Annotated in this window: 59 protein-coding genes (1 of these 59 running past the window's edge); 51 read left to right on the forward strand and 8 right to left on the reverse strand. The window is 41.6% G+C overall.

Features of this window, described 5'->3' with window-relative positions; translation table 11 throughout:
* Positions 1-264: 264 nt before the first annotated feature.
* The 3 genes from AABI99_RS02275 to flgA all read right to left on the reverse strand — a co-directional run bounded on the left by AABI99_RS02275 (position 265) and on the right by flgA (position 1,796).
* Positions 265-696, reverse strand: a complete 432-nt coding sequence (locus AABI99_RS02275; RefSeq protein ID WP_338363057.1) for a flagellar protein FlgN — start codon at positions 694-696, stop codon at positions 265-267.
* Complete coding sequence (flgM, locus tag AABI99_RS02280; protein WP_338363058.1) at positions 689-1,012, reverse strand: flagellar biosynthesis anti-sigma factor FlgM; 324 nt, start codon at positions 1,010-1,012, stop codon at positions 689-691. The genes AABI99_RS02275 and flgM overlap by 8 nt, the downstream gene beginning before the upstream one ends.
* A 76-nt stretch (positions 1,013-1,088) precedes the next feature.
* Positions 1,089-1,796 (reverse strand): flagellar basal body P-ring formation chaperone FlgA, encoded by a 708-nt coding sequence (gene flgA / locus AABI99_RS02285; RefSeq protein WP_338363059.1) that lies wholly within the window; start codon positions 1,794-1,796, stop codon positions 1,089-1,091.
* A 140-nt stretch (positions 1,797-1,936) separates the two neighbouring features.
* Between flgA and AABI99_RS02290 the strand changes: the two genes are divergently transcribed.
* The 17 genes from AABI99_RS02290 to fliD all read left to right on the forward strand — a co-directional run bounded on the left by AABI99_RS02290 (position 1,937) and on the right by fliD (position 20,430).
* Complete coding sequence (locus tag AABI99_RS02290; RefSeq protein WP_338363060.1) at positions 1,937-2,869, forward strand: chemotaxis protein CheV; 933 nt, start codon at positions 1,937-1,939, stop codon at positions 2,867-2,869.
* Between the two features lie 21 nt (positions 2,870-2,890).
* Complete coding sequence (locus AABI99_RS02295) at positions 2,891-3,721, forward strand: protein-glutamate O-methyltransferase CheR (RefSeq protein WP_338363061.1); 831 nt, start codon at positions 2,891-2,893, stop codon at positions 3,719-3,721.
* 144 nt (positions 3,722-3,865) lie between these two features.
* The gene (gene flgB / locus AABI99_RS02300) at positions 3,866-4,276 is read left to right on the forward strand and encodes a flagellar basal body rod protein FlgB (protein ID WP_338363062.1); all 411 of its coding nucleotides are present in this window, start codon (positions 3,866-3,868) and stop codon (positions 4,274-4,276) included.
* Between the two features lie 2 nt (positions 4,277-4,278).
* Positions 4,279-4,710, forward strand: a complete 432-nt coding sequence (gene flgC, locus AABI99_RS02305; RefSeq protein WP_338363063.1) for a flagellar basal body rod protein FlgC — start codon at positions 4,279-4,281, stop codon at positions 4,708-4,710.
* Positions 4,711-4,723: 13 nt separating this feature from the next.
* Entirely contained in the window at positions 4,724-5,404 is a 681-nt protein-coding gene (locus AABI99_RS02310; RefSeq protein ID WP_338363064.1) for a flagellar hook assembly protein FlgD, read from the forward strand.
* Between the two features lie 58 nt (positions 5,405-5,462).
* Complete coding sequence (gene flgE / locus AABI99_RS02315; RefSeq protein WP_338363065.1) at positions 5,463-6,833, forward strand: flagellar hook protein FlgE; 1,371 nt, start codon at positions 5,463-5,465, stop codon at positions 6,831-6,833.
* Between the two features lie 177 nt (positions 6,834-7,010).
* On the forward strand, positions 7,011-7,754 hold the full coding sequence (locus tag AABI99_RS02320) for a flagellar basal body rod protein FlgF (RefSeq protein WP_126007876.1): 744 nt from the start codon (positions 7,011-7,013) through the stop codon (positions 7,752-7,754).
* Between the two features lie 21 nt (positions 7,755-7,775).
* Positions 7,776-8,564: a flagellar basal-body rod protein FlgG gene (flgG, locus tag AABI99_RS02325; RefSeq protein WP_338363066.1), complete on the forward strand. Its 789-nt coding sequence runs from the start codon at positions 7,776-7,778 to the stop codon at positions 8,562-8,564.
* A 19-nt stretch (positions 8,565-8,583) separates the two neighbouring features.
* Positions 8,584-9,267, forward strand: coding sequence for a flagellar basal body L-ring protein FlgH (gene flgH, locus AABI99_RS02330; RefSeq protein ID WP_338363067.1), 684 nt, complete (start codon positions 8,584-8,586; stop codon positions 9,265-9,267).
* Between the two features lie 11 nt (positions 9,268-9,278).
* Positions 9,279-10,373 carry a flagellar basal body P-ring protein FlgI gene (locus tag AABI99_RS02335; protein WP_338363068.1) on the forward strand — a complete coding sequence of 365 codons (1,095 nt, stop codon included), beginning with the start codon at positions 9,279-9,281 and terminating at the stop codon, positions 10,371-10,373.
* Positions 10,374-10,498: 125 nt separating this feature from the next.
* Complete coding sequence (gene flgJ, locus AABI99_RS02340) at positions 10,499-11,515, forward strand: flagellar assembly peptidoglycan hydrolase FlgJ (protein ID WP_338363069.1); 1,017 nt, start codon at positions 10,499-10,501, stop codon at positions 11,513-11,515.
* Position 11,516: 1 nt separating this feature from the next.
* Positions 11,517-13,523: a flagellar hook-associated protein FlgK gene (gene flgK, locus AABI99_RS02345; RefSeq protein ID WP_338363070.1), complete on the forward strand. Its 2,007-nt coding sequence runs from the start codon at positions 11,517-11,519 to the stop codon at positions 13,521-13,523.
* A gap of 2 nt (positions 13,524-13,525) precedes the next feature.
* Positions 13,526-14,794, forward strand: coding sequence for a flagellar hook-associated protein FlgL (flgL, locus tag AABI99_RS02350; protein WP_338363071.1), 1,269 nt, complete (start codon positions 13,526-13,528; stop codon positions 14,792-14,794).
* A 275-nt stretch (positions 14,795-15,069) separates the two neighbouring features.
* On the forward strand, positions 15,070-16,575 hold the full coding sequence (locus tag AABI99_RS02355) for a flagellin (RefSeq protein ID WP_338363072.1): 1,506 nt from the start codon (positions 15,070-15,072) through the stop codon (positions 16,573-16,575).
* 308 nt (positions 16,576-16,883) lie between these two features.
* Entirely contained in the window at positions 16,884-18,365 is a 1,482-nt protein-coding gene (locus tag AABI99_RS02360) for a flagellin (RefSeq protein WP_338363073.1), read from the forward strand.
* A 167-nt stretch (positions 18,366-18,532) separates the two neighbouring features.
* The gene (locus tag AABI99_RS02365) at positions 18,533-18,967 is read left to right on the forward strand and encodes a flagellar protein FlaG (RefSeq protein ID WP_338363074.1); all 435 of its coding nucleotides are present in this window, start codon (positions 18,533-18,535) and stop codon (positions 18,965-18,967) included.
* 56 nt (positions 18,968-19,023) lie between these two features.
* A complete protein-coding gene (gene fliD / locus AABI99_RS02370; RefSeq protein ID WP_338363075.1) occupies positions 19,024-20,430 on the forward strand; it encodes a flagellar filament capping protein FliD in 1,407 nt (468 codons plus the stop codon).
* Between the two features lie 104 nt (positions 20,431-20,534).
* Here the strand turns inward: fliD and AABI99_RS02375 are convergent, their stop codons facing one another.
* Both AABI99_RS02375 and fliS read right to left on the reverse strand, forming a co-directional pair.
* Complete coding sequence (locus AABI99_RS02375; RefSeq protein WP_338363076.1) at positions 20,535-20,831, reverse strand: hypothetical protein; 297 nt, start codon at positions 20,829-20,831, stop codon at positions 20,535-20,537.
* A gap of 4 nt (positions 20,832-20,835) precedes the next feature.
* Positions 20,836-21,237 (reverse strand): flagellar export chaperone FliS, encoded by a 402-nt coding sequence (gene fliS / locus AABI99_RS02380; RefSeq protein ID WP_055015914.1) that lies wholly within the window; start codon positions 21,235-21,237, stop codon positions 20,836-20,838.
* Between the two features lie 357 nt (positions 21,238-21,594).
* Between fliS and AABI99_RS02385 the strand changes: the two genes are divergently transcribed.
* Positions 21,595-23,031, forward strand: a complete 1,437-nt coding sequence (locus tag AABI99_RS02385) for a sigma-54 dependent transcriptional regulator (protein WP_338363077.1) — start codon at positions 21,595-21,597, stop codon at positions 23,029-23,031.
* A gap of 293 nt (positions 23,032-23,324) precedes the next feature.
* Here AABI99_RS02385 and AABI99_RS02390 read toward each other — a convergent pair whose 3' ends face one another.
* Positions 23,325-23,915, reverse strand: coding sequence for a DNA-3-methyladenine glycosylase I (locus AABI99_RS02390; RefSeq protein ID WP_338363078.1), 591 nt, complete (start codon positions 23,913-23,915; stop codon positions 23,325-23,327).
* A 132-nt stretch (positions 23,916-24,047) separates the two neighbouring features.
* Here AABI99_RS02390 and AABI99_RS02395 point away from each other — a divergent pair, with 132 nt between their 5' ends.
* From AABI99_RS02395 to AABI99_RS02545, 31 genes are all read left to right on the forward strand, one after another.
* The gene (locus AABI99_RS02395; protein WP_338363079.1) at positions 24,048-25,160 is read left to right on the forward strand and encodes an ATP-binding protein; all 1,113 of its coding nucleotides are present in this window, start codon (positions 24,048-24,050) and stop codon (positions 25,158-25,160) included.
* Positions 25,157-26,581 (forward strand): sigma-54 dependent transcriptional regulator, encoded by a 1,425-nt coding sequence (locus tag AABI99_RS02400; protein WP_338363080.1) that lies wholly within the window; start codon positions 25,157-25,159, stop codon positions 26,579-26,581. Before AABI99_RS02395 ends, AABI99_RS02400 begins: the two co-directional genes overlap by 4 nt.
* 174 nt (positions 26,582-26,755) lie before the next feature.
* Positions 26,756-27,088: a flagellar hook-basal body complex protein FliE gene (gene fliE / locus AABI99_RS02405; RefSeq protein WP_338363081.1), complete on the forward strand. Its 333-nt coding sequence runs from the start codon at positions 26,756-26,758 to the stop codon at positions 27,086-27,088.
* A gap of 20 nt (positions 27,089-27,108) precedes the next feature.
* On the forward strand, positions 27,109-28,824 hold the full coding sequence (gene fliF / locus AABI99_RS02410; RefSeq protein ID WP_338363082.1) for a flagellar basal-body MS-ring/collar protein FliF: 1,716 nt from the start codon (positions 27,109-27,111) through the stop codon (positions 28,822-28,824).
* A complete protein-coding gene (gene fliG, locus AABI99_RS02415; protein ID WP_004588291.1) occupies positions 28,817-29,857 on the forward strand; it encodes a flagellar motor switch protein FliG in 1,041 nt (346 codons plus the stop codon). Before fliF ends, fliG begins: the two co-directional genes overlap by 8 nt.
* Positions 29,858-29,860: 3 nt before the next feature.
* Complete coding sequence (fliH, locus tag AABI99_RS02420) at positions 29,861-30,670, forward strand: flagellar assembly protein FliH (RefSeq protein WP_338363083.1); 810 nt, start codon at positions 29,861-29,863, stop codon at positions 30,668-30,670.
* An 18-nt stretch (positions 30,671-30,688) separates the two neighbouring features.
* Complete coding sequence (gene fliI / locus AABI99_RS02425) at positions 30,689-32,023, forward strand: flagellar protein export ATPase FliI (RefSeq protein ID WP_338363084.1); 1,335 nt, start codon at positions 30,689-30,691, stop codon at positions 32,021-32,023.
* On the forward strand, positions 32,023-32,469 hold the full coding sequence (fliJ, locus tag AABI99_RS02430) for a flagellar export protein FliJ (RefSeq protein WP_338363085.1): 447 nt from the start codon (positions 32,023-32,025) through the stop codon (positions 32,467-32,469). The genes fliI and fliJ overlap by 1 nt, the downstream gene beginning before the upstream one ends.
* An 89-nt stretch (positions 32,470-32,558) precedes the next feature.
* Positions 32,559-34,529, forward strand: coding sequence for a flagellar hook-length control protein FliK (locus AABI99_RS02435; protein ID WP_338363086.1), 1,971 nt, complete (start codon positions 32,559-32,561; stop codon positions 34,527-34,529).
* 57 nt (positions 34,530-34,586) lie between these two features.
* Positions 34,587-35,120: a flagellar basal body-associated protein FliL gene (gene fliL, locus AABI99_RS02440; protein ID WP_338363087.1), complete on the forward strand. Its 534-nt coding sequence runs from the start codon at positions 34,587-34,589 to the stop codon at positions 35,118-35,120.
* A 9-nt stretch (positions 35,121-35,129) separates the two neighbouring features.
* Complete coding sequence (gene fliM / locus AABI99_RS02445) at positions 35,130-36,221, forward strand: flagellar motor switch protein FliM (protein ID WP_055015925.1); 1,092 nt, start codon at positions 35,130-35,132, stop codon at positions 36,219-36,221.
* 20 nt (positions 36,222-36,241) lie between these two features.
* Positions 36,242-36,640: a flagellar motor switch protein FliN gene (gene fliN / locus AABI99_RS02450; RefSeq protein ID WP_338363088.1), complete on the forward strand. Its 399-nt coding sequence runs from the start codon at positions 36,242-36,244 to the stop codon at positions 36,638-36,640.
* A complete protein-coding gene (gene fliO / locus AABI99_RS02455) occupies positions 36,637-37,020 on the forward strand; it encodes a flagellar biosynthetic protein FliO (protein WP_338363089.1) in 384 nt (127 codons plus the stop codon). The genes fliN and fliO overlap by 4 nt, the downstream gene beginning before the upstream one ends.
* 4 nt (positions 37,021-37,024) lie before the next feature.
* Positions 37,025-37,768 carry a flagellar type III secretion system pore protein FliP gene (gene fliP, locus AABI99_RS02460; RefSeq protein WP_338363090.1) on the forward strand — a complete coding sequence of 248 codons (744 nt, stop codon included), beginning with the start codon at positions 37,025-37,027 and terminating at the stop codon, positions 37,766-37,768.
* A 42-nt stretch (positions 37,769-37,810) separates the two neighbouring features.
* The gene (gene fliQ / locus AABI99_RS02465) at positions 37,811-38,080 is read left to right on the forward strand and encodes a flagellar biosynthesis protein FliQ (protein ID WP_338363091.1); all 270 of its coding nucleotides are present in this window, start codon (positions 37,811-37,813) and stop codon (positions 38,078-38,080) included.
* 2 nt (positions 38,081-38,082) lie between these two features.
* Positions 38,083-38,862, forward strand: coding sequence for a flagellar biosynthetic protein FliR (gene fliR / locus AABI99_RS02470; protein WP_338363092.1), 780 nt, complete (start codon positions 38,083-38,085; stop codon positions 38,860-38,862).
* Between the two features lie 8 nt (positions 38,863-38,870).
* On the forward strand, positions 38,871-40,004 hold the full coding sequence (flhB, locus tag AABI99_RS02475; protein ID WP_338363093.1) for a flagellar biosynthesis protein FlhB: 1,134 nt from the start codon (positions 38,871-38,873) through the stop codon (positions 40,002-40,004).
* 135 nt (positions 40,005-40,139) lie between these two features.
* Complete coding sequence (flhA, locus tag AABI99_RS02480; RefSeq protein ID WP_338363094.1) at positions 40,140-42,251, forward strand: flagellar biosynthesis protein FlhA; 2,112 nt, start codon at positions 40,140-40,142, stop codon at positions 42,249-42,251.
* Between the two features lie 22 nt (positions 42,252-42,273).
* Positions 42,274-43,749, forward strand: coding sequence for a flagellar biosynthesis protein FlhF (gene flhF, locus AABI99_RS02485; protein ID WP_338363095.1), 1,476 nt, complete (start codon positions 42,274-42,276; stop codon positions 43,747-43,749).
* A complete protein-coding gene (locus tag AABI99_RS02490; RefSeq protein WP_338363096.1) occupies positions 43,742-44,602 on the forward strand; it encodes a MinD/ParA family protein in 861 nt (286 codons plus the stop codon). Before flhF ends, AABI99_RS02490 begins: the two co-directional genes overlap by 8 nt.
* Positions 44,603-44,628: 26 nt before the next feature.
* Positions 44,629-45,339: an RNA polymerase sigma factor FliA gene (locus AABI99_RS02495; protein ID WP_338363131.1), complete on the forward strand. Its 711-nt coding sequence runs from the start codon at positions 44,629-44,631 to the stop codon at positions 45,337-45,339.
* Between the two features lie 41 nt (positions 45,340-45,380).
* Positions 45,381-45,764 carry a chemotaxis response regulator CheY gene (gene cheY / locus AABI99_RS02500; RefSeq protein ID WP_338363097.1) on the forward strand — a complete coding sequence of 128 codons (384 nt, stop codon included), beginning with the start codon at positions 45,381-45,383 and terminating at the stop codon, positions 45,762-45,764.
* Positions 45,765-45,779: 15 nt separating this feature from the next.
* The gene (locus AABI99_RS02505) at positions 45,780-46,547 is read left to right on the forward strand and encodes a protein phosphatase CheZ (RefSeq protein WP_338363098.1); all 768 of its coding nucleotides are present in this window, start codon (positions 45,780-45,782) and stop codon (positions 46,545-46,547) included.
* 15 nt (positions 46,548-46,562) lie between these two features.
* Positions 46,563-48,788 carry a chemotaxis protein CheA gene (locus AABI99_RS02510; protein ID WP_338363099.1) on the forward strand — a complete coding sequence of 742 codons (2,226 nt, stop codon included), beginning with the start codon at positions 46,563-46,565 and terminating at the stop codon, positions 48,786-48,788.
* A gap of 49 nt (positions 48,789-48,837) precedes the next feature.
* Positions 48,838-49,980, forward strand: a complete 1,143-nt coding sequence (locus tag AABI99_RS02515) for a chemotaxis response regulator protein-glutamate methylesterase (RefSeq protein ID WP_338363100.1) — start codon at positions 48,838-48,840, stop codon at positions 49,978-49,980.
* Complete coding sequence (locus tag AABI99_RS02520) at positions 49,973-50,737, forward strand: flagellar motor protein (protein WP_338363101.1); 765 nt, start codon at positions 49,973-49,975, stop codon at positions 50,735-50,737. The genes AABI99_RS02515 and AABI99_RS02520 overlap by 8 nt, the downstream gene beginning before the upstream one ends.
* Positions 50,738-50,742: 5 nt before the next feature.
* Positions 50,743-51,708 (forward strand): flagellar motor protein MotB, encoded by a 966-nt coding sequence (locus AABI99_RS02525; RefSeq protein ID WP_338363102.1) that lies wholly within the window; start codon positions 50,743-50,745, stop codon positions 51,706-51,708.
* A 12-nt stretch (positions 51,709-51,720) separates the two neighbouring features.
* Complete coding sequence (locus AABI99_RS02530; protein WP_338363103.1) at positions 51,721-52,491, forward strand: ParA family protein; 771 nt, start codon at positions 51,721-51,723, stop codon at positions 52,489-52,491.
* A gap of 3 nt (positions 52,492-52,494) precedes the next feature.
* Positions 52,495-53,277, forward strand: a complete 783-nt coding sequence (locus AABI99_RS02535; protein WP_338363104.1) for a chemotaxis protein CheW — start codon at positions 52,495-52,497, stop codon at positions 53,275-53,277.
* 24 nt (positions 53,278-53,301) lie between these two features.
* Entirely contained in the window at positions 53,302-53,799 is a 498-nt protein-coding gene (locus AABI99_RS02540; protein WP_338363105.1) for a chemotaxis protein CheW, read from the forward strand.
* A gap of 17 nt (positions 53,800-53,816) precedes the next feature.
* Positions 53,817-54,218: a DUF2802 domain-containing protein gene (locus AABI99_RS02545; protein ID WP_338363106.1), complete on the forward strand. Its 402-nt coding sequence runs from the start codon at positions 53,817-53,819 to the stop codon at positions 54,216-54,218.
* An 82-nt stretch (positions 54,219-54,300) separates the two neighbouring features.
* Here the strand turns inward: AABI99_RS02545 and AABI99_RS02550 are convergent, their stop codons facing one another.
* Together AABI99_RS02550 and AABI99_RS02555 are read right to left on the reverse strand one after the other, a co-directional pair.
* Positions 54,301-54,621, reverse strand: coding sequence for an EscU/YscU/HrcU family type III secretion system export apparatus switch protein (locus AABI99_RS02550; protein ID WP_338363107.1), 321 nt, complete (start codon positions 54,619-54,621; stop codon positions 54,301-54,303).
* A gap of 1 nt (position 54,622) precedes the next feature.
* A complete protein-coding gene (locus tag AABI99_RS02555) occupies positions 54,623-56,935 on the reverse strand; it encodes a flagellar hook-length control protein FliK (RefSeq protein ID WP_338363108.1) in 2,313 nt (770 codons plus the stop codon).
* 113 nt (positions 56,936-57,048) lie between these two features.
* Between AABI99_RS02555 and ccmA the strand changes: the two genes are divergently transcribed.
* Both ccmA and ccmB read left to right on the forward strand, forming a co-directional pair.
* Positions 57,049-57,669 (forward strand): cytochrome c biogenesis heme-transporting ATPase CcmA, encoded by a 621-nt coding sequence (ccmA, locus tag AABI99_RS02560; RefSeq protein ID WP_338363109.1) that lies wholly within the window; start codon positions 57,049-57,051, stop codon positions 57,667-57,669.
* A protein-coding gene (gene ccmB / locus AABI99_RS02565) for a heme exporter protein CcmB (RefSeq protein ID WP_338363110.1) crosses the window boundary here: on the forward strand, positions 57,669-57,671 show its 5' portion. The gene runs 684 nt beyond the window's last position; 3 of the gene's 687 nt are visible here — the first part of the coding sequence; its start codon is at positions 57,669-57,671; its stop codon lies beyond the right edge, outside the window. The genes ccmA and ccmB overlap by 1 nt, the downstream gene beginning before the upstream one ends.

Consider the following 57,671-nt stretch of genomic DNA (forward strand, 5'->3'; position numbering starts at 1 on the left):
GTGGCGGAAGTGCCGATGAAGCAGCGCCAGCCGTTGATGTTCAAAATCAATCAGAGGAAATGATTAAGCACTTAATTGAAAATGGTAATAACCAAACAGATATTTAAATGACTAACCCACTTCAGTTAAATAGCTGAAGTGGGTTTCTAAAACTCACTTAATCAAAAGTATGGTTATTATTTTGTGCTAATTAGTAAACCTAAAAAAGCCCTTATTGAAACTTCAATAAGGGCTTTTTTTATAAATTAGGGTAGATAAAAGCAATTAAGCTTTTAGGTTACGAACTAGCTTACTGTCGGTATTAACCACGCTACCGCCTTGGTCGTAAGTCATACTAGTTGGGGCGCCAATTAAAATATCTTTTAATTGCTTTACACTTAAGTGTGCTTGGCGGGCGGCATGTGAGTTTACTTTATTTTGTTTTTGGCACTGCGCTAACTGCGCTTTAACTTGCGCAATGCGTTCAGTTACTTCAGGGGCATTTTCATCATTTGCAGCAAAAAGTTTATTCAACTCTTTATCGAGCTGCGTGAGCTTAGTTAAAAAAGACATTTTTTGTTGGGCAAGCTCTTTTAAACCTTCACCTCTTCGAGAAGCAATAATACTAAGCTCTTCGTTTAATAACGTATACAATGAATCCAAGCATTTAACTTGTTCATTTAATTTAACGCTAATTAAACTATTGTGATCAGCCATATACGTTAAACTCAAAATCAGCTAAGTTTTTAGTCAGCTTTTCAGCATCAATTTGGTATTTACCTTCGGTAATTGCTTTTTTCAGCTCAGCAACTTTTTCACTGTCAAAGCCAGATGACTGCTGTGCTTTATCTTGCAGTGTTTTTAACTGTTGCGCTTGTGGTGTTAGGCTCACAGAATCGCTCGCCGCTTTAGGCGAAGCAGTAGGCGCTGTTTGAGCGCTTGCAGCGTTATCTTTTTTAATATCAACTTGTTGCTGTTTAGCGTTTGTAAGCGCATTAGCTTGTTGATTACTGCCATTAACTTGATTAACCATAATAATAAACCTGTATATTACCCAACTTATGCCAAGTTATCGGCATATACATAGGATACTTTAGTATAAATCGAAATTAAATATTAACTTGCACAGACTCTACACCATCTACACGTGCATTCAAAATTTTACCGGACTTTTTATTTTTAATCTGTACTTGTTCACCTAAAGTACCATCTTCAAGGGCTATGCCCGTGGTTTTAATCCTAAGCCCTTTAATACTCGCATAAATATTAACAGCATCGCCTTTGCACACCATGCAAATTTGGTTAAGTAAAACCGGCATACCATTTCTAATATTTCGCTTACTGCGGCTACCAATAAGTATTACAGGGTCATCTAAGTATTGTGCTCTCACAAATTGTGAGGGTTTCATTTGCACGCTTAAGTGAGATTTAGTAATAACTTCACCGCGTGCCAAGTTTTCTGTTGCTATTACAACGGGTGCCATTTTAACGATTCTTACATGGACATATTGAATCCAGTTTTGTGCATCATTACATTTTATCTGCACCGTTACTTGGCGTGAAAATGGTGGCTCATTGGGCACAGCTAATTCAGGTTCGTTTTTACACTCTCTATCTGGAATACGGCTATCGAGCTTAAGCGCGGTGATCTCAACATTTTCCTCAAGTGGTTCATTAACTTGCTTGGCAATATGAGAAATCGCTATTTCTTGTAATAAATCTTTGCTAAATATTTTTGCATGCAGAGGAGTTGCTAAGCAGAGGCTAGCAAGAAAATAAAAAACACTGTATCTTCTGGATTTTTTTAACAAACTCATAATGTTTCGACTATGCTTATGGTTTCAAACAGGGTATAAATATTTTGCGTCAAAAAGTAGACGCTCCCGCGATGTTGTGTAGCTTTATAAACAGAAAGCAATTATCGTTCCGCATTACTTGTTTTCTTTAGGAGATTTGAATGGCAGGCATTTTAGACTCAGTAAACCAACGTACCCAGTTGGTTGGGCAAAACCGCCTAGAATTACTATTATTTAAGCTCAGAGGGCGTCAGCGTTTTGGGATTAATGTATTTAAAGTAAGGGAGGTACTACAATGTCCTCCTTTAACGAGTATGCCAAAATCTAATGCATACATTCGCGGTGTTGCCCATATTCGTGGTCAAACTATTTCAGTTATCGACCTATCAATGGCCGTTGGCGGTCGACCTATTGAAAATGTTAAAGACAGCTTTATTATCATTGCAGAATATAATCGATCTGTGCAGGGCTTTTTAGTTGGCGGCGTTGAGCGAATAGTTAACATGAACTGGGAAAAAATAATGCCGCCACCATCAGGGGCAGGACGTTACTCTTACTTAACAGCTGTTACCGAGATTGAAAACGAATTGGTCGAAATTCTTGATGTTGAAAAAATCTTAAACGAAATTTGCCCAGTTAACACAGAGGTGAGTGCCGACCTTGCTGCCGACAGTGCAATACAACAAGACTTAGGCGAGCGAATTGTATTTATTGCAGATGACTCAGCTGTTGCACGTAACCAAGTAAAAAGAGCGCTTGAGCCACTAGGCGTGCAAACAGAACTTGCAAAAAATGGTAAAGAAGCATTAGTTAGGCTAAAAGAAATTGCCGAGCTTGATTGCCAAAATGATATTACTGAGCGTGTAGGTTTACTTATCTCTGACGTTGAAATGCCAGAAATGGACGGCTATACCTTAACAGCAGAAATTAAAGCAGATCCAAAATTAGCGCCGCTACATGTTATTTTACATACCTCTTTGAGTGGTGTGTTTAATCAAGCGATGATCGAAAAAGTCGGCGCGGATGACTTTATAGCAAAATTTAACCCAGATGAACTGGCAACAGCAGTAAAAAAATGGGTTCATTGTGACTAAGCAACAATAGGTGTTAATAACTTGAATAGTAAAGATTTGCAGCAAAGTGACTACGATCAATTTCGCTCGTTTTTAGAGCAGCAATGTGGCATCGTCCTAGGCGAAAACAAGCAATATTTAGTAAAGAGTCGGCTTGCCCCACTAATGGCTCGTTTTAATGTTGAATCTTTATCACAGTTAGTGAGTAAAACGCTTGCCCCCCATGAGCGGCAACTTAGAGCCGCAGTGGTTGATGCCATGACTACTAATGAGACTTTGTGGTTTAGAGATCAATACCCGTTTGAGCTTTTAAAAAATAAGCTTTTTCCTGAGTTTAAAGACCTCCGTAGGCCATTAAAAATTTGGTCAGCGGCCAGCTCTTCAGGTCAAGAGCCATATTCTATTGCCATGTCGGTTGCTGAGTTTCAAGCGCAGCAGCCGGGTGTGCTAAGTATGGGCGCACAAATTATTGGTACTGATATTTCTAATACAATGCTCGATATGTGTAAAAATGCCGAATATGATGCGTTGGCATTAGCGCGAGGGCTCTCAGCAGAGCGCCGTAAAAAGTACTTTATGGATAGCGGCAATGGAATGGCAAAAGTTGTCGATTCAGTCAGAAAGCAGGTGAGCTTTAGACATTTAAACTTGCTAGACTCTTATGCACTTATGGGTAAGTTTGATATTATTTTTTGCCGTAATGTGCTTATCTATTTTTCACCAGAAGTAAAAGCAAAAATTATTAAGCAGTTTGCTCAAGCGCTCAACCCAAAAGGGTATTTGTTTCTAGGTGCATCTGAGTCAATGACGGGTTTAAGTGATGAATTCGATATGGTTCGTTGCAACCCCGGAATTATCTATCAAAAAAAATAATCCTATCATTTTATTATTTAAAAACGACGTTCTTTACGTCGTTTTTTTATTAAATAACAACCCTCTATAAAAAAATAGCGTAACTCAAAACTACTGGCTTATTAATTGCTTTAACTTAGGTAAGTCAATTTTTTGGAGAACGTTATGGCTATCAGTTTCGATAAAGCATTAGGTGTGCATCCGCATGCAATGTTGATCCGCTCACAGCGGGCAGAAGTCCTTGCCACAAATATAGCGAATGCTGATACGCCTGGCTATAAAGCAAAAGATATTGACTTTGCCTCTGCATTAAAAGCGGCAAGGTCAACTCAGCAAAGCGGCAATAATATGGTTACTACCAATGAAAAACACATTGCTGGCGGTACCCGTATTGTAGGTAACTCTGAATTATTTCGCACACCAAATCAAGGAGATACAGGCGATGGTAATTCAGTTGATATACAGGTGGAACGAAACTTGTATACACAGAATGCGATGGAGTATCAGGCAAGCCTGCAATTTTTAAGTAGTAAGTTTAAGGGCCTGAATAAAGCGCTCGGTAGTCAAGGGTCATAATTATGAGTTTATATAACGTTTTTGATATTTCAGGCAGTGGTATGAGTGCGCAAAATGTGCGCTTAAACACGACTGCGAGTAATATTTCGAATGCTAATACAGTTAGCTCATCTCAAGACAAAACTTACCGAGCACGCCAACCTGTATTTGCTGCCGAGCTGACTAAAGCGTCTGCCTCAGCTAGCAACCCTCAGGGCTCCGCTGTTGGTGTTAAAGTGCTGGGAATTGTTGAGAGTAACAAACCACTACAAATTGAATATAACCCTAATCACCCAAGTGCGGATGAAAATGGCTATATCTATAAACCCAACGTTAATGTTGTTGAGGAGATGGCAAATATGATCTCTGCTTCTCGCTCTTATCAAACAAACGTGCAAGTTGCCGATGCAGCTAAGCAAATGTTAAGCAAAACGCTGTTACTTGGGCAGCGATAACCGAGGGTAGGTTATGAGTAACGATATTAGTAGCAGTTCAACTTATTTGGACTCACTACGCTGGCAAGAACAACAAGTTGCTACCAGCGATGGAGAGAGTGATGCGTTAACACAAGAAGATTTTTTCTCGTTGCTAACTCAGCAACTATCGTATCAAGACCCGAGTAATCCGGCTGATAACGATCAGATGATTGCGCAAATGACTAATTTTACTATGGCGCAAGGCATCACAGATTTAAATACAAATTTTGAGTCACTTGCCTCGTCAATGACTTCAAACTCTGCCTTGCAAGCATCAACACTGGTTGGTAAACAAGCGCTATTAGAATCCAATACGCTTGAGCTTGGTCAAAGCGGCGAAGCCAAAGGCTCAGCAGTTGCTGAAGAAGCCGTTGATAATTTAAAAATTAAAGTCACAGATGCCTCAGGGCAACTAGTTAGGACTATTGATATGGGCTCGCAAGCAGCAGGTGCAGTGCGCTTTAGCTGGGATGGCAATAACGAAGCAGGTGAGCGCCTACCAGAGGGTGAATACACCATTACTGCAGAGGGCAGTACCAACGGCGAGTTTTCAAGCTTACCGGTGGCTACATTCAAAAACATTGAAAGCGTTAATATCAATGGTTCTAGTGGCATTATTATTAACACGAAAGAAGGTGCGGTTAGGTTGACAGATGTCGCAGAGATCGCATAACCAATTAAAAGTATTTCGCCTGCTAGCAGGCTATTAGATCAAAAGTTAGAGGTGAATTATGAGCTTTAATATCGCACTTACAGGCCTAGCTGCCGCTCAAAAAGATTTAGACGTAACAGCAAATAATATTGCTAACGTAAATACTACCGGTTTTAAAGAATCGCGTGCTGAATTTGCTGATGTGTATGCTGCATCTGTTTTTAGTGCTGGTAAAACAAAAAACGGTGATGGTGTGCAAACAACCATGGTTGCACAGCAATTCCACCAAGGGTCACTGCAATTTACCAATAACTCGCTGGATTTAGCGATTACTGGAGAAGGGTACTTTGCTATGACCGATGATATTTCGTCGCAAGACTTAACCTATACTCGTGCAGGTGCTTTTAAACTTAACCAAGATAACTTTATGGTTGATGCTAAAGGCAATTATTTACAAGCCTTTCCGGTAGACTCATCTACAGGTGATACCACATCCGTTAGTTTAAGTACTACAAACCCGATTCAAATTCCTGACTCGTCTGGTTCACCTCGTGCTACAGAGAACGTATTTTTATCGTTTAACTTAGATGCGACAGCGGATGCAACAGGCCTTGCTTTTGACCCTACATCAAATGGCACCTATAACTCATCAACGTCTACCACAGTTTACGATTCATTGGGTGAGCCACACATTTTGCAATACTTTTTTGTAAAAGAAGAGGATGCCGCTTCGGGTGGTACTGATAACAGCTGGGAAGTCTACGCCACACTTGATGGCAAGGTAATAGATGGTACATCTGGTGCAGAGCAAACAACGACGCCATATACACCGATAACTACACTTGGTTTTGATTCTAGCGGTTTACCTGCCACAACCGATGGTATAGCAAATACTAACGCGACTACATTTGATGAAATTAATTTACCAGCAGGTGCAGGCACTGGTTTATCGTCAATGCTTGATAACGGCGCAACCTTCCCAAGTACAGGCATTGAGTTAAATTGGCGCGATGAAAACAATACAGCAGGACGCATTCCCACTCAGTACTCAAGTGGTTTTGAAGTAAAAGCACTTGACCAAGATGGCTCTACAGTCGGTCGTTTAGCGGGTATTGATATTGGTACAGACGGTAAAATTGTAGCCTCATACAGCAATGGCGACTCAACTTTCTTAGGCCAAGTGGCTATGGTTCGTTTTCCAAACTCTCAAGGCTTATCGCAAGTAGGTGATACTAGCTGGAAGCAAAGTATTGACTCTGGTGAGCCAGTAGCCGGTGAAGCAGGTTCGGGTACTTTTGGTAGTATTAATTCATCTGCGCTTGAGCAATCAAATACTAACTTAACAAACGAATTAGTTGATTTGATCACCGCTCAACGTAACTACCAAGCAAACTCACGAGCGCTTGAAGTTAATTCAACAATCCAGCAAAGTATTTTGCAGATTCGATAAGTTAATTTTATTTTTGATTAAAATTTTAAGGCTGCATTTTTGCAGCCTTTTTTGTAGCTATGCCGCTATTCTTATTGCAGCTAAGTCCTATCAATATTCTTCATAAATTGCGTCAAATTTAATCTGGCATCTATTTTGCATTTATCAACTCAGAGATTTTTTATGTGAGTCGATGTTATGGACAAAATGGTCTACATTGCGGCCTCTGGCGCTAAGCAAAGCCTACAAGGGCTTGCACTTAAAGCCAATAATTTGGCAAACGCAAACACCACGGGTTTTAAAGCTGACTTTGCGCAAGCGCGCTCAATGCAAGCATTTGGCGAGGGCTTGCCAACACGCGTGTTTTCTATGCAAGAGCGACCTGGTTCTAACATGACCTCTGGCGGCATAATTGAAACAGGGCGAGATTTAGACATTGCCATGAGCGATAACGCCTGGCTCGCTGTTCAAGATGACTCAGGGAATGAAGCCTATACTAAAGTCGGTACGCTGAATATTACTGCGCAAGGTATGTTAGTAACAAGTCATGGTCGTCAAGTTATTGGCGAAGGTGGCCCCGTAATTCTACCTGTTCCTATTGAAAAAATAAGCTTTAGTGAAGATGGTGCTATACAGGTTCGTCCGCAAGGCGCCCCCGCAAATTTTTTAGAAGAAGTAGACACGCTGCGCGTTGTTGAAGGAAACAGCAGGCAGCTTGAAAAGGGCAACGATGGTTTATTTAGGCCTGTACCTGGGCAAGCCGTCGATACTTCTGCAAATGTAAAAGTATTAAGTGGTGCACTGGAAATGTCTAATGTTAATCCAGTTCACGAAATGGTCGATATGATCAACCACCAACGTCAATTTGAGTTACAAGTAAAACTAATGAAAACAGCTGAAGAGATTGACGAACGTCAAGATCAGTTGATGCGCATAGTTTAACTTTAAAATGAGGGCATACTTATGAATCCTGCATTGTGGATAAGTAAAACAGGGCTAGACGCTCAACAAACTGATATTTCAGTTATTTCAAATAACTTGGCGAATGCCAGTACCGTAGGTTACAAAAAAAGCCGCGCTATTTTTGAAGATTTACTGTATCAAAACATCAACCAACCGGGCGGGCGATCTTCACAAGATACCGAGCTGCCATCTGGCCTAATGCTTGGTGCCGGTGCAAAAGTGGTTGCTAACCAAAAAGAGTTTACGCAGGGCAATATGCTCACCACCGAAAACTCACTAGATTGGATGATCTCTGGTGATGGCTTTTTTGAAGTATTGCAACCTGATGGCAATATTGCTTACTCACGTAATGGTCAGTTTACTACCGATGAAGACGGCCGAATTGTTACCTCGGGTGCAGGTTTTGTAGTTCAGCCCGAAATGAACGTACCTGATGACGCGCAGTCAATTACGGTCTCTCAAGATGGTGAAGTGTCTGTGCGTGTAGCAGGGCAAGCCGACAATGTAGTCATTGGTCAGTTGGTAATTAGTGATTTTATTAATCCATCTGGTCTTGAGCCAATTGGTCAAAACCTTTACACCGAAACCGCCGTCAGCGGTGCGCCCGTGCAAGGTAACCCTGGCGTAGAGGGCCTAGGGACTATTATTCAAGGCTCGCTTGAAACATCAAACGTTAATGTAACGGAAGAATTGGTAAACCTTATCGAAACGCAACGTGTGTACGAAATGAACTCAAAAGTAATTTCGGCCGTTGACGAAATGATGAGCTATATCAATCAACAGTTATAGTAGAGCACAGGGGATAATTATGCGTAATGTTATTTTATTTGCAGCAGGCAGCTTATTTTTAACTGGCTGTGTTTCTACGCAAAACAGTGAAGTGGTTCAAGACGACCCATACTACGCACCCATGTACCCAGAGCCTGTAGCAGAGCCTGTTGTTGCAACGGGCTCGTTGTTTAACACCAATACATTTAACGATTTATATTCGGATAAAAAAGCACTGAGAACCGGCGATATCATCACCGTTAAGCTGCAAGAGTCAACACAAGCTACAAAAGCCGCAAAAACCGAAACCGACAAAGAAACCGAAGCCAGCCTAGACCCCGTTATTGGCTTAGGGGGGTTACCTGTCAATATAGGTGGCGACAGTATTCAGTTTGGTATTGGTAGTGATTCATCATTCACTGGTGACTCTAAATCAAATCAGTCAAACAGTTTAGTGGGTGATATTTCTGTAAATGTTATGCGTGTCTTACCCAATGGTAATTTAGTTATTCGTGGTGAAAAATGGTTAACACTTAATACTGGCGAAGAGTTTATTAGGCTTGAAGGCCTTGTACGTCCGCAAGATGTAAGCGCCGATAACACAGTTGAGTCAAATAGAATAGCCAATGCCCGTATTCAATACTCTGGTAAAGGGCAAACACAAGAAGCGCAAAGCCCAGGGTGGTTAACACGTTTCTTTAGCAGCTCGTTATTTCCGTTTTAGAGGATAGTAGTATGAAAAGCATTAAAGCGTTTATTTTGATCATACTGCTAGGCTGGCAATTTTCTGCCAGCGCCGAGCGTATAAAAGATGTCTCTATGGTGGAAGGTGTGCGCCCTAACCAATTAGTGGGTTATGGTTTAGTGGTGGGGCTACCTGGTACAGGGGAGCAAAACTCTTACACACAACAAAGTTTTAGAGGCATGTTAAACAGTTTTGGTATTACCTTACCTTCTACACAAAGCCCTAAAATTAAAAACGTAGCCGCAGTGGCAGTTCATGCTGAGCTGCCGCCGTTTAGAAAGCCAGGACAAACAATTGATATTACGGTTTCTTCTATTGGTAGTGCTGGTAGTTTACGAGGCGGCACTTTACTACAAACCTTTTTAAAAGGGGTGGATGGTGAGGTTTATGCGATAGCACAGGGTAGCTTAATTGTGGGTGGTTTAGGCGCGCAAGGGCTTGATGGCAGTAGAGTAGTTATTAATACTCCAACCGTTGGCCGTGTACCTAACGGCGCAACTGTAGAACGCGAAGTTAAAAGCCCTTTTATGCAAGGTGACTACATTACATTCAACTTAAATCGTCCAGATTTTACTACGGCAAAACGTTTAGAAAGCACAATTAACAATTTAGTAGGCCCTAATAGTGCACAAGCTATTGATGCTGCCTCAGTACGCGTTATTGCGCCACGTGATGCATCGCAACGAGTGTCTTATTTATCAACGCTTGAAAACCTAGAGTTTAAGCCTGCTGACACTTCTGCCAAAATTATTGTTAATTCACGCACGGGCACCATTGTTATTGGCAAAAATGTGAAGCTACAGCCTGCGGCAATAACCCACGGCGGCCTGACAGTTACTATTGCTGAGCAGCAAAATGTAACGCAGCCTAACCCACTAGCTGAAGGCGAAACTGTTGTTACACAGCAAAGTATTATTGACGTTAACCAAGATGATTCTCGTGCGTTTGTATTTAACCCTGGCGTTAGCTTAGATGATTTAGTGCGTGCAATAAACGAAGTAGGCGCAGCACCTGGCGACTTAATGGCTATTTTAGAAGCGCTTAAAGAAGCGGGTGCAATTAACGGGCAACTTGTTGTTATTTAAAATCATTAAAAGCTCGGTGTTACAGCAATGTAGCCGAGCTTTTTAATAAAACCTTCCTCTAAAAATGCCTTTGGCTTAATTTTTGCATTTCCTAAAGCATTATTCATTTTTGTGTCAAAAAGCTGATGGAAACAAATCACCTCGATAAGCAAAACTTTTTTGATTTAAGTAACCTTAATACTTTACGTCAAGACGCTTTAAACAGCGGTGATGCATCTTCTGACGCCTCTAAAGCGGCGCTAAAAAAAGCAGCGGCACAGTTTGAAGCTATTTTTACACAAATGTTGCTTAAAGGGATGCGTAAAGCCAACGAAGCATTTGAAGATGAAGACAGCCCATTTAATTCTAGCGGCGTAAAGTTTTTTGAAGAAATGCACGATCAGCAGCTCTCTTCTGAGCTTTCATCAAATGGGTCTTTGGGTTTGGCTGATTTAATCGTTCAGCAACTCTCCCCTGAACAAGGTAGCTTTATGCCAGGTTCAGTACTTAGAACCACGAGCGATTTTATCAGCGATAAACGCGCAGGCTCTGAACTGCCGCACGAAAAGGTGCACAGTGTAAGGCAAGCAAATAAAAATGACTCAGCCCTCAGCAGTGAAGCAACTCAAACTAAAACCACAACACAGCCTACACAGCAATCATCATTCAATACTGCTGAAGAGTTTGTGAGTGCCGTGTGGGAGCATGCTAAAACAGCGGCCGAAAAAATTGGTTTAAACCCTGCTGTAATGGTCGCCCAAGCGGCTCTTGAGACTGGCTGGGGCAAGCACATAATTAATAAAAGCGACGGGAATAGCTCAAATAACCTGTTCAATATTAAATCAGATAAAAGCTGGGAAGGCGACAAAGCAAGTAAAGTAACGCTTGAATTTGAGCAAGGCACGCCTGTTAAAAAGCAAGCAAGTTTTAGAGCTTACGATTCTATAAAAGAAAGCGTGAACGATTTTGTTGATTTTTTAACGCAAAACCCACGTTACGAAGAAGCATTACAAAAAACAGCACAGCCAAATGAATTTTTAGATTCGCTACAAAAAGCAGGCTATGCAACCGACCCTAATTACGCGAGTAAAATAAAAAAAGTGCTAAATAGCAGTGAGCTAAAAAATATTGCAACCAGCGCATTTACCCAAGGAGTGAAGTAATATGTCGTTTAGTTTATTAAATATTGCCAGTTCAGGGGTGCGCTCAAGCTCTGAGCTGTTGCAAACGACCAGTAAAAACATCACCAATGTAAATACAGAAGGCTACGTTCGTGAGCGCACTGAATTTACCACTATGGTAGATAACCAAGTAGGGCGCGGCGAAACATATCGGTTATTGAACGAATTTGCCCAGTCGCAGTTAAATCGCGATACGTCAAATAAATCGTTTTTTGATCAATTCGTAACAGAAGCCAACCGTGTTGATACTATTTTTTCAGAAGAATCTAATAACTTATCAACCGGCATAAATTCATTATTTAATAACGTGCAAGAGGCGCTAAATCAGCCGTCTTCATCAGTTGCTCGCTCACTCGTAATGACCGATGCGCAAAGTTTGGTTGAGCAAATGGACAGGCTCTCAGGCATTGTGCTTGAGCAACAAGGCATAGTGAATGAGCAGCTTGAAATTTTTTCAGAAGAAGCCAACTCACTTATACAAAATATAAATACGTTAAACCAAGAAATTGCAGTCGTAAATGGTACTAATAACGCATCAAGCGCAAGCTCTATTTATAACCAGCGCGACTTGGCGATTCGTGAATTATCAGAGCTCGTAGATATAGAAACACTCGATGGCCCTAATGGCGAAAAACTCGTATTTATGGGCAGCGGTGAATCTTTAGTTATGGAAAACGGGACCTTTAACTTGTTTTCGCTGTCGGGTGACCCCGATCCTAATTTTAAAGAGTTGACGCTTGACGTTAATGGCGGCAAAGCCGTGCCGCTTGAAATAGATGCGAGCAAACTTAAAGGCAAAATTGGCGGCTTACTCGCATTTAGAGACGACATACTTGTACCAGCACAAAACCAAATAGGCCAAATGGGATTGGCAATTGCAGATGCGTTCAACGAGCAAAATAAATTGGGTATGGATGCTAACGGTGAGCTAGGCGGTGATATTTTTACCATACCTACCGTGGGCGCTTATGCATACCAGGCTAATACCGGCAGTGCCAGTTTAACCGCCACGCTTGAAGCCGGGAAAGGCAGTGAACTGCCTGCCAGCGACTTTATTGTTACTTATACCGCTAATGCAAATGAAGTGAGCATTCAGCCAATTGATAATAAAGGCGAGCCACTAGGCAGCGCTTCTTTAGCGACGATACCGCCATCTGGTGTTATCGACTCAGACGACATTACAAGTGGGGAGTCGTTTGGTTTACAAATTAATGTAACGGGTACTGGTAATACAGGCGATCAGTTTCAAATTAAACTTAACTCAGAGGCGGCAACCAGTATTTCCCTTGCGACAAGCCGCGGTGAAGACTTAGCTCTGGCATCGCCTATTCGTACAGCTAACAGTATAGATAATGTAGGCACTGCCACTATTTCAGCCGGAGAAGTAACAAGTGTTACATCGGGTGGCTTTACCACCGCCCCTGGTTTAGCCAATGGTGATATCACGTTAGTAAAAACAGGCACTGCAAACGAATATCAAATTACAGATGCAAATGGCACCACAACCTTTACTATAACGCCACCGGCAGAGGGCATACTGGCTCAGGCTGGTGCACCTTATAGCAACTATGGCTTTGACTTTGACATTGAAGGCACGCCTGCCACCGGAGACACCTTTACCCTTGAATTTAACGAAGGCGGCTTTGATGATAACCGTAATGGTTTAAAACTCGCTGATTTACAAAATGGCGAATTAGTTCGTAAAAATGTAGTAACTACTGCCACGGCCGATAATCACGAAACGTTTAATCAAGCCTATTCGGGGTTAGTCAGTGATATTGGCGTAGTCACAGGTCAAGCCATTACCAGTGCCAGCGCATTTGATGCATTAGCCCAGCAATCAGAAGCGTGGTATGAGTCGCTCTCCGGTGTAAACCTAGATGAAGAAGCTGCTAATTTATTACGCTTTCAACAATCATATTCGGCATCAGCTCAAGTGCTAGCTGCGGCCCAAGAAGTTTTTGACACCTTATTAAGTGCGGCGAGGTAATTATGCGTTTATCAAATAACTTAATGTATCAAAATAATATTAATAAAATACTCGATAACCAACAAAGTGTTGCTAATGCACAAGAGCAAGTAACAACAGGTAAAAAATATTTAACGACTTCAGAAGCACCTGCCGCTATTTCGCAAGGAATGCTGTATTCAAATAAAATACAAACCAATGAGCAATATACTAAAAATATTGACCAATTAACTGGCCGCCTTGAAACTGAAGAAACCATTTTACAAAGTATAAATACCAATATTCAACAAGCTCAAGAGCTAGCTATTCAAGCGGGCAATGGTGTTTATACTCAAGATGATTTAGAGTCAATCGCGGCTGAGCTGAGTGAAATACAAAAAACGCTCGTTAATTTAATGAATACTCGCTCAGAAGACGGCAAGTTTATTTTTTCAGGCTACCAAGATAGCACCCAACCGTACCAATTTGACTCTACAACAGGTGAGTACACCTATAATGGAGATCAAGGCCAGCATGTTATAACGATTGCTGAAGGGGTGAGTATTAAATCAAGCGATAACGGTTTTGATACGTTTGAAAAAAGCGATGCACGACTTGATGTTACTGATAATCAAGCTGCTATCCCAGTAACTACGCCTGCAAATAATATTACAGCGGGCACGGTTTATGTCGATGGTCAAACAGAGTTCGACCGTTTCCATCAAGAAAACTACAATGCAGATCCAACTGCAGCGGCAACAGCGAACACGTACAATGTGGTAATAACACCAGGCGCTACCGCTAACGACCCTGATACTTATGAAATTTTGCGTGACGGCGTGTCGCTGAGCCCTGCACAAGTAGGCGAGGTAACGGATGAACCAATCGATTTTGCAGGGATGAAAATCGAATTTGAAGGCGCAGCACCAGGTCAGCTTGATTTTACCCTCGAAAAGCCGCACAAAGAAAATGTGCTTAATACGTTACAATCGCTCATTACGGGATTAAATGATGGCACACTTGAAAACGATGACTTTCAGCAAGTACTAGCCGATGGTGTAGTACAGCTTCAAAATGCAAGTGAGCAAGTTGTGTACACGCAAGCGAGCTTAGGCGGGCGTATGAATGCGGTTGAAAGCGTGAGTGACTCAAATCTTGCGCAAGATATTCAAAACAAAAGCAACCTTTCTGATTTAGTCGAGGTAGACATGGCTGAAGCCATTAGTGAACTCACTAAACAAGAAACCGCACTGCAAGCCTCACAGGCTACATTTGGCCGTTTAACTAACCTTTCTTTATTTGATTACTTATAAACAGATTATAAGCAAAAATACCTTGCCGCTTTAGTTAGCATAAAGCGGCAAAAACCTCCCTCATCAGCGTGGCAATAATTTGTCACTTTAATACTTAAACAATTAACGCTTCGTTAACTCTATGATGCTTCAAATAAAATTGTTTAAAAACAAAACTTTAAATATATTTCAATGTTGGCACAGTAAATGCTTTTCTAATAATTAGAAATTATCGAATAGTGGTTCCTGTTAAAACGTGTTGAACCACACTCTGTTTAAACCTAGGAGATGGTCAAATGGCATTAACAGTAAATACTAATGTGTCGTCATTGAACGCACAACGAAACTTAACAAAATCTGGCGAAGGCCTAGCAACGTCAATGGAGCGTTTGTCATCAGGTATGCGTATTAATAGCGCAAAAGATGATGCGGCTGGTTTACAAATTTCAAACCGTTTAACCTCACAAATAAATGGTTTGTCAGTAGCTCAACGTAATGCCAATGACGGCATTTCAATGGCGCAAACCGCTGAAGGTGCAATGAGTGAGTCGACCAATATACTTCAGCGAATGCGTGAACTTGCGCTGCAAGCGGCTAATGGTTCAAACTCAGCAGAAGATAGAGAAGCACTGCAAAAAGAAGTATCAGCACTTCAGGTTGAGCTAACCCGTATTGCAGAAACCACCTCATTCGGTGGTCAGCAGTTACTAGACGGTAGTTACGGTAGTAAAGCTTTCCAAGTAGGCGCTAATGCTAACGAAACAATTAATGTATCACTCTCAAGCGTTGCTGCTGAAAAAATTGGCTCAAACCAATTAAATTTACAAGGTATTGCAAATACAGGCTTTGGTACTGCTGCTGCGGCTGGCGCTACTGCACCTGCAAACTCAGTCGCTGCGGGTACATATACGATTTCAGGTCGTGATGACTCAGTTATTAATATTGAAGCAGGCACCACAGCAAAAGATGCCGCAGCTAAAATTAACCAAATGACGGGGACTACCGGCGTTACTGCTCAAGCGCGTACTGAAGCGGTTCTTGATATTGGTGGTGCAGCTACCGTTGCCGATGAAATAGTAAGCTTTGAGCTGAATGGCGAAAAAGTATCGTTTGTGGCCACTGCTAATGTAGACAGTGATGAGCAAGCAATGGCTGAAGCGATAAATGCGCGTACAGATGAACATGGTGTTACAGCTGTAATTGAAAATGGCGTGCTAACTATCTCTAACAATCAGGGTGAAGACGTCGTAATCGAAGATTTTGAAACGACTGATGCTACAGGTACGCCGGTTGCTGCTACTTTAGCTGTTACCGCGGCTTCATATGATGGTAACCCAGATACCGCAGTAACACTTACCAGTGGTACTGCCACAGACTCAACACGAGTAATGGGAAGTATTCAGCTTAATTCTGCTGAGGTGTTTACTGCTACTGCAGATGATACATCTTTAGCTGCGACTACCAATGAGACCACCAGTAAGCTAGAAAATGCAGCTGATATTGATGTGACTACTCAAAAAGGCTCTCAAGATGCGCTTTCAATCATTGATAATGCCATTGCCAATATTGATGAGCAGCGTGCGGGATTAGGTGCGGTACAAAACCGCTTTAGCTTTACAATTAATAACCTTGCAAACATTGAAGAAAATGTAACCGCATCGCGTAGCCGTATTCAAGACACCGATTTTGCAACGGAAACAGCAGAGATGACTAAAAACCAAATACTACAGCAGGCAGGTACATCAATCCTTTCGCAGGCAAACCAAGTACCACAGGCTGCGATTAGCTTGTTAGGTGGTTAGTAATAAACGCTATTAATAAAACTGATAAAAAAGCACATCTTGATAGGTGTGCTTTTTTGTTTTTTGTCCATAAATAGCACGCAGTACGTGAATTAAAAACTTTTTAGGGAGAAGTGAATTTATTATTTCCTTTAAAATTAGTTGTTTATATTTATTTTATTAATAACTTTAAAAATAAATCAAAATAACGCTAAAGATAAATTTTCTCCTGCCGTTAACTTAACCAGTACAGAGCTTGAACATACAATTGTGACAGCTCTTGGTTAAATCTAAACAGTCACATTACGAAAGTAATCAGGAGTTTTATTATGATTTCAGTAAATACAAATGTATCTTCATTAAACGCTCAGCGTAACCTTTCTACTTCAGGCTCTGACCTTGCAACGTCAATGGAGCGTTTATCATCAGGTATGCGTATCAACAGCGCAAAAGATGATGCGGCAGGTCTACAAATTTCAAACCGTTTAACATCACAAGTAAATGGTTTAGCAGTAGCACAACGTAACGCTAACGACGGTATCTCAATGGCGCAAACCGCTGAAGGTGCAATGAGCGAGTCTACAAGCATTTTACAACGTATGCGTGAGCTAGCACTGCAATCAGCTAACGGCTCAAACTCAACAGAAGACCGTGAAGCACTACAAAAAGAAGTGTCTGCACTTCAAGTTGAATTAACACGTATCGCAGAAACAACATCATTCGGTGGTCAGCAATTATTAGATGGTAGCTTTGGTTCTAAGTCTTTCCAAGTTGGATCTAACTCTAATGAAACCATTAATGTTTCTCTTTCTAGTGTAGCAGCTAACAAAATTGGCTCTAACCAGCAGAACCTTCAAGCTGCCACTGCTGGTGGTTTTGGTACTTCAGTTGCAGGTACTGCCAATACTATAGCTGGTGGTAATTTCACTATTGATGGGCGCGGAGCATCAGTGGATGTTGCGATTGAAGCGAACGCAAGTGCAGCTGATTTTGTAAAGGCTGTAAATAGCTATAGTGATTCTACAGGTGTCTCAGCTCAAGCAAGAACAGAAGCTCAAATTAGCATTGGTACATCTGGAACTTTAGATGCTAATGTTAGTTTTAAATTAAATGGTGCTGATATCCAAGACGCTGATGACGTCCCTACTGTTTCGTTCGTATCAACAGGAACTGACGCAGGTGATTTAGAAGCTATGGCTGAAGCTATCAATGCTAAAACTGATGAGCACGGGGTGACTGCTAGCATTACGGATGGTGAACTGTTTGTATCAAATAATACTGGAGAAGATATTGTTATTTCTGACTTTTCTTCTTCTTCATTAGTTGCAGATGTTGCTGGCGTTTCTTATGATGGTACTGTTGACGGTACCACCGTAGATACCTCTGGTGATATTACTATAGCGGGCTCGGTTCAACTCAACTCTGCAGAAGTTTTTACTACAACGTCTGCAGATACGACTATGGCAGCGGCAACAACAGAGACTGTAAGTACTATCGAAACTGTTGATAGTGTTGATATTACTACACAAAAAAATTCTCAAGATGCTTTAGCTATTATTGATAATGCGATTGCGAATATTGACTCACAGCGTGCAAGTTTAGGTGCGGTTCAAAACCGTTTTGACCACACTATTAGTAACCTTGCGAACATAGAAGAAAACGTATCGGCATCACGTAGCCGTATTCAAGATACAGACTTTGCAACTGAAACAGCAGAGATGACGAAAAACCAAATCTTGCAACAAGCAGGTACGTCAATCTTATCTCAAGCAAATCAGTTACCACAAACAGCACTTAGCTTATTAGGTTAACAAGTAAAACGTTATAGCTTAATGAATAGCTAGCTAGTACATAAAGTCAGTATTAGTTTTAAAAAACAAGGAGGTGGCTTTAGCTACCTCCTTTTGTGGTTTAAGGGTATAAATTAAGCTATTGTTAGTCTAATAATTATACAGGTTCGGCAGCTCTAGGAGGCGTTATGAACACCATTACTTCAAACGCAGAAGTTACGATAGCATCAACATCTTTAACTGGTGAAGATAAACAAGTAGGGCAGAGTGGCTCAGTATTGACTCAGCGCGCTGTTGATGACGTAAATAAAACGGATGAACAAAGCCCACAAAACCAGTTAAATAATCAATATGCACAACAAGGAATTGAGACTAATAGTTCGCAAAACCAACAGCTTGCACGTGAGCAGCTTGAAAAAGTGGCGCAGCAATTGCAGGAGTTTATGGGTGAGATGAACCGTACTCTGCAATTTCAAGTTGATGAAGACTCTGGGCGCGATGTAATTAAGATACTTGATAAAACAAGTGGTGATGTAATTAAGCAATACCCTTCGGAAGAAGTATTAAGTTTAGTGTCTAAACTATCTGAATCTGCAGGTATTTTAATCGACCAAACGGTGTAGCCGCCGTACTGTTGATATATTATTAGTTAAGTTTTTTGGGTTTAAAGAGGTGAAGTATGTCTATTTCGTTTAATGGTTTAGGCTCTGGTTTAGCGGTATCAGATATAGTTGATGCATTAGTTAATGCTGAGCAGGCTCCAGCTGAGGCTCGTTTAAACACTCAAGAAAGTACACTAACTACTGATATTTCTGCTGTAGGTGCTTTAAAGTCTGCGCTACAGCAAGTGCAAACAGCAATGGAAGCGCTAGGTGACGCTGATAACTATCAAAAACGTAGTACATCAGGAAGTGATACTTTCGTGCAGTTAAGTGCTGATGAAGACGCACAGCCAGGTGGTTACTCTGTAGAGGTTAATAACCTTGCTACAGAGCATAAAATACTATCAGAAGCATTTGACGCTGACGCTGCCGTGGGTGAAGGTACTATGACATTCAGCTCCGGCGAGAATAGTTTTGATATTGAAGTATCAGATACCGCTACTTTAAGTGAAATAAGAGATGCAATTAACGACAGCAGCGATAACGACAGCATAAACGCAACAATAATAACGGATGATACCGGTCAGCATTTAGTGCTAGCAGCTAAAAATAGCGGACTTGAGAACGAGATTAAAGTCGAGGTAACCGATACTGATGGTAATAACACCGACACTAATGGATTGTCTCGTTTAGCCTTTGATTCTGCTGGTGTTCAAAACGCCTCTGAAATTATTGCTGCAACCGATGCATCCATTACTATCGATGGCTCCCTCACAGTTAGTAGTTCTTCAAATACCTTTACCGATGTAATAGATGGCATAACAATTACGGCAAAAAAAGCACACGCTGAAGATGATGATGTAAGCAATATTACAATTACAGAGAATAATAGTAACATTGAAGCTGGTTTAGCTAGTTTTATTGAAAGCTATAATGAACTTCTGGAGCTGAGTAACAACTTAGGCGCTTCAAGTGAAGATGGGGCGGGTGTAATGGCCGGTGATTCGTTACTACGCGGTGTAATGTCTAAATTACGAGAACAGATTACCGACTCTGTAGATTTGGGCAATGGCAACTCATTATCACTTTCACAGTTAGGTGTTGAAGCCGATCGTTATGGAGTATTGACGCTCAATACCGAGACTTTAAATGAAAAAATTGATGAAGATGTCGACTTAGTGCAGCAGTTTTTTGTAGGCAGTGACGATGACGAGGGCGGCTTTGCCCAATCGTTTGATGAGTTAATGAGTTTTTATACTGACGCTGACGGCATTATCCAAAACCGTATCGACAGTAAAACAAATCAATTAGAAGATATTGATGAACAGCGCGAAAGCCTGACAAGTAAAATGGAATCGTTATCTTCTCGATTATATGCTCAATACAACGCCATGGATTTATTGGTAGCGAGCCTCAATTCGACAAGTAGTTATGTACAGGCACAGCTTGAAAATATGCCTGGTGTGGTGAGTAATAATTCTTAATTTTAGATATTGATTATGAACATAAAAAAACCGTTTAAAAACGGTTTTTTTATGTCTAAATATTGCCTTTAACATGCTTAGTAAATTAAAGCTGCTAGAGGTAGCTAAACCGATTTATAAGCCGAAATTGCTTTACCTGTTTTTTTTTGCTTAATGATGGCTTTAGATGATTCATTTTTTACAGCATTTGCTTGTTTGCTAATGTTGTTGATATTGGCTTGCACAACCATAAGTTGCTTGGCGGTAGGCGGGTTCTGACTTTCGCACCAACGCTTGAGCTCACTATTTAAAGTATCCATAATAGGGGGAGCTTCATCAGCGTTATTGCTTTGCACTAATAATTCGATTTTGCTGAGCAATTGATTAATATGCTCAGCTTTGCTTGTTTCCTCTAAAGCCATTAGCTTATACCGCAGGATTACGTTGATCGACAGGAATGCTATCCCACCCTTCTTTAATTTCTTTAATAATGCCAGCTACTTCAGAAATAATCTCAATGTCATTATCAACATTTGCTTGCACAAGGCGCCTTTGGCAGTAGTCATAAAGCGCTAATAAATTATTTGAAATACTCGGATCTTGTTCCACTTCTAAATTAAGCGCGTCTTGTAATGCACCTAAGAGTAAAATACAGGCAGAGATGTTTTCGCCTTTTTTTTCTATTTCTTTGCGCTCAATAAACCCTTTAGTAGCGGCCAAGCGGCCAATTATGTTACTAAAAATAAGGTTAATTTGCTCATAGGGCGCCATTTCTGCGATGTTGCTGGCGCGCACTTGAGAATATTTTTTTAATGAAACATGAGCCATGGAAAATCCTAAATAAATATGTGAAATCGACTGTAAGTAACAAAAGCAATATTAATGCCAAGCATATTGCATTTATTTAGTTATCGGCATTGTTGCTTTCAACTTAAGTTAATTATAGTTTATATTTTTGACTAAAGTAATTTTATGCACTAAGTAAAAAACAATGCATCGCATTAGCTTTAAGTATTAAACAACAAATCAATACTTAAGTTTTAACTATTAAGTATTATTGTTTTTATCGTACTGTCTGTTTTTTGGCGTTTATGTCAAAAAACCGCCGCTATTACTTGCATCCATTCAGATCTCGCTTACAATTTAGCTAATATAATAAATTAGTGAAATTATGGCTCGCTAACTATGATCTTGATTTTAGATAATAATAATAACCGTGCAATAGGATTGAATGCATCGCTTACCTTTATTGGGGAAGCTGTGCAGTTGCTTGATGAAAATGGCTTTGAAGAAGTATGTAGTAAGTATCAACAGCAAGAATGCATTGTTATTTTAGGCGCATTACAAAGCTTAGATCATGAAGGCTTAATTAAACGCTACCCAACCCTGCCTTTTTTACTCATTGGTGAAACACTCAAGCCATTATTAAGTATTGCAAATGTTGTAGGTTTAATTTGTGAGCCGTTTAATCACGAAGTAACCACACAGTTATTACACGACTGCCAACAGTACCAAAGAATGCTTCCTGGTAGTCACAAGCACACAAAACCACATAAAACATTTGATGGTTTAGTAGGCGAAACTGATGCAGTTAAAAACGTACGTTTTTTAATAGAGCAAGTGGCTAAAACCGATGCAAACGTGCTTATTTTAGGTGAGTCGGGTACAGGTAAAGAGGTGGTTGCGCGTAATGTACATTTATTGTCTAAACGCAATACGGGGCCATTTGTACCAGTAAACTGTGGTGCTATTCCAGGCGAACTTCTTGAAAGTGAGTTATTCGGCCATGAAAAAGGGGCGTTTACCGGCGCTATTTCTGCACGTAAAGGGCGGTTTGAATTAGCGCAAGGCGGTACGCTGTTTTTAGATGAAATTGGTGACATGCCACTGCAAATGCAAGTTAAGCTACTTCGCGTATTACAAGAGCGCAGCTACGAGCGTGTAGGTGGCACTAAAGCGATTCAAGCAGATGTACGAGTGATTGCAGCTACTCACCGTAACCTTGAGGAAATGATTGAAAAGGGCAGTTTTAGGGAAGATTTATATTACCGTTTAAACGTGTTTCCTATTGAAAACCCGTCACTTAATGAGCGGGCAGACGACATACCTTTATTACTTAAAGAGTTAATGCGCCGTGTGAATGAGCAAAGTGGTACGTCGGCTAAATTTACAGAGCGCGCGGTAGAGAGCCTAAAAGAACATGCCTGGCCGGGCAATATACGTGAGCTTGCAAATTTAGTAGAACGCATGGTGATTATGTTCCCTGAAAAAGTAGTGGATGTGCCCGATTTACCTAATAAATACCGTTATATCGAGGTAGACGCATACGAACCAGAATACCCTGAAGAGCTACTTGAAAAAGACGCGTTTAACGATATTTTTAGTACGGGCTTTAGCGATTATGATAATGAACCAGAGCCTGAATTTAGCCAACCGGGAGTGGGCTTATTACCTGAAGAGGGCATAGAGCTTAAAGAGTATTTAGCCGAGCTTGAAATAAGCTTAATTACCCAAGCATTGGAGCGTTTTGATTATGTTGTTGCGCGCGCCGCAGAAATACTAGGTGTAAGGCGTACAACGCTTGTTGAAAAAATGAAAAAGTACAATCTATCGCGAGATTAGCAGTATGCAAATGCTGATAGGCTTTTCGTTATTTATTATTCATTTTTGAGAAATTAATTTACGGGCTTTGCCCGTCACTCAAGCAAGCTTGGCGTCTACAAGATAAAAGCAAACTTAAACTTTGACGGTAGACGCGAAGCTTGCTCGCGTAAAAAGCGCAGCTTTTAATTACTTAGACCCAAAAAAACGAGGTTAAATGAGAAACCACAGTTAGCTTACACGTTACTGCTCTAAAGCGAAGCGTCTCTTATCCTCTTTGTGAACAGATCACTTTTATGGTAATAAATCACTTATCAACCAAAAGCCTTTATAATTTCTTCTTTTCTAAAACAATCATTACTATGATCGTTTACCATGCCACAGGCCTGCATATGTGCGTACACCGTTGTAGGCCCTAAAAACTTGAAGCCTCGCTTTTTTAAATCTTTTGCAAATGCTTTTGACTCTTCGGTCATTGCAGGAGCGTCTTCATCACTATTTACATTATTAATAATTGGTTTATTGTCCACAAATTGCCATTGGTAATGACTAAAGCTGCCAAACTCTTTTTGAATCTCAATAAACCGTTGAGCATTATTAATCGTGGCAGCAATTTTTAAGCGGTTACGCACTATGCTCTCATCTTGCATTAGTCGTTCTATGTCCTCGACTGTAAACTTAGCCACTTTTTGCACATCAAAGTTAGCAAATGCCTTTTTATACCCAGCACGCTTTTTTAAAATAGTGTACCAACTGAGTCCCGCTTGTGCCGATTCTAGCGTGATAAATTCAAATAATAGTGTGTCGTCATAAAGGGGCACCCCCCATTCTTCATCATGGTATTTCACATAATCAGGCTTTGTGGTGTCAAGCCATGCACAACGGCATTTATTTTGCTCACTCATTGCTATTCCTTTTTTTGTGCGTCATTTTTTTGTTACGCGCTATTGTAAGCTAACTAAATGAAAAATATATAAAATAATTTTGGTATAAATTGTGCATTTAGACCTGTATCTACATCATTAAGAGATTTGATTATGGCCCTTGCGAGTGTACTTAAACCACAGTTTATTACTGCAAAACAGTATAACCCATGTTTACTTCAAGAAGAGTACATTGGTGAATTAAGTGATTTAAGACAGCAAGCAAGTTGGCTGTCGCACTTAGTTGATACCATGCCAGCGGGCGTTGTTGTGCTTGATGGCAAAGGCCTTATTGCAAAAGCTAATCAAATCGCCATTGATATGCTAGGCGAGCCGCTAGAAGGGGAGAAGTGGTTTAACATTATTCAACGCTCTTTTCGCCCTCACCAAGATGATGGACATGAAGTGTCGCTTAAAGATGGTCGACTTATAAAACTTGATATTACAGCACTGGCGCCAGAGCCAGGGCAATTAATATTAATGACAGATTTAACCGAAACGCGCCGTTTACAAAAGCGCGTAGCCCATATGCAACGCCTAAGCGCACTTGGAAAAATGGTGGCATCGCTTGCGCATCAAGTGCGCACGCCACTTTCGGCCGCTATGTTATATGCCGCAAACTTAGGCTCAAAAAAACTGCCTGAGTCATCGCGTGATAACTTTCAAGCTAAGCTTATGTCGCGTTTAAAAGATTTAGAAACCCAAGTTAACGATATGCTGCTTTTTGCTAAAAGTGGCGAGCAGCAAGTGGTTGAGCAAGTGTCTATGCAGCAGCTTTTAAACGAGGTAAAGCTAGGTGCCGATGCAATGGTGGCCTTAAACAACAGTGAGCTTGCCGTTGAGCTACCAGAGCCAGACATAGAAATCACCGGTAATAAAACTGCGCTGGCCAGTGCTATTCAAAACCTTATTCACAATAGTATTCAAATTATTGGCAGCCAAGCAAGGGTGACTTTAAAAGCGCAGCGCGATAGCAGCGAACCTGACACCGTACGTATTAGCGTTTGCGATAACGGCCCAGGGGTAGAGCTGAGCCAAATAGAGAAAATTTTTGAACCGTTTTATACCACCAAAAGCCAAGGTACAGGGCTTGGGCTTGCTGTTGTAAGTTCTGTGGCAAATGCGCATCAAGGACGTGTTGAAGTGGTTAATAATGCCAATGGTGGTGCATGTTTTAGTTTATTGCTGCCTATATGCACGGCCCCAACGCAGGAGAAAACAGCATGAGCAATACAATACTGGTAGTTGAAGATGATGCAGGCCTAAGAGAAGCACTCATAGACACATTGGAAATGTCGGGTATTGCCTGTGTTGCAGCTGATAGTGCTGAGCAAGCTATGATCCAATTAAAGAAATCTGAGTTTTCATTAGTGGTCAGCGATGTGCAGATGGGCGCCATGAGTGGCCTAGATTTACTCAGAAGCATTAAACTTAACTACCCAGAGCTGCCCGTATTAATGATGACAGCCTACGCAACCATTGATGATGCCGTAGAGGCTATGCGCTTAGGTGCTATTGATTATATGGCTAAGCCTTTTGCCCCTGAAGTACTTTTAAATATGGTTAGTCGCTATTTGCCCGAAAAACCAAAAGATACTGATGGCCCAATTGTAGCCGACCCAAGTAGTATTCAGTTGCTAGAGCTTGCAAGTAAAGTGGCGCGCTCAGATGCAAGTGTTATGGTGCTAGGGCCTAGTGGTTCTGGTAAAGAAGTATTAGCGCGATACATACACGATAAATCAAACCGATGCGATGCCCCTTTTGTAGCAATAAACTGTGCGGCTATTCCCGAGAACATGCTTGAAGCCACTTTGTTTGGCTATGAAAAAGGCGCATTTACTGGTGCAATACAGGCATGCCCAGGTAAATTTGAACAAGCCCAAGGCGGCACCATCTTACTTGATGAAATAACCGAAATGGACTTAGGGTTACAAGCTAAATTATTACGGGTACTGCAAGAGCGTGAAGTCGAGCGCCTAGGTGGTAGAAAAACAATTTCACTTGATGTAAGAGTGCTCGCAACCAGTAACCGCGACTTAAAAGAAGCCGTTACAGATAACCAATTTAGAGAAGACTTATATTATCGCTTAAATGTATTTCCTTTAATGTGGCGACCGCTGAGTGAGCGCCCTGGGGATATAATTGTATTAGCAAAGCACCTTATTGAACGCCATTTAATTAAAAGCAAAGAGCCGCTAGCTACGCTCGATAGTGCCGCTGAGCAAAAATTACTAAGCCACGCATGGCCTGGTAATGTACGCGAGCTGGATAATGTAATTCAACGTGCGCTCATATTGCGAACGGGCAATGTAATTGACGAGCAAGCAATTTTTATTGAAAACTTAATGCAAGCGCCAGCCAATAGTACACCTGCTCAGGTTATAGCGCCTGAAGAGTCCAGTACAACTAGTGACGCGTACTACGACGATAAAACAACAGCCGTAGAGGCGGGTCATGCATTACCTAGTGCTGATACCGGCAGTTATAAAGATGAGCTTAAAGACAAAGAGCATAAAATAATATTAGATACCCTCGCACGATGCCAAGGCAAACGTAAAGATGTTGCGCAAACGCTTGGGATCAGTCCGCGCACTTTACGTTATAAACTAGCGCAAATGCGTGATTTAGGTATTTCACTCCCTGCATAAAGTTAACCCTTTTCTATCAACAACTCAAAAACTGACCTTGCTCAGTTTTTGGGTTGTCAAATCTCTGACTCTCGAATAATTAAGTTAACCTTATGTAATTAAAGGTTTATTTTTATGGCACGCTTTGTGCTTTATTCCTCTTATGAACGTTAACTGCATTTGCCAGAGAAAATTATGAAAATTCAAAACAGCGCGTTATTCCAAGAAATGCAATCAATGGCTTTAGAAGCGGGCCATACAAATCAAATTAATAACTTACCCACTCAAGCTCAGCCAACTTCTACAGCTCAATTTGGTGATTTGTTAAGTGATGCATTAAATACAGTAAATGGTTTACAACAAGACGCCAAGCAAAAAGTCGTGGCTGTTGAAATGGGTGACAGAAGTGTATCGCTTGCTGAGGCAATGATTGCATCACAAAAATCGTCAGTGGCATTTGAGGCTACAGTACAAGTAAGAAATAAACTTGTTGAGTCATACAAAGAAATTATGAACATGCCTGTTTAACTAGGTAGTGGAGAATTATTGTGGCGCAATCTAATCAATCAACAGATCTTGCTCTTGCTAGCGGTGGCATTGACCAAAGCGAAGACAACGAGCAACTAGAACAAAAGTCGGGCTATTTAAGTGCCTTAAACGGTGTTGATGTACTTCGTCAAGTAACACTTATTATTGCACTCGCTATTTGTTTAGCTATTGCCATATTTGTGATTATTTGGGCACGCCAACCCGATATGCGCCCACTTGGTAAAATGCCAACAGAAGAGCTGATCCAAACGCTTGATTTTTTAGATGCACAAAAGATTGACTACGAACTAGACGGTAACGTGATCTCGGTTGATGAAAGTGAGTATAAAAATATTAAATTGCTGATGGCACGTGAAGGCTTAGAACAAGGCCCTACCTCAGGCACCGATATCATAATGCAAGATATGGGCTTTGGTGTAAGCCAACGCCTAGAACGTGAGCGCTTAAAGCATGGCCGAGAGCAGCAGCTTGCTCGCACCATCGAAGAGCTCAATAACGTCACTCGCGCCAAAGTTTTACTCGCTATCCCAAAAGAGAATGTATTCGCACGCAGAGAGAAAAAACCATCAGCCACAGTGGTATTGACTCTAAAGCGCGGCAGAATGCTTGATGCAGAAGAAATTGATTCAGTGGTTGATATTGTAGCCTCTGCAGTACAAGGGTTAGCACCTGCACGCGTGACGGTAACAGATCAAAATGGCCGCTTACTTAATTCAGGCTCGCAAGACTCATTAGCAGCTCGCTCGCGTAAAGAGTACGACATTGAAAGAAAACGCGAGCAAGAATACCTAGAAAAAATAGACAGTATACTTATTCCTGTCGTGGGTTTGGGTAATTACACAGCGCAAGTCGACTTAAATATGGACTTTAGCTCAGTAGAAGAAACACAAAAACGCTATAACCCAGACTTACCGGCAGTAAGAAGCGAAACCACATTTGAAGAAAACAACATAGGTGGTCTAGCGGTAGGTATTCCTGGCGCACTCACCAATCAACCCCCTATGAATTCAACGATTCCAGAGGTGGCAGGGCAAGGTAATGCAGGCACGGCAACCAATCCAAGTCGAGTACATAAAGAGGCCACGCGCAACTTTGAGCTCGACACCACTATTTCGCATAAACGCCAACAAACAGGGGTTATTCGCAGAATTAGTGTCTCTGTAGCTGTTGATTATGTACCCAAAGTAGGTGAAAACGGCGAAACGACCATGGCGCCGCGCTCAGTAGAAGCTTTGTCAAATATACGTCGCCTATTACAAGGTGGGGTGGGTTTTGATATGCAACGTGGCGATGCACTAGAAGTAGTAACTGTGCCATTTGTACGCGAAGCGGTTGATTTAGACATAGAGGTACCACTGTGGGAGCAAGACTGGTTTATGAAAATTATCCGTCTTGTGCTTGGCGCCTTGGTTATTATTGTATTAATTATGGCAGTCGTTAAGCCTATGCTTAAACGTTTAATCTACCCAGATGATACGCTTGAAGAGTACGATGAAGATGCATTAAGCTCAGGAGTTGATATTGGCGACAGCACGCTAGATATGCTAAATAAAGACTTTGATTCTGCTGCTGTTGGTTTCTCAAGTGATGGTACACTGCAGCTGCCAGATTTACATGGCGACGAAGATTTGCTTAAAGCGGTAAGAGCACTTGTAGCGAACGAACCGGAACTCTCATCACAAGTAGTGAAAGCGTGGTTAACAGAAGATGACTGATCAAGAACAAAAACAACTCCCGCCAGCATTTGATGTTGACAAGTTAGATGGCGTAGATAAAGCCGCGATTCTTTTATTGAGCTTATCAGAAGAAGACGCAGCGCAAATACTTAAACACTTAGAGCCAAAGCAAGTGCAAAAAGTGGGTATGGCAATGGCTGCACTAGATGACTTGTCACAATCTAAAATAAGCGCAGTTCATAATTTATTTATAGAGCAAATACAAAGTTTTAGTACAATTGGCTTCCAGTCAGAAGACTTTATTAAAAAGGCGCTTACCGCCGCATTAGGTGAAGATAAAGCCGCAAGCTTAATAGACCAAATTGTAATGGGCTCGGGCGCCAAAGGCTTAGATTCACTTAAATGGATGGACTCAAAGCAGGTTGCTAATATCATTCGTAATGAGCACCCGCAAATTCAAACGATTGTTTTATCGTATTTAGAGCCTGAGCAGTCGGCAGAAATCCTCGCGCAATTTCCTGAAAAAGTGCGCCTAGATTTAACCATGCGTATTGCTAACCTTGAAGAAGTGCAACCAGCAGCCTTGCAAGAACTTAACGAAATTATGGAAAAACAATTTGCCGGCCAAGCAGGCGCACAAGCCGCTAAAATGGGTGGCTTAAAAGCCGCGGCAGATATTATGAACTACCTAGATACCAATGTTGAAGGGCAGTTGATGGACTCTATTCGTGAACACGATGAAGAAATGTCTCAGCAAATTCAAGATCTTATGTTTGTATTTGAAAACCTTATGGATGTGGATGACCGTGGTATTCAAGCCATACTACGTGAAGTACAGCAAGACGTACTAATGAAAGCCATTAAGGGCACGGACGAAGCACTCAAAGATAAAATTTTGGGTAATATGTCTAAACGTGCTGCCGAAATGCTCGCCGATGACTTAGAAGCCATGGCACCGGTTAGAATAAGTGAAGTAGAAGCAGCTCAAAAAGAAGTACTTTCAACAGCAAGACGCTTATCTGACTCGGGTGAGATTCAGCTAGGCGGCGGTGGTGGCGAGGAGTTCCTGTAAGCTATGTCTAAATTAAAAGGCCGCCCTTTGCATGCAGATGAAGCTGATGAGCTTTTAAAAAACTGGCCAATACCCGACGTTGCCCCTGATGAGCGCAGTTTTGGCAACCGTTCAACGGCTTTTGGTACACCGCTTTCTGATTTGTATAAAAAAGAAGTTGAAGAAGAAGCTTTAGAAGACGAACAACCGCAAGAGCCTGAATTACCTTCGTTAACTATGGCAGAGCTTGAGCGCATTAGGCAAGATGCTTATGAAGAAGGCTTAAAGCAAGGGCACGAACAAGGCTACATAGATGGCTTTGAAAAAGGCGTTGGTGAAGGCAAAGAAGCAGGTTACAAAGAAGGCGTAGAGCTTGGTAAAACACAAGGCCAAGAAGACGTAAAACCGCTAATAGAAGAGCAGTTAACCAGCTTACGTAGCATAATCGACAGCCTCAGCGCGCCGCTTGATAAAGTGGACGAACTGGCAGAAAAGCACTTAGTGCAATTAGCAGTTATGCTGGCAGAAGCTATAACCTATCAAGAAATTAAAACATCGCCTGATGTTATTTTACATACGCTTAAAAAAAGCATAGATGCACTCAATACGGAGCAAGAAAAAGTTCGTGTGCATTTAAACCCAGACGACCTAGAGCTGGTAAAGCAAAGCTATGGTGAGCAAACTATTGCAGATAATAATTGGCAGCTCATTGCAGAGCCAACCCTTGAGCGCGGCGGTTGCGAAGTTAAAACGCCACAATCATCTTTAGATATGACCCTAAAAACCCGTGTCAAAGAAACGTTGGATAGCTTTTTGCATAATAGCGGTATCTAACCTTTTTTGTGGCGTGTTATGGCAGCTCAACGTGCACCTCTAAGCGAACGCTTAAACCAATATCAACATCACATTGCAGCATTTAAACCAGCTGTGGCGGGTATTTTAACTCGAGTCGTCGGTTTAACTCTTGAGGCCAAAGGGTTGCGTGCGCCCGTAGGCAGCCAATGCAAAATAGAAACTATGTCGGGCTTTGTAGATGCTGAAGTGGTCGGTTTTAGTGAGCAAACTCTATTTTTAATGCCTAATGATCATATTTCTGGAGTGTTGCCTGGGGCACGTGTTATTCCACAGGTAAATGATACAGGTTTGCCCGTTGGTATGAGCCTACTGGGTCGCGTGGTAGATGGCTTAGGTCGCCCGCTTGACGGACTCGGTAAAATTAACGCAGAGCACTATTTAAAGTTTGCACAAAACCCCATAAACCCCCTCGCGAGAAGACCAATTAGCCAGCCTATGGATGTAGGTGTACGGGCAATAAACTCAGTGATTACTGTAGGGCAAGGCCAGCGTATGGGATTATTTGCAGGCTCTGGTGTTGGTAAATCAGTGCTCTTAGGTATGATGACCCGTGGCAGTGAAGCCGATGTTATTGTGGTTGGCCTAGTGGGAGAGCGTGGCCGTGAGGTAAAAGAATTTATTGAAGAGATACTCGGTGTAGAAGGTCGCAAACGCTCTGTTGTAGTCGCTGCTCCTGCTGATGCATCGCCCCTTATGCGCCTAAAAGGCTGTGAAAGCGCGGTGACCATTGCTGAGTACTTCCGTGATCAAGGCTTAAATGTATTGTTATTGCTTGATTCTGTAACCCGGTACGCCATGGCGCAACGCGAAATCGCGCTAGCGGTTGGCGAGCCCCCTGCGACAAAAGGCTATCCGCCTTCTGTATTTGCCAAATTACCGGCGCTGGTGGAGCGAGCGGGAAATGGCGGTGAAGGGCAAGGGTCTATCACTGCGTTTTTTACCGTGCTCAGTGAAGGCGATGATATGCAAGACCCAATAGCCGATGCTGCACGTGCAATTTTAGACGGGCATATTGTACTTTCACGTGACTTAGCTGATAGCGGTCATTACCCCGCAATAGATATCGAAAAATCAATTTCTCGTGTTATGCCGCAAGTAGTGTCTGAGCCGCATATGCAACAAGCTCGTGTATTAAAACAAGTGTATTCAATGTATCAGCAAAATAAAGATATGATCACCTTAGGTGCATATCAAAAAGGCGCTGATCAAATGCTTGATCAAGCTATTAATATGATGCCGCGCGTTAATGCGTTTTTACAACAAGGTATGCGCGATGTAATAAGTTACGATGATGGTTTACACGGCCTAGCCCAATTACTAGGACAAGCATAATGGCAAAAAATAAGCTCGATTTACTGCTAAAGCTCGAAAACGACAAAGAAGAAAACCTGCGCATGAGCTACTTACAAGCCAATCAAAATTTACAAGCTAACCAACAAAAACTGCAAGGATTAAATAACTTCAGATTAGAATACTCGCAGCAATTACATGTAAAAGGAAAGTCTGGTTTATCAAGCGCCGGCTTTGGCCAGTACCATGCCTTTATCGCAAAAATTGAAGAAGCGATTCGCCAGCAAGCCAATACAGTGAATACGGCTAAGCAAGTTGTAACACAGCGTAAAGCGTTATGGTTAAAGCAGCAGGTAAAAGCAAAAGCCGTAGCAAAATTAATTGAAAAGCAAAACTTAAAAGCGGCGGCATTAATGGCAAAGAGTGAACAAAAAATGCTGGATGAGTTTTCTGCTAATCAATTTTTTCAGCGCCGTAAAAGTTTATAACTTTGGCGCGTTTATTGCTTTATTGATAGGTGGTAATTAATTTTGGCAAAGTGCGGTGGCAACTTGCCGCAGTGCTGTGTAGGTGAATTATGGCAATAAACGATATTTCAATGTTGGCTACAGCTGAAAAAGACGCTTTTTTAGCATTTAAAGACAATAACTTACCTGCAGGTAACGAATCTGGTGATGCTTTTTTAAGCCAACTACAAGATGCAGACAAACCCTTTGTATTGCCTGCCAATTCAGAGGCTTCTAGCCAAGCTGGCTCTTTATTGCCAACTGATGATAAGCAGCTAGCCAATGCTTCATCAAGTGATGACACGCAAGGTACGTTAGTATCTGGCGATAGCGTTTTAGCACAAATAAACTCCTCGCAAGTGATTGACGTAAGTGTAAAAAAACACGGCAGTAGCGATAGTGACTTTAGCGAATTAAGTGCAAAAAAGAATGATAAAAGTGTCAGCTTTTTAGTTTCGCAATTAGGTGAAACTGATGAAGCCGACACTATAACGGCTAAAGCCGATAATACGCTTTTAGCTGATAATAATAGCAACGGCAAAAAAAGTGCGTTTACAAACGCCGAGCTAGAAGCTAAAGCAGCTAAACAAAGCGCTGGAGAAAATTTAGCCCCTTCTTTTAAAAGTGAGAGCCTAGTAAGTAGTGCTGTTAAAAACCCAATAGCAGAAGCGGTGCAAACACAAATCAATAAAACGAATAGCAGCGCAGCTTCGGTAAATAGTGAAGGTAAAAGTGCTGAGAATACAAAAGCGCTAGGCACCGCGTTAAATGGTGAAGGTGCACTGCCTATAAGTGATGCAGACATAGAGCAATTAGCCAAAGAACTGTCTCGTTCATCTACGCAGGCACAGCTGCCAACAACATCTAAAGTATTCAATTCATTAAGCGAAGCGCAACGCACACAATTAAACGAGCAAGTTAAAAGCTCATTTACTGAAACCACGCCAAGTGAAGGTGATGATCGCGCAAGCTCTATTAAACAATTACTTACAGAGTTTGTAGTACAAAACGAAAAACAGACAAGTATGCGCGGTGAGCTAGTTCAATCTCAGTTAAAAAACTTAAATAGCGATGAAAAGCAGGCGCTACTTAGCCAATTAAAAAGCTATGTGAGTAACGAGCAACCGACAGGTGATACGCTCAAAAAAGTAAATGAAACAATAAACAACTTACAAACTATGCTTGATACGCAGCTTAGTGAGAGCAAAGCGCAAAATGTGTCGAGCTCTGCAAATGCGGCTTTAAATGCGCAGCAAGCCAGTAATGCAGCAATAAGTGCGAATACGCCGCAAAATAAAGCTATGATTAATGCTCAAGCTCCTTCTAATATTGAGCAAGATGGTGTAATTAAAGACGAGCTAAACGCGTTAGAGGCAGAGCAACAAAGCTTACTTAAAGAACCTAAAACAAATACAGGTTTATCCCGTGTAGCGCAGGTATTTTCGTTGATAACCGATGGTATTAATAACACGCAAGCACAAATAAATACTCAGTACGACAACGCGCGTTATGAGCAGTCTATTTTAGAAAGCCAAGCTATGCAGTCGCAGCAATTACAAACCAGCTCCGCGCAGGTTAAGCAAATAAATGTAGATGCAAGCATGATGCAGGCTATTAATATTGTTAAAAGTGATGCGGCTAAAATGCTTCAAGAGCGTGTATCTTCAATGCTCAGTATTAGCAATAAAGAAGCAGAAATTCGCTTAGATCCGCCAGAAATGGGCAGTATGCAAATTCGTATCAGAAGTGATGCTGAGCAAGCACAAATAAATTTCGTGGTACAAAATCAGCAAGCTAAAGAAGCGCTTGAGCAGTCAATGCCACGCTTACGTGAAATGCTAGCCGAGCAGGGCATTGATTTAGGCGAAAGCGCTATTTCTTACGGTCAATCGGGTAATGAGCAAAGCGATGAAGGCGAGGGACAATCGCAAGGTCAAATGGCTAATAAAAATACAGCGCAGGATCAAAATGATGAACAAGATGGCGCTAACCCACAAAGTTCTCGACAACAAACTTCATCATCAATAGATTACTATGCCTAAGTACTGCTATTATAATAACTAAAACAAGCAAGTACCTTTGCTAAAAAAGGAATCACAATGGCCGAAGAAACAAGTTTAGAAATAGAAGAAACCGGTAAAAGCAAAAAAAAGCTGATCATAATCATAGTGGCAGTGCTGCTTGTTGTTGGCGGTGGTGCAGGCTATTTTTTCATGGCGGGCGATGATGCACCCGTTGAAACATTAGATGAAGAAACAACAAGCGCAGCGCAGAGCGACTCGGCAGCGCCTACTGGCTCTTCAGCTGAAATGGGCAGTGCTTTGTATGTTGCTATGCCAAGACCCTTTGTTTTTAATGTACCAGGGTCAAGCAGAGATAGAATTGTACAAATTAAAGTGCAATTACTTGTACGTGGCGATGTAAATGAAGAAACTGCTAAAAAACACATTCCTTTAATTGAAGGCACCTTATTAAGCGTGTTTTCAACCACTACAGCTGATGAGCTCAGTACCAGTGCGGGCAAAGAGACATTACGCTTTACTGCGCTTGAAAAAGTGCAAGCTGCGCTAAATGATGTTGAAGGCACTAAAGTAATTGAGCGGGTATTGTTTACCGGCTTTGTGATGCAATAAGGGGCTAGCGTGAGCGATTTATTATCCCAAGACGAAATTGATGCACTCTTACACGGCGTTGATGAAGTCGAAGAGGAAGATATACACGAAGGTGAAGACAGCGAAGGCAGTACATTACAGTACGACTTTTCTTCGCAAGATCGGATCGTGCGTGGTCGTATGCCGACCCTGGAAATTGTTAACGAGCGGTTTGCTCGTCATATGCGAATAAGCTTATTTAACATGATGCGCCGCACCGCAGAGGTGTCGATTAATGGCGTACAAATGATTAAATTTGGTGAGTATATTCATACCTTATTTGTACCTACAAGCTTAAATATGGTGCGTTTTAGACCACTAAAAGGCACCGGCCTTATTACCATGGAAGCACGCTTAGTGTTTATTTTGGTAGATAACTTTTTTGGTGGTGACGGGCGTTACCATGCAAAAATTGAAGGTCGCGAATTTACCCCTACCGAACGTCGAATTGTGCAAATGCTACTAAAGATTATCTTTGAAGATTACAAAGAAGCATGGGCACCGGTTATGGACGTATCGTTTGAATACCTCGATTCAGAAGTAAACCCAGCCATGGCCAACATTGTTAGCCCTACTGAGGTTGTGGTTATTAGCTCTTTTCACATTGAATTAGATGGCGGTGGTGGCGATTTTCACATTGCACTACCGTACTCAATGCTTGAGCCAATTAGAGAGCTGCTAGATGCGGGTGTGCAATCGGATACTGAAGATACCGACTTGCGTTGGAGTAAAGCGCTGCGCGATGAAATTATGGATGTTGAAGTTGATTTATCAACCCAGCTTCTTGAGGTTGACTTGTCGCTTAAGCAAATAATGGAACTTAAAGCGGGCGATATTATTCCGGTAGAAATGCCTGAGCATATTACGGTATTTGTTGAAGAGTTACCTACATTTAGAGCTAAGATGGGCCGTTCTCGCGATAACGTTGCGCTGCAAATTAGTGAAAAAATTAAACGTCCTGATTCAGTTAAATCTGAGCTGCATGTATTTACCAAAGGCGGCAAGAAAATTGATTCAGATGCAGAATTAGCAGAACTAGAAGATGATTTACACCTTTCTGACGGTGTAGACTTAGACTGGTAATTGATTAAAAGGTTAAAAGTATGAGCGATGATCAAGATACAATGGACGAATGGGCAGCAGCCTTAGCAGAAGCCGAAGGCGGTGATGAAAGCGCAGAGGCGCAAGTCGCTGAGCTTGATGAATTAAGTGATGCTAAGCATGAACTTAGCGGTGACGAAAAACGTAAACTCGATACAATTTTAGATATTCCTGTGACGATTTCTATGGAAGTAGGGCGTTCTAAAATAAATATTCGTAATTTATTGCAGTTAAACCAAGGCTCTGTTGTTGAGCTAGACCGCGTAGCCGGTGAACCATTAGATGTATTGGTAAATGGCACGCTCATTGCTCATGGCGAAGTGGTTGTAGTAAATGATAAGTTTGGTATTCGTTTAACGGATGTTATAAGCCAAGTAGAGCGGATCAAAAAATTACGATGAACTCTCTTGCTGCTTTAACAAACTCAGTATTTACAAAGACAGAGACGATTACACCAACGGCCGATATTTTGTCTATGGTACTGTCGTTGGTTGTGGTGCTAGTGCTGATAGTGGTGCTGGCATTTTTTGTAAGAAAGCTTAATCCAAATTTAGCCAATAGCGACGAGTTTAAAGTAGTACGAAGTTTACCGCTTGGCTCGCGTGAGCGGCTGATGGTGGTCGAAATAGATAATGTACAGCATTTATTAGGGGTAACGCCACACAGTATTAATTACTTACATAAGCTAGAAACTCCGTTAAGTGAAAAAGAACTGCCAGAGCTTGCTAAGCGATTTAGCAAACTACTCAACCCGCAAATGAATCAAAATAAAAAGAATTAACCCTATGATAAAGTGGCTGCTGATTATTTTAGCTGTGTTGTTTGTGCCTGCTGTAAGCAGTGCAGAGGGCATAGACGCACTAACCATTACAACCAATGCCGACGGGACGCAAGATTATTCAGTAACCTTGCAAGTTCTGGCCATTATGACGGCGCTGAGCTTTATTCCTGCCGCCATCATTATGATGACCTCATTTACTCGTATTATTGTTGTACTGGCCATTTTGCGCCAAGCTATTGGTTTACAATCAACACCTTCAAACCAAGTTTTATTAGGTATGTCGCTTTTTTTAAGTATTTTTATTATGGCGCCAATTTACCAGCAGGTTAACGAACGCGCCATTGAGCCCTACTTAAATGAACAAGTGACCTCGGTTCAAGCATTAGAACTTGCAAAAGAGCCTATGAAAGCCTTTATGCTCTCACAGGTGCGTTTAAAAGATTTAGAAACCTTTGCTAAAATAGCAGGGTACGATCAGCTTGACTCGCCAGAAGCTACGCCGTTAATCGTACTTATCCCAGCATTTGTAACCAGTGAACTACAAACCGCATTTATTATTGGTTTTATGTTTTTTATTCCGTTTTTAATTGTGGACTTAGTGGTTGCCTCAGTACTAATGGCTATGGGTATGATGATGCTCTCGCCAATGATAGTCTCCTTACCCTTTAAAATAATGCTATTTGTACTGGTCGACGGTTGGAGTTTAGTAATGGGGACGCTCGCTAAAAGCTTTGGCTTAGGAACTTAAACCATGTTTTATATTCGCATTTATAGACATTAGGAGTACAACATGGAACCGGAAATTTTTGTTGATATTCTTAGTGACGCACTATTTTTAGTGATCAAGTTGGTATCCGCTATTGTGGTGCCTGGTTTGCTTGTAGGTTTAGTCGTGGCGGTGTTCCAAGCGGCGACCTCTATTAATGAACAAACTTTAAGCTTTTTACCCCGTTTACTAATTACCATAGGAGCGCTAATTGTGGGCGGGCACTGGTTTACCCAGGAGCTGATGGACTTTTTTAAGGGCCTAGTGTTACTCATTCCTGAAATTGCAGGCTAATTGTGGAATTTCCTTTTTCTGTTGTTATTCAATGGTTAAGTGATTTTTTACTGCCGCTTGTTCGCATAAGCTCTATGATCATGATTATGGCGGGCTTAGGCGCACAAAATGTACCTACGCGTATTAAAATGGGCTTGGCGGTGGTGGTCACATTTTTAGTTGTGCCTGTGCTGCCTCCTGCAACATTTACTAATTTATTTTCCTTTGAAATGGTGCTGGTGGTTATTCAGCAAATGCTCATTGGTGTGGCGATAGGCTTCGCCTCAACGCTTATGCTAAATACCTTTGTGCTTGCTGGGCAAATACTAGCAATGCAAACCGGTTTGGGCTTTGCCTCTGTTATTGACCCCTCAAATGGGGCAAGTGTGCCGGCAGTTGGCCAGTTTTATTTAATTTTAGCAACCTTGTTATTTTTTGTATTTAACGGCCATTTAATGATGATTCAAATGGTTGTTCACAGCTTTGAAGTACTGCCAATAAACGGCGATTGGTGGGCGGTTGATCATTACTGGGACATAGTAACCTGGGGAAGCTGGATGTTTACTACCGCATTAGTTTTGGCTTTAGCCCCCTTAACAGCGATGCTTATTATTAATATTTCATTTGGTATTATGACCCGTGCAGCACCGCAGTTAAATATTTTTTCAATAGGTTTCCCATTTACGCTAGTCGCCGGTTTGATGATTATTTGGGCTACTCTGGGAAATTTTGTGACTCAGTTTGAATTTCAGTGGTTAAAAATGGTTGAGCTTATGTGCAGCCTTGTTGGCTGTACGGTTTAGGAGGGGCGATGGCTGAAGATTCAGGACAAGAAAAAACAGAAGAACCCACCTCCAAAAAGCTAGAAGACGCTAAAAAGAAAGGGCAAATAGCGCGCTCAAAAGAGCTAGGTACAATGTTTGTACTTATTTTTTCTGCCATTTCGTTATTGTTGTATGGGCCTGAAATAGGCAAAGGCTTATACAATATTATGGGCAGAATGCTGTCTTTAAATCGCACTGAAACCTACGACACCACTAAAATGTTTGCTGTGTGGGCTGAGGTGGCCGACGCGTTGTTATTTCCTATGGCGATGTTTGTTTTAATCATTGTGATTGCAGCCTTTATTGGTAATACCTTACTCGGTGGCTTTAATTTTAGTTGGGAAGCTGCAGCACCTAAGCCTAGCAAAATGTCGCCGATGAAAGGCTTTAAACGCATGTTTGGCCCACAAGCCGCGATAGAGCTGGTAAAATCCATATTAAAGTTTGCACTGGTGGCTATTTTTGCAGTGTTTTTGATTCAAACTTTTTTTGATGAAATTTTACATTTAAGTATTGAAAGTGCACCGAGTAATATAATTCATGCCCTTGAAATACTCTCATGGATGTTTTTAGGCTTATCGTGCACTTTGGTGATTATTGCCGCTATAGATGCCCCTTATCAAAGTTATAACCACAACAAACAACTTAAAATGACCATGCAGGAGATCAAAGATGAGTACAAAAACTCAGAAGGTGATCCGCAAATTAAAGCACGTATTAGGCAAACGCAAAGGCAAATGTCGCAGCGAAGAATGATGCAAGATGTCCCTGATGCTGACGTAATTGTAACCAACCCTACTCACTATTCTGTAGCCCTAAAATACGATACTGAGCGTGCAGGTGCGCCGATTGTACTTGCCAAAGGGGTAGACGAACTGGCTATGCAAATTCGTAAAATAGCTAACGGTAACGAAGTACCCATAGTCGAGTCCCCGATGCTCACGCGGGCGCTTTATCATACTGCTGAAGTAGGCCAGCAAATACCTGATCAACTATTTACCGCCGTAGCGCAGGTTTTGGCGTATGTGTTTCAGCTTAAACGCTTTAAAAAAGGACGTGGTAAACGACCTATTCCGCTTAAGTCTAAACTGCCTATACCTGATGATTTTAAATACGATTAGCGCTAAGTTTTTTTAAGTAAAGCCCTGTAATATTATTTAAATTACCTCCTCGCTAAGCTGGTTTATCAATAAAACCGTAACTTGGAATAGTTATTGCAATTTCAAGCTAGTGTCAATTTATTGAATTGTAGAGTTATGGATTTTAAAGCGGTATTACAACAACTTAACAAAGATAAAAAAGAGTATGCCAAAGGCGTAGGCACACCATTATTAGTGCTTGCAGCCCTCGGTATGGTTATTTTACCGCTGCCGCCCTTTCTTCTTGATATATTATTTTCATTTAATATTGCCCTTGCCTTAGTTGTTTTACTGGTGACTGTTTACACCATGAAACCGCTCGAGTTTGGCATGTTTCCCGCCGTATTGTTAATCGCTACAATTATGCGTTTAGCTCTCAATGTTGCCAGTACACGAGTTGTGCTCCTTGAGGGGCACAACGGGGGCGATGCTGCAGGTAAGGTAATTGAAGCATTTGGCTCTGTGGTTATTGGCGGAAACTACGCAGTTGGTTTGGTGGTATTTTTAATTTTAATCATCATAAACTTTGTTGTAATCACCAAAGGTGCTGGGCGTATTTCTGAAGTATCGGCACGCTTTACGTTAGATGCTATGCCGGGTAAACAAATGGCGATAGATGCCGACTTAAACGCAGGCTTTATTAGCGCAGAGCAAGCTCGTGAGCGCCGTAGCGAAGTAACCCGCGAAGCTGATTTTTATGGCTCTATGGATGGGGCGAGTAAGTTTGTAAAAGGCGATGCTATAGCCGGCATTGTGATATTAATTATTAATATTGTTGGTGGCTTATTTGTAGGCATGATCCAACATGATTTAAGTTTTAGCCGCGCCATGGAAGTTTATACTTTACTTACCATAGGTGACGGCCTTGTTGCGCAGCTTCCTTCATTACTGCTCTCTATTGGTACTGCTATTGTTGTTACCCGCCAAAACGAATCGCACAACATGGGTGAGCAATTTAAAACCCAATTAGGTAACGAAAAATCACTATTTATTGCCTCAGGTATTTTGATCATTATGGGTTTAGTTCCGGGTATGCCACACATTGCTTTTTTAAGCTTAGGCGCATTACTTGGCTACTTAGCTTACTTTACGCAACAGCAAAAGCTAAAAGCCGCCGCTTTAGCAGAGCAAGAAGCGCAAAGCGGTGCAACACCAGGTACTGGTGTTGCAAATAAACAAGAGCAAAAAGAGCTAGGTTGGGACGATGTACAACAAATTGATGTAATTGGCTTAGAGGTCGGTTATAGGCTTATACCACTGGTTGATCAATCTCAAGGTGGCGAGCTGCTAAATCGTATTAAAGGGGTGCGTAAAAAGCTATCACAGGAACTTGGCTTTTTGGTACCCCCTGTGCATATACGCGATAACCTAGAGTTAGACCCTAATGCATACCGCATCACCATGATGGGTGTTTCAAGTGGCGAAGGCGAGCTGAAACATGGCGATGAACTGGCCATCAACCCAGGGCAAGTATTTGGTCCGATAAAAGGGGTTGAAACCAAAGACCCAGCGTTTGGTTTAGATGCAGTTTGGATAAAGCCTGATCAAAAAGATGAAGCGCAATCACTTGGCTATACCGTAGTTGATTCAGCCACAGTCGTAGCCACTCACATAAGCCAATTACTAACAAACAGTGCTGCATTATTGCTAGGTCATGAGGAGGTTCAAAACCTACTTGATATGCTAGCTAAAAGTCACCCACGATTAGTCGAAGGGTTAGTGCCAGACGTATTACCACTAACAACCATAGTAAAAGTACTGCAAAACTTATTAAACGAAGGGGTGGCTATTCGTGATATGCGCTCTATTGTTCAAACCCTTGTAGAGTACGGCCCGCGTAGCCAAGATGCAGATGTATTAACCGCTGCAGTGCGTATTTCATTGCGTCGTTTAATTGTTCAAGACGCTGTGGGAATGTCATCAGAAATCCCTGTCATAACCTTGGCGCCTGAGTTGGAACAGATGTTGCATCAGTCATTACAAAATGCAGGCGACGAAGGTGCCGGAATTGAACCAAGTCTTGCTGAGCGACTTCAAACATCATTAAACGAAGCGCATCAAAATCAAGAAATGGCCGGCGAACCTTCGATATTGCTAACGTCAGGAATGTTACGCACTGTGCTATCTCGTTTTGTTAAGTACACCATACCAGGTTTAAGGGTGATGTCTTACCAAGAGGTACCAGATGAAAGACAGATCAAGATTGTCAGCTCAGTAGGCCAACAATAAAGATTTTAACAGGGGTTGAACCATGAAGATTAAACGTTTTTTTGCCAAAGATATGCGCACCGCACTAAAAGAAGTTAAAGATGAGCTAGGTGTTGATGCCGTTATTATGTCGAACAAAAAACTGGCTAATGGTGTAGAAATTGTTGCCGCAGTAGATTATGACAAAGCAGCCCCTAAAGCCGCTGCCAAGCCTCAAGCAACGCAAGCTCCTCAAAGAGCAGTACAACAAAGTGCTCATAACTTTGTTAAACCAGAGCCTCAGCGTGCACAACCTGAGAAACAAGCGGCTGTTGCTGATAGTTTACAAGCTTTATTAGAGCGTCAATCACCTCGTCCTCGCTCGCCAGAGCTTGCGTCTATGTTTTCGCAATCAGGCATAGATACATCTGAGCATTATCAAGAACCTGCACAGCCACGCACGACTAGTATGTTTGCCCGCGAAGATGAAGCACCTAAACGTGTGCAAACCCAAGCAGATAGTCTAGGCTTTGATGACTTAGATAAGGACTTTGATGAGCTAGATGCTCCCGTACCACCACGCAGCCAAACTAATAACAACGAAAGCGCTCAAATGAGTGCAATGCGTGATGAAATGAACGCCATTCGCCAGTTGTTAGAGCATCAAGTGTCGGGGTTAATGCAGCAAGATATGGCGCGTCGCGACCCGACCCGTGCATGTATGATTGACCGTTTGGTTGGTATGGGAATAGACAAAGACGTTGCAGAGCAAATGGCCTGCTTTATTCCTGATGATGTATCGCGTCAGCAAGGTTGGAAAGCCTTATTGCAAATGGTTGAAGATCAAATGCAAACCACTAATAATGAAATCTTGCGCCAAGGCGGCGTATACGCACTTGTGGGCCCGACTGGCGTGGGTAAAACAACCACAGTGGCTAAACTTGCTGCACTAGGCGCGCAAAAATATGGCGCAGACAAAGTCGCCCTAATCACTACAGATACATACAGAATTGGTGCATACGAACAGCTTGCTACATATGGCCGTATTATTGGCTGTGGTGTTAAACAAGTAAAAGATGCCAATGAATTAGCTGAAGTTTTATATCATTTGCGTAATAAGCGTCTAGTATTAATTGATACTGCAGGCATGAGTCAGCGTGACTTACGTTTAACAGAGCAGTTGAATACATTAATGCGTAACCAGCGCGTAGATATACGTAGTTATTTAGTATTGAGTGCCACAGCACAAATAAATGTGCTACAAGAAACGGTCAGACACTTTAAAAAAGTTCAGCTAAGCGGTTGTATTTTCACTAAGTTAGATGAATCATTAAGTTTAGGTGAGATTATTAGTATAGCGATTCAAAATCGTCTTCCGATAGGGTATCTTACTAATGGTCAGCGTGTACCAGAAGATATACGCGTTGCAAATGCAGAAAAACTAGTAAAAAAAGCTGAGCAATTGTATTTAAAACGAGCAAAAGCACAACATTCAAGACGCCAAGCAGTGGCGTCAAGCACAGTAGGGATGTATGATTAACACAGTATTAGATCAAGCAAGCGGCCTGCGCAAAATGAGTCAAAATAATAACAACGGCGTAAAAGTTATCGCTGTCACTGGTGGTAAAGGAGGCGTAGGTAAAACTAATGTCTCTTTAAATACGGCTATCGCTTTAGGGCAGCAGGGTAATCGCGTATTGGTATTAGATGCCGATTTAGGCCTAGCAAATTGTGATGTAATGCTTGGGCTACGCGTTGAAAAAAACTTATCTCATGTTTTGTCAGGTGAATGCGAACTAGATGAAATTTTAGTTGAAGGCCCTGGTGGTATTAAAATTGTTCCGGCTACATCGGGTTCACAAAGCATGGTGGAATTAACACCTTCTGAGCATGCGGGCTTAATTCGTGCCTTTAGCGAACTCGATACTGAATTTGATATTTTAATTGTGGATACCGCCGCTGGTATTTCAGACATGGTGTTGAGTTTTTCCCGTGCAGCGCAAGATGTTATGGTGGTGGTGTGTGACGAGCCAACATCTATTACCGATGCTTATGCTCTTATTAAAGTACTGAGCCGCGAGCATGGCGTTTATAAGTTTAAAATTGTTGCGAATATGGTTCGTAGCCTGCGCGAAGGCCAGGAACTTTTTGCTAAATTATCTAAAGTAACCGACCGTTTTTTAGATGTCTCTATGGAACTTGTTGCAACGATTCCATATGACGAAAATATGCGTAAATCAACGCGAAAACAAAAAGTTATCGTCGAACTTTTTCCTAATTCACCTGCATCAGTCGCGTTTAAAACACTCGCGACAAAAGCTGTAAAATGGCCTATACCTAATCAACCTTCAGGACATTTAGAGTTTTTCATTGAGAAACTTGTAAACGGCTGATTATGACAATATCGGTGAAAAAGGCTATGGGATATCAATCAACACAAAACTTAAACGTGATTGTTGAAAAGCACGCGTCGCTTGTCAAAAAAGTGGCGTGTCATCTGATAGCTCGTCTCCCTCCTAGCGTTCAGCTTGATGACTTAATTCAATCAGGAATGATTGGCCTTATCGAGGCTACTAAAAACTTTGATGCTAGCAAAGGTGCAAGCTTTGAAACGTTTGCGGGTATTCGTATTCGGGGCGCTATGCTAGATGAAATGCGCAGAGGCGATTGGGCACCCCGGTCGGTACACCGTAAAAGCCGGTTAGTAGCAGAAACCATCACTGAATTAGAAAATAGTTTAAATAGAGAACCAAAAGATACTGAAGTAGCTGAAAAACTTGATATTTCGCTAGAAGAATACCATCATATTTTAAATGATGTTAATTCCAGTAAAGTGCTAGGCATAGAGGACCTTGGGGTGGACGAAGATGTTATTAACCCTGAAGGTCAAGATATAACGCTAGACAAACCATTTAATACTGTTAAAAATGAACGGTTTAATAATTCATTGTTAGAAGCAATAAAGTCTTTACCTGAGCGAGATGCGATGGTGCTTTCTTTGTACTATAACGATGAAATGAATTTAAAAGAAATTGGGCATATACTCGATGTAAGTGAATCGCGTGTAAGTCAGATACATGGTCAGGCGATGATTAAGCTCAAAGCAAAAATCAATGACTGGATAAACTAGTAGTAAGTAAATTATAGGTTAAGACCTCACCGGAGGATGTTTTGGATAAAAACATGAAAATTCTTGTTGTTGATGATTTCTCTACAATGAGACGTATTATAAAAAATCTGTTACGTGACTTAGGGTTCACAAATGTTCAAGAAGCTGATGACGGCTCTACAGCATTACCTATGCTGCAAAACCAAGCTTTTGACTTTGTAGTCACTGACTGGAACATGCCTGGAATGCAGGGAATAGATCTGCTAAGAGCTATTAGAGCTGACGATAAACTAAAACATATTCCCGTGTTAATGGTGACGGCAGAAGCTAAAAAAGAACAAATAATAGCGGCAGCGCAAGCAGGTGTTAATGGCTATATTGTTAAACCATTCACCGCAGGTACTTTGAAAACTAAATTAGAAAAAGTGTTTGAACGCTTAGGTTAATCAGAGGAGAGGCTTATGTCAGCACCAGCTGCGCCTCAAATTACATTAGAACAAGCCCGTCAGCTCGTTGTTTTTTTAGAAAATGGTGAGCAAGGTAAAGCTGATCAGTTAATCTTAGATACAGCTTCTCATGAGCAGTCGCAGCTTTTTGCTGAAGTAGGTAAGTTAACGCGCCAATTACATGAAGCCTTAAAAAGCTTTGAACTTGATACACGTTTAACCGATTTAACCACCGATGCAATTCCCGATGCGAAAAAACGCTTAAACTATGTCATGGAAATGACAGAAAATGCTGCAAATAAAACAATGGATGCAGTAGAGGCAAGTTTACCTATAGCCCAGCAGCTTGCAGATGAAATTGCACATATAAAGCCTACTTGGGATAGGCTTATGAACCGTGAAATAGAGCTTGGCGAGTTCAAAACTTTATGTCATAGCATCGACAAGTTTATGAATAACTCTCATCATAAAACTGATGAATTACAAACATTAATGACTAATGTGCTGATGGCGCAGGATTTTCAAGATTTAACCGGTCAGGTTATACGCCGAGTCATTGAGTTGGTTAGAGAAGTAGAAGAAAGCTTAATTCATCTTTTAACCGCATTCGCGGCGCAAGATGTCAGCATGGCTGAAAGTAAAGAACAACAAGAAACAGAAAAACAGGTTGCCGCACAAACATTAGCAGGTCCTGAAGGCCCTATTATTGATAAAGAGTCGCGAAATGATGTTGTATCTGACCAAGATGAGGTCGATGACCTTTTATCAAGTTTGGGCTTCTAAGAGGAGAGTAACTGCATGAGCTTTGAAGTCGATGAAGATATTTTACAAGACTTTCTTGTAGAAGCTGGAGAAATCCTAGAGCTTTTATCTGAACAGTTAGTTGAATTAGAAAACAACCCTGAAGATACTGAGCTACTAAACGCTATCTTTAGGGGGTTTCATACCGTAAAAGGCGGGGCGGGCTTTTTAGCAATGACTGAGCTTGTTGATGCTTGTCATGGTGCTGAGAATGTATTTGACCTTTTACGACAAGGTGTTAGAACCGTTAATTCAGAGTTGATGGATGTTATTTTACAAGCTCTTGATACTATAAATGAAATGTTTGCCACAATTCAAAATCGTGAGCAACCAGAACCTGCCGATCCTCAACTTCTTGAAACCCTACATAAGCTAGGTCAACCGCCTTCTGAAGACGAGCTTGTTGAAGTCACGCCTGAAGTGGTTGAGCAAGAGCCTGCAGCTCCCGTAAGCTCTACCGACGAAGAAGACCCATTCGCGTTTGATGAATTATTTGATACACCAGTTACAAACTCATCATCAGATAGCACGCAAATTGACGAAATTACTGAAGATGAGTTTGAAAGCTTACTTGATGAGCTACATGGCAAAGGCCAAAGCCCCGTGTCTAAAGTAGACTCTGGCGTTGAATCAGACTCAAGCTCAGATATTACCGATGATGAATTTGACAGCTTATTAGATGAGCTGCATGGCGTTGGTAATTTTGGTCCTGTTGCAACAGATACCTCTAGCAATGAGCCAGAAGTTACACACAGTTCACCACCGCCAGCGGCTGTTTCAAATGATACGGCTGATGATGAAATCAGCGACGATGAATTTGAAGCTTTACTTGATGAATTGCATGGCAAAGGGGGAGCTCCAGAATCAAAAGAAACCAGCGCGCCAGTATCTGAGCCAGTCAAAGCCGAACCTACACCTGCGGCACAACCCCCTGCACCGCCAGCAGCTTCACCCAGCGCTAAGCAAGCTCCAGCAGCCAAGGCCGCTGTAACACCAACACCTAAAGTTGTCGAAAAGCCAGCAAGCAATGCTGCGCCTAAAAAGGCAGCGCCGCCGCCAGCTGAAACCACGGTACGTGTTGATACCAAACGTTTAGACCAAATTATGAACATGGTAGGCGAGCTGGTACTCGTACGTAATAGATTAGTCAGTTTAGCAACCAATACTGATAGCGAAGCTATGGGTAAGGCTATATCAAACCTTGATGTCGTCACAGCAGATATTCAAGGCGCTGTAATGCAAACCCGAATGCAGCCTATCAAAAAAGTATTTGGGCGTTTTCCTCGCGTTGTACGTGATTTAGCACGCAGTTTAAATAAAGAAATTAATTTGCAGTTGGTTGGTGAAGACACCGATTTAGATAAAAACTTAGTTGAGGCGTTAGCCGATCCATTAGTGCATTTAGTTCGAAACTCAGTGGATCATGGTATTGAAATGCCTGCAGAACGTGAAGCTGCCGGTAAACCGAGAACAGGTAATGTGACATTATCGGCTTCGCAAGAGGGCGACCATATTTTGTTAACCATTAAAGATGATGGTGCAGGTATGGATGCTGAAAAACTGAAAAAAATAGCGATTAGTAAAGGCGTGATCGATCACGATCAGGCAAGCCGCTTATCAGATACAGAAGCATATAATTTAATATTCGCACCTGGTTTTTCGACCAAAGAAGAAATATCAGATATTTCTGGCCGCGGCGTAGGTATGGACGTAGTTAAAACTAAAATTACGCAGTTGAATGGCTCTGTCAATATTCAATCAGAGCTAGGTGTCGGGACTATTTTAGAGATAAAAGTTCCCTTAACATTGGCAATTTTACCTACTTTAATGGTTGTTGTTGGTGAGCAGACATTTGCCTTACCGCTTGCCGGTGTAAGTGAAATATTTCATTTAGACTTAACCAAAACCAATGTGGTTGATGGCCAACTTACGATAATTGTGCGTAAAAAAGCGATCCCGCTATTTTATTTGGAGCATTGGCTCGTTAAAGGCGCTGATTGCTCTCAGCGAAAAGCGCAAGGACATGTCGTTATTGTACAAATAGGCACGCAGCAAGTTGGCTTTGTAGTTGATTCATTAATTGGCCAAGAAGAAGTGGTGATTAAGCCTCTTGATGCGTTATTACAAGGAACGCCTGGTATGGCTGGTGCAACAATTACATCTGACGGTGGTATTGCGTTGATTTTAGATGTGCCTAATATGCTTAAGCATTACGCAGGATAAAATGTAGGCATATTTTTATGCCTACACATAAAATAAATAAGAGAGCGCAATGGCCGTAAAAGTTTTAGTTGTTGACGATTCGAGTTTTTTTCGCCGTCGAGTAAGTGAAATTCTCGAACAAGACAGTGGTATCGAAGTAATAGGTTTTGCTGTTAACGGTCGAGAAGCCGTTGAGAAAACCGCGCAGCTACGTCCTGATATGATTACTATGGATGTAGAAATGCCGGTGCTTGATGGTATAAGTGCCGTAAAAGAAATTATGGCGAGTAACCCAACGCCGATTCTTATGTTTTCTTCACTTACGCGCGATGGTGCAACAGCAACCCTTGATGCACTTGACGCTGGCGCGATGGATTTTTTACCTAAAAAATTTGAAGATATTGCGCGAAATAATGAAGATGCCATTAAGCTATTACAAACTAAGGTAAAAGAAATAGGTCAAAGGCGAGCGCCTCGCCCGGTTAGGTTCTCTACAGCAACTAAGACTACGCCTACAGCACCAAGCAAATCAGCAACAACTAGCCCAACGCTTAGACAACCTGACAGAAGCTTTCAACGTGCCAGCTCAGTACAAACAAGTCCATCAGGTATGCCCTCGCGAGCCAGCGGCAAACAGTACCAAATAGTGGCGATTGGCACCTCAACCGGTGGACCCGTTGCGCTACAAACCATTCTTACGCAGTTGCCTGCTAATTTCCCGCACCCGATATTACTTATTCAGCATATGCCAGGGGCATTTACACCCGCTTTTGCAGCACGACTAAATGGTTTGTGTAAAATACGGGTTAAAGAAGCGCAGCAAGGTGATAGGCTTGAAGCTGGCACTGCCTATTTAGCACCCGGTGGCCAACAAATGATGGTCGAGGGGCGAAGTGGTAATAAAACACTGCGTGTATTTGAAGATAGTAGTGAGCGGATAAGCTATAAACCAAGTGTTGATGTAACCTTTGCAAGTGTCGCTAAAAGTTATCAAGGTGACGTGCTTGCTATTGTATTAACAGGTATGGGCGCTGATGGGCGTGATGGCGCGCGAATGCTTAAGCAATCTGGGGCAACAATTTGGGCACAAGACGAAAAAAGCTGCGTGGTTTATGGGATGCCACAGGCCATTGCTAACGCTGGACTTGCCTCTGAGCACTTGGCGCTAAACGATGTGGCAGCAAGAATAAAAAGAGAGACAGGTTGTGGATAAGCTCTCTGTTTTAGGGTTAATCATTGCACTGGGTGCTATAGCAATTGGTTACTCTTTAGAAGGGGGCGTTGTCACGGCTTTATTTAATGGCCCTGCGATTATTATTGTACTTGGCGGCACATTAGGCGCTGTTATGTTGCAAACGGCTACAAGCACCTTTAAAAAAACGCTCAGCATGAGTCATTGGGTGTTTTTTTCACCCCAATACAATATTGAGCAAGCTATAGAGCAAATAAAAAGTTGGTCGCATAAAGCCCGTCAAGAAGGTTACCTAGCACTAGAGAATGAAGCGCTGAGCCACCCTGATCCTTATGCAGCCAAGGGGCTTAGTTTACTTGTTGATGGATGCTCTGAGCAAAAGCTACGCGATACTTTAGAAATAGATTTAATGCTTGAGAGAGACCGTTTGCTTGAAGCGAGTAGAGTATATGAAGCAATGGGAGGTTATAGCCCAACAATTGGGATTTTAGGAGCCGTATTAGGTCTTATCCAAGCAATGTCCTTTATTACTGACCCTCAAAAGCTAGGTGCAGGGGTCGCCACCGCATTTATTGCCACTATATACGGTGTAGGGTTAGCCAACTTATTATTTTTGCCAATGGCTAATAAACTCAAGCAACGAGTAGAGCAAAAAATGCTTTACCACGAAATGATGGCTGAAGGGGTAATTGCAATAAGCCTTGGCGAAAGCCCTATAAACATAGAATTAAAACTTGAAGCTTATCGCACAGAACGTCCAAATGTCGTGGTGGAGTAACGCTTATGCTACGCCGGCGCTTACGTCAATCAGCTGAAAAAAATCAACATACAGAGCGTTGGTTAGTCTCTTATGCTGACTACATGACCATAATGTTTGCGTTTTTTGTAGTTATGTATGCTATTGCCATACATAAAGAAGAAAGTTTTCAAATTCTCTCCGATTCCCTTGAACAGGTTTTTGACAAATCAGCAAGACAATACTCTCAGCAAGGTGAAGGTGTTACAGGTGAGGGGTTACTTACTGATCGGGTTACTCCAGAGCAAGAGTTATTGTACGGTGAGAGTATTCAAAAACAGGAGTCTGGCCCAGAGCTACTCGATGGGCAAAGTGATACCAGTAATATAAAACAAAAACATTTGGGTAAACCACTAGATAGCTTGTTAACTAAATTGCATTCTGCACTTATTGATGAAATACGTGATGGGGAAGCAAGCCTAGAGCTCAATCAAGATTGGCTAATTATTGAGTTGAGCTCTGGTATGTTATTTTCAAGTGGTAGCTCTGTAGCCTATACGCGAGCAAAGCAAGTCGTACAAATTGTCAAAGAAATTATTGCCCCTGTAGATAATTACATAAGGGTAAGAGGTTACACAGATAACGAAAGTATTCGCAATGAAATGTTTCGCTCTAATTGGGAATTATCGGTTGCGCGTGCCACCTCTATTTTAGTCGAACTTGAAACCTTGGGAATTAATCCAGCAAGAATGGCAATCGAGGGCTATGGGCAATACTCGCCGTTTGCCGATAACGATACAGCAGCTGGGAGAGCAGAAAATCGTAAAGTTGTTATTGCGCTTTCTAAATATGGATTACCTGAGCAAACACTAGAGAAGGAAACCGAGTCTGATAAACCTAAGGCAGAAACCGTTCCGGAGGCGGAGGTCGAACTTCCTTCTGATGACAATTCAATTAAAATAATTCGTTTACCCCATGGTGGTATCAGAATCACCACCCGCAATGATCAGTGATTAGGAATTAATGTGAAGATTTGGACTGTCGCAAATCAAAAAGGCGGCGTAGGAAAGACCACAACGGCTGTCAGTCTTGCAGGTATTTTGGCGTTGCAAGGTAAACGCGTATTACTTATTGATACCGATCCACATGCCTCATTAACTTACTATTTTGGAATTGATTCTGAAGATTTAGAAGTGAGTGTTTACGATATCTTTGCACGGGGTACAACGATGCAAAGCGAAGAAATACTCCAAGCTTTGTGTCCCTCTACGATGGAAAACTTAGATATATTACCTGCGACTATGGCTATAGCTACCCTAGATAGGAGTATGGGAAATAAATCGGGGATGGGGTTAATTTTAAAAAAAACGCTTGCAAAAATAAGTGAACATTACGATTATGCGCTGCTTGATTGCCCTCCTGTTTTAGGCGTTCTAATGGTAAATGCTCTAGCTGCGAGTGAGCGTGTTTTAGTGCCTGTGCAAACAGAGTTTTTGGCGCTAAAAGGGCTTGATAGAATGATGCGTACTATGGAATTAATGCAAAGCTCTCAAGCGAAACAGTATCAATATACTATAATCCCAACTATGTATGATAAGCGTACTAAAGCATCACTAGAAGCTTACAAAACATTACAAAATACTTATAAAGATAAGGTATGGCCTGGGGTGATCCCCGTAGATACAAAATTTAGAGATGCAAGCCTTGCACAAAAGGTACCCATAGAGTTTTGCCCACGCTCGCGCGGGGTGTACGCTTATAAAGCGCTATTAGAATATATAATTGGACAAGGTTAATAAATGAGTAAGCAATTATTTGCTAATGAAAAAATAATGACTCAATACTTAGGTGCACTGCTATGTGAAGAAGAACCTGAGGAAAACCTTGAGCCTGTTGCAAAACTACTTGAGCAGGTGCCAAGTGCCTTACAAAATGATGAGGTGCTTTTAAAACCCAAAGCGCAATTAAAAGTGACCGGGCAGCTTTATTCTGAGCAAGTAAAACAGGGTACTAGCGAGGTTGAAGCTACTATTTCACAAGCAGTGCCTATTGAGCCTGAGCAACTAGAAACACCTGAGGTGCAAACTCAGTTAAGTACCGACTCTGACCCTTTATTGCATAGTCAAGAAGATTACTTTGAAGGTGAATTTCAGGCTCTGTTTTTTGAAGTCGCTGGCTTAACATTAGCAGTGCCTTTAAAAGCGCTTGGCGGAATTCATCAATTAGGTGAAGTAAATCATTTATTTGGGAAACCAAAGTGGTTTAAAGGCGTTATGCTTAATCGAGATGAAAAGCTAAATGTTGTTGATACTGCACGGTGGGTAATGCCAGAAAAATATGACGAAAAATTAGAGGCGTCACTCAATTATCAGTATTTAATAACGCTTGGCGATAGTAATTGGGGTTTATTGGCAGAAAAGTTAATAAATAACATTACATTGAGTAAAGAAGATGTAAAATGGCGAAAAAACAGTGGTAAACGCCCTTGGCTTGCCGGTGTCATCAAAGAAAAAATGTGTGCTTTAATAGACGTAGATAATTTAAATGCACTATTAGAAAAAGGCTTAGACAGTCGTCAGTAGTAACGACCATTACGGGGTAACAGCATGAGCGAAGATAGACTATTATCAGCGAATAAAAACGCAGAAAACAATGATGAAATTTTACAGTGGGTAACCTTCAAGCTTGAAGAAGAAACCTATGGTGTAAATGTGATGCAGGTACAAGAAATTTTACGCTATACCGAAATAGCCCCAGTCCCGGGGGCACCTTCGTACGTTATTGGCATTATTAATTTACGTGGTAATGTCGTCACTGTTATCGATACTCGTGCCCGTTTTGGTTTGCCTGCAGCTGATACTACTGACAACTCGCGTATTTTAATTATTGAAGCAGAAGAGCAAGTTATAGGTATTTTAGCTGATAGCGTGTCAGAAGTTGTGTATTTACGTAGCTCTGAAATTGACAGCGCCCCTAACGTTGGCACTGAAGAAAGTGCTAAGTTTATTCAAGGTGTGTGCAATCGGGATAACGAGTTACTTATTTTAGTGGATTTAAATAAATTACTTAGCGACGATGAATGGGATGAGTTAAGCGACATTTAAGCTTTACCAATAAAACTATGTTGTTACTAAGTATCGCAATAGCAGCGCTGGGGATAGCTTTAATATCGTTGGCGCTCATAATTGCACTAAAAAATAAACAGTCAGCCGAGCTGAATGCAGTATCACAACAATTAAAAGATACCTCGGAGCAAACCCATATACTACGCAGTGAAATATCTGAGCTCAGAACAGGGCTGTTAAGTATTGGTAAGCGCGTACTCGAAGTTGAGCAACAAAATGAAGAGTTGGTACAACAGCAAGCCGCGCAAAAATATGACGACCCTGATGCAAAAATATATTCTCGTGCTGTAAAAATGGTTGAGCTAGGGGCTGATTTAGATGAAGTAATACGTGAGTGCGAGCTTCCTAGGGCTGAGGCTGAGCTTTTATTCTCGCTGCATAAGCAAAAGGACGCCTAGCGTCTTTTTGCCTTTAACAGTATTAACAACAATCAATCGTAATACATCAATATTCTAGGTATCGGTAATTTCCTCACCTATCTTACGCCTTAATATTTAACTTACCTTGAAAGTCCTGCCAGCCAGGTGGAAACTGCCCCCGAAGAACATAAGAAAAAGCAATTAATTCAGCGATAACATAATAAAGCTCTTTAGGTATTTCTTCGCCAAGCGCCAAATGCGAGAGAGTTTTAGCTAAAGCCTCATCTTGGTGGATCATAATTCCTTTTTGTTCTGCGATTTTAATTATTTCATCGGCCAACTCGCCAAACCCTTTTACACTAACCGCAGGGGTACTACCAGCTTCATATAACAGGCCAATGGCAGATTTATTATTAGGCGCAGAGGCAGTAGTATCACTCATGTTAAACCTTAATATTTATAATGGCATGCGATTGATAAAACGCTTGATGACTCGCATCTGCGCGCTTTAAGTTTAGCTCGCCTACTTGCAAGCCATGCTGAGCCAATTTAGCTCTGAGGCTGTCTAAGTGAGAGTGAGCCAGTGTGCTTACTTCTTGGCTAGAGGCAAGCAGCTGGCAATCGAGTGCTTTGTCCATAAGCTCAGCCACTATTTGTAATTGCCCTTGCTGTGCATAATCAAAGTTTAATCTAACAAACCACACGTTTTTTTCTGTTTTATTGACACTGGCCTTTTTATATTGCCCTATAGTGATTTCTGTTTGTCCCGCTTCAGGCGGAAGTTTCATCGGAAATAAAAATTGTGCTAGCGGATTTGTGTCGCTTTGTTGGTTTGGCGTAGTTACTTGTACTTGGCTAAGGGTATTTTTAACTTGTAGCAGTTCTGGGGCAAGCTCTTGTATTTGTGTTTGTTGAAGTTGCTCTAATAGTTTATCAGCGCCATTACCTACTTTAAAAGTAGGTAAAAGCACGTTAAGTAGGGCATCTACGCCTGTGTGGTTATTAAACGTTAGCGAAGTACTCGATTGGCTTATTATTGGCGCCGCTAAAATAGTAACCGCAAGTTGCTCAAGCCCTTTTGTAAAGCTACTTTGTAGTGTGTCATTTGGCGTAGTAAGCGGTTGTAAGGTACTTACAAGCTCTCGCTGTATAGTGGCTGGGTGCACATTAGTACTAGAGACCATTCTATTAAAAGCCTGATTTACTAGACGCTTTAGATCAGGTGTATTTTCTGTCGCTTTACTTGCTAGGTCAGAAATTAGGCTACTTAACAGGGCTTTAGGGTTAGAGGCACTATTTGGCTGTTCACTTTCTGTAGGCAAATTTAAAAGCGAGGTTAAAAGTTTAGCCTCTGTGGGTTGTAATTGTTGACTAGGTGCGGTGTTAAAAAGCGAGCGAGATAAACTGTGTTGTTTCAGGCCATTTACCTGTGAAGCTGTGGCATTTAGTGTTTTTAAACTCAGTGGAACAGAAAAGTTGACTTGCTCACTTACATTTGTTGGTTGGGCGCTCACTGCTTGCGGCTGAACCATGTTATTTGTTGATTGCCATAACGACACACTCGCCTTTAATTGCTGGGTCATTTGCACTAAAGGAGGAAGTTGTGCAAAGTGTTTAGCCAAGGGGCTGTTAGGAGTAAAAGAATGATTAGCCACTTCTGCGGTTATATTTAGCTTGCTTAAGTTAGGGGTTGTTAATGTGTTTATTTGCGAAAGCGCTCTATTTACATCAAGCTTAGCTTGCTCAGCCTGCAAAGAGGGCGTTTTACTCATAAAGGGTTTGTTTTCAAAGTATTTAACGGCATCGTTAATTCGCGTTTTTAAATCACTAAAGCTGGTTTGCAGCCATGACTTGATAGGGCTTTGAGCACTTAACTGCGGACTTGTTTTATCAGCGGGGGGGGTAACTACATTTTGCTGCTGTGATAAAACTAAGTCGGTAAAGGGTTTACTAAAAGAGTTGTTAAGTGCGACTTGCATTTTAGGTAAGTTAGTTTTAATGAGTAACTTACCTGCTTGATGAGTGATATTTACTGCCACGGGTTTGCTGGGCAGTTCACTGAGCTGTTGATTAGTTATTGGGGTCGTGAACGAACCACTATGCTGGGGATGCGAAATAATGGCTAATTTTGGCGTTGCTTTTAGCTGTGCACTGGGTAGCAAGTGAGTCAAAAGCTGATTCATTTTAGTTTGGCTGAGAGCTTGGGTGTGCACAGTATCGGCAAAACGGTTTATAACATTTATGTGTGCGCCTTTATTGGTTGTATTAATAAGTACCTGTAAGGGCTGCTCGGTATTTAAAAGATTTGCGGTTTGTTTATTAATTGCAATATTTGCATTAAGGTTCGGAATTACAAGCTGCGGTGACGGCGAGAGCTGTACATTGACTGGCAAGGGTTTACTTTGTATTTCACTACCGGTACTAACATAATTTAAAAAACGTTGCAGCTGAGGGGCATTGCTAAGTGTAATACTGGTATTGTTAGGCGTTATAGTTAGTTGCTTACCGTCTGCGCTAAGCTGTATGTTAGCACTTGCTATTTTATCTGTATGTTGAGGGGCATTCGTAACCCCTAAGCGCAATGTCTGCCACTTTTTATTAATTAACACATCGAGTGTTACCACTGATTTCGAAAACTGTATATTTTTAGCCGCAAGTACCTGCTCGGGTAATTCTACTAATTCGTCCGAAGAGGTTGGAGCACTTTGGTTATTAACCAATGAATTAGATAATGTGATTTGCGTTGGATTATTCATTATTTTAAATCAAGTTTTCGCTAATTTTCGTGAATCGATTTTAAAGCAATATTCGTATTACCCTATCATTATGGTAGACTAACGCCTAATTTTTGGCATAGAGAAACGTCATCTTGTTACACATTAAGTCCGTCACCTGCATCAAGCAAGAACGTTGTTTGTTTGCGGATCTTAATTTTAGCCTAAATAGCGGTCAAATCATGCAATTAGCGGGTCCTAATGGGGCTGGCAAAACATCATTATTGCGTATCGTCGCAGGTTTTAGTGTGCCTGATGAAGGCGCTATTTTTTATAATCAGCAAGCAATTAGTCAGCATTATGAAGAGTATGCGCGCGAGTTGCTATTTATTGGTCATAAAACAGGTGTCAATGTACAGCTCAGTGCACTGGAAAACTTACAGTATTGGTTACACATTAATGGCTACACAAACGGGCCTGACTTGTATCCACTTTTAGCCAAGCTTGGCTTAGTGGGTCTTGAAGATGTACCTGTAAGAATGCTCTCTGCCGGGCAGCAGCGTCGTGTTGCATTGGTACGGTTATGGTTAAGCGATGCAAAGCTGTGGATATTGGATGAGCCATTTACTGCGCTTGATAAAAGTGGAGTCGCTTTTTTACAACAACGTTTTTCTGAGCATTTAAAAAGTGGTGGCGCTATTTTACTGACCACTCACCAAGACTTAACAACCCAGTTTGATAACCTGCAGACCGTAACCTTGGAGTATCGCCACTAATG

Source organism: uncultured Pseudoalteromonas sp. (assembly GCF_963922945.1).
Classification (GTDB): domain Bacteria; phylum Pseudomonadota; class Gammaproteobacteria; order Enterobacterales; family Alteromonadaceae; genus Pseudoalteromonas.

What these genes read in the sequence shown, in the direction of transcription:
- fliN (WP_338363088.1), top strand. Translation starts at nt 36,242, where the DNA reads ATGAGCGATGATCAAGATACAATGGACGAATGGGCAGCAGCCTTAGCA.
- AABI99_RS02495 (WP_338363131.1), top strand. Translation starts at nt 44,629, where the DNA reads ATGGGATATCAATCAACACAAAACTTAAACGTGATTGTTGAAAAGCAC.
- AABI99_RS02510 (WP_338363099.1), top strand. Translation starts at nt 46,563, where the DNA reads ATGAGCTTTGAAGTCGATGAAGATATTTTACAAGACTTTCTTGTAGAA.
- flhA (WP_338363094.1), top strand. Translation starts at nt 40,140, where the DNA reads ATGGATTTTAAAGCGGTATTACAACAACTTAACAAAGATAAAAAAGAG.
- fliD (WP_338363075.1), top strand. Translation starts at nt 19,024, where the DNA reads ATGTCTATTTCGTTTAATGGTTTAGGCTCTGGTTTAGCGGTATCAGAT.
- flgE (WP_338363065.1), top strand. Translation starts at nt 5,463, where the DNA reads ATGAGCTTTAATATCGCACTTACAGGCCTAGCTGCCGCTCAAAAAGAT.
- flgC (WP_338363063.1), top strand. Translation starts at nt 4,279, where the DNA reads ATGAGTTTATATAACGTTTTTGATATTTCAGGCAGTGGTATGAGTGCG.
- AABI99_RS02360 (WP_338363073.1), top strand. Translation starts at nt 16,884, where the DNA reads ATGATTTCAGTAAATACAAATGTATCTTCATTAAACGCTCAGCGTAAC.
- flgH (WP_338363067.1), top strand. Translation starts at nt 8,584, where the DNA reads ATGCGTAATGTTATTTTATTTGCAGCAGGCAGCTTATTTTTAACTGGC.
- AABI99_RS02400 (WP_338363080.1), top strand. Translation starts at nt 25,157, where the DNA reads ATGAGCAATACAATACTGGTAGTTGAAGATGATGCAGGCCTAAGAGAA.
- AABI99_RS02320 (WP_126007876.1), top strand. Translation starts at nt 7,011, where the DNA reads ATGGACAAAATGGTCTACATTGCGGCCTCTGGCGCTAAGCAAAGCCTA.
- AABI99_RS02355 (WP_338363072.1), top strand. Translation starts at nt 15,070, where the DNA reads ATGGCATTAACAGTAAATACTAATGTGTCGTCATTGAACGCACAACGA.
- fliP (WP_338363090.1), top strand. Translation starts at nt 37,025, where the DNA reads ATGATAAAGTGGCTGCTGATTATTTTAGCTGTGTTGTTTGTGCCTGCT.
- fliE (WP_338363081.1), top strand. Translation starts at nt 26,756, where the DNA reads ATGAAAATTCAAAACAGCGCGTTATTCCAAGAAATGCAATCAATGGCT.
- fliS (WP_055015914.1), bottom strand. Translation starts at nt 21,237, where the DNA reads ATGGCTCATGTTTCATTAAAAAAATATTCTCAAGTGCGCGCCAGCAAC.
- AABI99_RS02395 (WP_338363079.1), top strand. Translation starts at nt 24,048, where the DNA reads ATGGCCCTTGCGAGTGTACTTAAACCACAGTTTATTACTGCAAAACAG.
- fliL (WP_338363087.1), top strand. Translation starts at nt 34,587, where the DNA reads ATGGCCGAAGAAACAAGTTTAGAAATAGAAGAAACCGGTAAAAGCAAA.
- AABI99_RS02290 (WP_338363060.1), top strand. Translation starts at nt 1,937, where the DNA reads ATGGCAGGCATTTTAGACTCAGTAAACCAACGTACCCAGTTGGTTGGG.
- fliG (WP_004588291.1), top strand. Translation starts at nt 28,817, where the DNA reads ATGACTGATCAAGAACAAAAACAACTCCCGCCAGCATTTGATGTTGAC.
- fliO (WP_338363089.1), top strand. Translation starts at nt 36,637, where the DNA reads ATGAACTCTCTTGCTGCTTTAACAAACTCAGTATTTACAAAGACAGAG.
- AABI99_RS02385 (WP_338363077.1), top strand. Translation starts at nt 21,595, where the DNA reads ATGATCTTGATTTTAGATAATAATAATAACCGTGCAATAGGATTGAAT.
- AABI99_RS02275 (WP_338363057.1), bottom strand. Translation starts at nt 696, where the DNA reads ATGGCTGATCACAATAGTTTAATTAGCGTTAAATTAAATGAACAAGTT.
- flhB (WP_338363093.1), top strand. Translation starts at nt 38,871, where the DNA reads ATGGCTGAAGATTCAGGACAAGAAAAAACAGAAGAACCCACCTCCAAA.
- fliJ (WP_338363085.1), top strand. Translation starts at nt 32,023, where the DNA reads ATGGCAAAAAATAAGCTCGATTTACTGCTAAAGCTCGAAAACGACAAA.
- AABI99_RS02490 (WP_338363096.1), top strand. Translation starts at nt 43,742, where the DNA reads ATGATTAACACAGTATTAGATCAAGCAAGCGGCCTGCGCAAAATGAGT.
- flgM (WP_338363058.1), bottom strand. Translation starts at nt 1,012, where the DNA reads ATGGTTAATCAAGTTAATGGCAGTAATCAACAAGCTAATGCGCTTACA.
- AABI99_RS02545 (WP_338363106.1), top strand. Translation starts at nt 53,817, where the DNA reads ATGTTGTTACTAAGTATCGCAATAGCAGCGCTGGGGATAGCTTTAATA.
- AABI99_RS02535 (WP_338363104.1), top strand. Translation starts at nt 52,495, where the DNA reads ATGAGTAAGCAATTATTTGCTAATGAAAAAATAATGACTCAATACTTA.
- fliQ (WP_338363091.1), top strand. Translation starts at nt 37,811, where the DNA reads ATGGAACCGGAAATTTTTGTTGATATTCTTAGTGACGCACTATTTTTA.
- AABI99_RS02310 (WP_338363064.1), top strand. Translation starts at nt 4,724, where the DNA reads ATGAGTAACGATATTAGTAGCAGTTCAACTTATTTGGACTCACTACGC.
- flgG (WP_338363066.1), top strand. Translation starts at nt 7,776, where the DNA reads ATGAATCCTGCATTGTGGATAAGTAAAACAGGGCTAGACGCTCAACAA.
- flgB (WP_338363062.1), top strand. Translation starts at nt 3,866, where the DNA reads ATGGCTATCAGTTTCGATAAAGCATTAGGTGTGCATCCGCATGCAATG.
- AABI99_RS02555 (WP_338363108.1), bottom strand. Translation starts at nt 56,935, where the DNA reads ATGAATAATCCAACGCAAATCACATTATCTAATTCATTGGTTAATAAC.
- flgK (WP_338363070.1), top strand. Translation starts at nt 11,517, where the DNA reads ATGTCGTTTAGTTTATTAAATATTGCCAGTTCAGGGGTGCGCTCAAGC.
- AABI99_RS02365 (WP_338363074.1), top strand. Translation starts at nt 18,533, where the DNA reads ATGAACACCATTACTTCAAACGCAGAAGTTACGATAGCATCAACATCT.
- AABI99_RS02390 (WP_338363078.1), bottom strand. Translation starts at nt 23,915, where the DNA reads ATGAGTGAGCAAAATAAATGCCGTTGTGCATGGCTTGACACCACAAAG.
- AABI99_RS02525 (WP_338363102.1), top strand. Translation starts at nt 50,743, where the DNA reads ATGCTACGCCGGCGCTTACGTCAATCAGCTGAAAAAAATCAACATACA.
- flgA (WP_338363059.1), bottom strand. Translation starts at nt 1,796, where the DNA reads ATGAGTTTGTTAAAAAAATCCAGAAGATACAGTGTTTTTTATTTTCTT.
- AABI99_RS02515 (WP_338363100.1), top strand. Translation starts at nt 48,838, where the DNA reads ATGGCCGTAAAAGTTTTAGTTGTTGACGATTCGAGTTTTTTTCGCCGT.
- fliI (WP_338363084.1), top strand. Translation starts at nt 30,689, where the DNA reads ATGGCAGCTCAACGTGCACCTCTAAGCGAACGCTTAAACCAATATCAA.
- AABI99_RS02335 (WP_338363068.1), top strand. Translation starts at nt 9,279, where the DNA reads ATGAAAAGCATTAAAGCGTTTATTTTGATCATACTGCTAGGCTGGCAA.
- fliH (WP_338363083.1), top strand. Translation starts at nt 29,861, where the DNA reads ATGTCTAAATTAAAAGGCCGCCCTTTGCATGCAGATGAAGCTGATGAG.
- AABI99_RS02550 (WP_338363107.1), bottom strand. Translation starts at nt 54,621, where the DNA reads ATGAGTGATACTACTGCCTCTGCGCCTAATAATAAATCTGCCATTGGC.
- flgL (WP_338363071.1), top strand. Translation starts at nt 13,526, where the DNA reads ATGCGTTTATCAAATAACTTAATGTATCAAAATAATATTAATAAAATA.
- AABI99_RS02505 (WP_338363098.1), top strand. Translation starts at nt 45,780, where the DNA reads ATGTCAGCACCAGCTGCGCCTCAAATTACATTAGAACAAGCCCGTCAG.
- AABI99_RS02435 (WP_338363086.1), top strand. Translation starts at nt 32,559, where the DNA reads ATGGCAATAAACGATATTTCAATGTTGGCTACAGCTGAAAAAGACGCT.
- flgJ (WP_338363069.1), top strand. Translation starts at nt 10,499, where the DNA reads ATGGAAACAAATCACCTCGATAAGCAAAACTTTTTTGATTTAAGTAAC.
- flhF (WP_338363095.1), top strand. Translation starts at nt 42,274, where the DNA reads ATGAAGATTAAACGTTTTTTTGCCAAAGATATGCGCACCGCACTAAAA.
- AABI99_RS02375 (WP_338363076.1), bottom strand. Translation starts at nt 20,831, where the DNA reads ATGGCTTTAGAGGAAACAAGCAAAGCTGAGCATATTAATCAATTGCTC.
- AABI99_RS02540 (WP_338363105.1), top strand. Translation starts at nt 53,302, where the DNA reads ATGAGCGAAGATAGACTATTATCAGCGAATAAAAACGCAGAAAACAAT.